A 45383-nucleotide genomic window follows, 5' to 3' on the forward strand; every position below is an offset into this window, starting at 1 on the left:
AGTGGAAATCGTCTGGTATAACTGCTCGCATATCGGAACCAGATAGCATTATTACGAATTTGAGGCACTTAGATTATTGGGTGGACGGCCGGGAAGCCTTAAAGCAAATTTATAAATTAAGTGAACAAAAAGCATCCATTCAAGAAAAGAAAATAGTGAAATATTTGCAAAAGAGCTTGTTCGAAGCTGGATAAAAAAGGCGAATTTGGCGATATTGCTATTGATTTTGTTATAGATAAAAAGCTTCACGTGTGGATCCTCGAGATGAACCTCAGGCATGTCTATCCGGTAGAAGATCCCAGGCTTGCACCTGAGGTCAAGCGAACTCCTTTTTTGTATGCCATGAGTTTAGCAGGCTTTCCTCAATTAGAGAAGAAAAGATAAATACAACATTTATCTTTTCTTCTCTTCTTCATTAGTTCTTTTCTTGTTCTCCTCCTAAATGGTTATTTACCTAGTATTCTTATAATCCCTGCCCACATTTGACTACAAGATTATTAACTAGTTGAAAAACGGGTGTTTAGCCGTTACTTACGTCCTTTATCTTAATATGCTATGGATGAGTATATTAAAGATGAAAGGGTGAAGGTTTTGACCACATTGAAAAGTTTACATGGTCATTTCGGGGTTTTAACTTCAAAAAAAGCTATGAAAGCTTTTTCTGATAAGAAACCTCATTACCGGCTAAAGCAGCTAGCACTGGCAAATAAAAAAGTGAACCTAAATTTATACTTTTTTTCAGTTGATATGATTGACTTAAAAAATAAAAGAATCAAAGGATATTATTATGATTTTTTAAGTAAGAAATGGAAGACAGGAATCTTTCCTTACCCTGATATTTTATATCGGCGAGGCGGGATTAATAAAAGTAATAGAAAAAACTATCGGGTATTTATCAGACAATGTAAAAGGCGTGATACAAAATTTATCAACTTCTTCACTAGGCAACTGGGATATATACAATTATTTCAGCAGCGTAGAATCCCTTCAGCCTTATTTACTGCAGACAATTTTGTACGATCACCCGGAAGATTTATACTATATGGTCAGAAAGCACAAAACCATTTATTTGAAAGGGGTAACAGGGAGAAAAGGGCAGAAAGTAGTAAGGGTTGAAAAGCTTTCACCAAAGAAATTTCGCTGTAAGTATTATGATCATGTCAGAGGAAGAGTGTACACAATGGTATACAACAGCCTTGCTGAAATGATTCCTTTCATAGAAAGATTTTATAAAGGAAAACGGTTTATGATACAAGAGGCAATTGATCTTTTGGAAGTGAAAAAAAGGCGGATTGATTTGCGGGCTGAATTACAACGAAGTGAAAACGGGGTAATAGATATCAGCGGAATCAGTGCAAGAATGAGTCAGAGAAATTCTCCCATTACTATCCATTCTCAGGCATTTCCACTCGATGAATTGTTTGATGTAATTAAAATCCCTGCAGCGGAAAGACCTAAATTGAAAGAGATGATTGAACAGTTCTTGTATACAGTATACAAGGAAACGGAAAAGAAATATGGAAATTTTGCCGAAATCGGAATCGATTTTGCTTTAAACAAAGACCTTGAAATCAAGTTTATAGAATGTAATTCCCAAAGCGCTAAGGTTTCTTTAATGAAGGCTTATGGAAAAAAGACATTACATCGGGCGATGTTAAATATTTTGCTTTATTCCAAATACCTTATCGGCAAGAAAAAGGTTGAGGAAGAGCCAAGAAAAGCTGAGGAGAGAGAAGGTGCTTTAACCTTCTAAAAGGAGGTGCAATAAAGAAAGAGAGGGTGAGAAACAGTGGAAATCCTTCGAGGAAGAAATAAATATAAAATGCACCTGGTTATGAATAAGAATCTTCACCTCCAAAAATACCTTCCCGAAACCGTAATATGGAATAAAGAAAATTTTGTGAGGATGCTTAGTAAGCATCACTCGGTAGTCGTTAAGCCAAATAATGGGAAACAGGGTCAAAGCATATATTTCGTCGAAAAAGAAAGATCCAAATATATAGTAAAGATAAATAAAAAGAAAGTTGTTTTTTCTACTACCCAGGAGGTCTATGATCATTTAAACAAAGGGGCAAGCAAAAGAGAGTTTATTATCCAGCAAGAGATAAATCTTGCCAAAATAGATGGAAGGCGATTTGATTTTAGGATTATAGTGCAAAGAAAAACGAGAGGTCATCCATGGGAGGTAACTGGCATTCTCGTAAGAAAAGGCGGGAAGGGGTACAAGGTGACTAACAGACGTCGTCATGGGACTGCCTTATCACTAGAAGATGCTTTGAAAAAAATAAACCTCCCTGAGAGCAACAAGGAAACGAAAGTAAAAAGAAATCAAATATGTTTCTCTTTTAGCAGCTAAAACGTTAGGACGGTCTTTTCCTAATCAAAGGATTTTTGGTGTAGATATTGGAATGAATGAAAACGGCTCTCTTTATATATTTGAGCTGAATCGCTGGCCTTTATTAGGAGGATTTAGAAGTCTTAAAGATAAATCGCAGATAAATCGAATTATGTCTTATAAGCAGCGAAGTTAAGTCTTTACTTTTGGTCTAAAGGAATGTGGAAAAGGAGCTAAAGAAATGATTGGTATTGTTTTGTCTCCCGGAATCAGGAAACAAAACCTGCCCGAAAAAACGAGGCAAAGAGTGGACTTCTACCGAAAGCAGGCGAAGAAACACAAAGTAGATTTGTGTTTTTACAACTGGAACAGTGTCTCTCTGCAAGAAAAGACTGTGAAGGCTCTCGTTTATTCATATAAGACTGGAGGTTTAGTAAGACAAGAGGTTCCTCTTCCGAAAATAAACCTTCAACCTGGAACTGAGTATGTAAACTCAGAAAGGGTACGGAAAAAGGTAACTTTGCTCCGGAAGCAAAATTATATTTTCTTTAATGTCATGAATAATAGAGACAGAAATAAGTTTAAAAATCACGAGTATTTTTCTTCAATAAAAGAGATTGCTCCTATGTTACCGGAAACCCACACGCTTTCATACGCAAAAATGAAAGATATGGCAGACCGCTATGAGAAGGTGTATATAAAAAGAAAACGAAGCTGCAAGGGGAACAATATATATGTAGTAGAAAAAGGTGACAATGCCTATACTATTTCCCATGTGTATAACACAAAAGAAACGATAAAAAAGATACCAAAAAAAGAACTGTATAAATATTACCGTGCCAGATTTGCTTCTCCAAATCGTTTGTAGTTCAGCAAGGAATTGACAGTAAACAATACAATGGGAAAAAATTTGATTTCAGGGTCTCTCCTCAAAAAACCAAAACAGGTCATTGGAAAGTGATTGGATTTTATGCTCGTCTGGCAGATAAATGTGTAACTGTCACGAACAAAGATCAGGGGGGGCGTCTGAAGTTTTCCTTAAAGCCGCTGATAAGTGATGAAACGAGAGAAGAAATTAAAAACGCAAGCATCAAAATAGCCAAAATCTTGGAAGAAAAGTACCCTCAGGTCATTGATTTGGGGCTGGACCTTGCAGTAGATAAAGATGAAAAAATCTGGCTCATAGAAGCAAACTTTAGGCCTTTCAGAGGCAGGATTAACAGCAAGCACCACCGTGCCCCCTTTGGATATGTTGTTTGGTATTATAAAAGAAATGCAAAATAGCTGAAAAGACAGCCCCGTATCACACTAATTGGAGAATGATCGGGGCTTTTAGCTGTCTTTTTCAACAACAACCATTTTTCCTTGGCCCATCACATTGAAAAGTGTGTATTTAACTTCTTACCTTTATAGGTTTCTGGATCCTTTGTGTAAGCACTAAAGCCTGCTAAGGAACTGGCAAATAAAAAAGGGTTTTTGATTATTTCTCCGTAAAAAACAGGGTCGTTCAAATAGGAAAAGCTTCGATAACCATACCTCTTATTCATTTCTAAAATCCAGACATGATGATTGTGGTCTATAATACAATCTACTGCTATGTCGCCAAAGCATCCATACCGATCGATCAGTTCACAGGCTCTCTTACATATCGTTTCAACTTCTTTCTCAAGTGTCTTACTTTCATTTTCACTTAACTGAAAAATTTTTTTCATTGCATCTTTGCCTGGGAGAATATAATCGAGGTTTTGGAGATTGGTCGTTATCCTTCCTGGAAGCGCAAACCTGGCAGCCGTACCAGTACACCTCCACTGTTGTGTCTCATCTTTTTGCATATAAACTCTAAAGTCAACATTTCTTAATTGATGTCTGACAGCAACACTTTGCTGGAGAAGATAAGGTTTTTCTTTTGTAATCAACCCGTAAAGCAAATTATGGTTTTGCAGTCTCTCTTCTATTGTAGATACCTTACTATCATTGTTTCTAATTATATAAGAGGGGAAATCTTTTGTAATTTCAATAATACCTTGTCCACTCGAACCTTGCTTAGGCTTTAAATAAACAGACTTATATCTGTGAATGTATTTAAGAATGTCGGCAAATGAGTTTGTTTCTGTGGTAAAAGGAAGGTGCTTTCTTATTATATTGTCGGTGGAAAGCCATTGCCACATATCCCACTTACTGAAAAACGTAGAATTAAACACCTTTCCATCAGTTTCTCTATATAAAACTTCATTTAGTTCAGGAGGAATAATTTCCCTTTTAAATATAGCTCCTGGATAAGTAAAAGTACCTTTTTGCCAAGTTGATCCTCTGTCCTTTTTCCTTTGAAAATAATATCCCTCAATTGTCTTCTTTTCTATATTAATCCAGGAACTTGTGCTGAGCATAAGGAGCCCATTTAGCGGTACATACCTTTCAATTCGCTCCTTTAATTTATCCAGCTTGTTGATTAATCGACTGGATATTAAATATAAAATAACAGGTCCTAGCCTTAGACTGTCATGTGTATGTTCGATTTCATAAAACAATTCATCAGGAATGAAAATGTCATGCTTCAGGGTGTGAGAGAGTCCAATCGTGTTGTCAGGAAGGTTGTCATCGAGTTGGATAGTCAGTTTTCTCTTCCATGAGCCGAAATGAAACATTATTGTTTTTGAGGAAGGACAAATAATTTTTAAAAATGTCGGTGAGATAAAAATGTTATTAGAACCTTGAGATAGAATCCATTTAATAAACAATTGAACTTCCTCCTTAACCTTTGCTATTACAATGATAGTCGAAAAGATTTTAGTAAAGAATTTTTATCGTTGGTGAGAAGGGAGATATCCTTAAGGATATGAACCTTTAGAAGCATAGATGACTTTTATTAAAATGTTCATCTTATTTATATTCCTTGTATTAAATTTTTTCCTATGTAACTCGTCCAACCAAACAAAATGGTTTTGCATAAAATAAGGAGAAAAGGTATGGGTAGAAAAGTATTTGTTCCAACTCTGCAGTTAGAAAGGTGGGAAGAACAGAAATGAAGAGTAAGGGGAAGGAAAAGATGTACCTGGCATTGAGCCAAAACAGCAGTCTTATTCCTTACATGTTATATACAGAACACTGGAGCAAATGGAATTTTTTTCGCGCGGTATCTAAGTGCGATTCAATCGTGGTAAAGCCAAATGATAGTTTAAAAGCACGTAATGTTTACTTTATTTCGCGAGCAGAAAATAAATATATTGTGCAGATTAACGATGAAAAGTTCTACTTCCCTACAAGAGAAAAAGTCTTTGATTTCATAGCAGTGAAAGCGAATAATATTCCATTTATTATTCAGGAGTACATTAACTTAGCTAAAATTGAAGGCCGACCATTTGTTGCAAGAGTAATAACACAGCGTAGGACACACGCTCTCCCTGGGTGGCAACTGCGTATAAATTCAGAGTAGCAGGTGAGGGTAAAATGGTCACAAATGCTAGTCAAAGCACAAGCATACTTTCCTATTATGAAGCTGCAGAAAAATGGTCTTTGCCGCCTTCAGCCAATTTACTAGAACGCTTAAAGTCAGTAGCTGTCTTAGCCGCTGAAGCACTAACTTGGCATTACCCAAACAAACGAATTTTTGGAATAGATATAGGGATTACCGAAGAGGGTACCATTTATATAGTGGAGATAAATAGGAAACCTTTATTAAAAGGTTTCTCGGAAAACCAGCAAAGAAAAGTGAGAAAGTATCAAAGAAACAAAGCTAATAAAAGAAGGAAGTGACTCATATAATAGAGCATAGCCATGACAAATGAATTTTTCTCTTGTTTAATATTTCTTCATATTATATCTCCGTAGGCATGTGCCTGCTTTTTTATTTATCAACGTGTCAAGCTACATGTTACTTACTCACCTTTTCCATATTTTTTAATATGATATGTATGAGCATGCTACAGAAGAAAGGGTGACGCACCTTGACTGCAAAGAAAACAACAAAGGGGCTTCTTGGGGTTTTAGTATCCAATAACGCCTGGAAAGGCCTAGCTGATAATACACCTCATTACCGCTTGAAATTGCTGGCAGAAGCAAATAAAGAAGAAAACTGAATTTATTTTTTTCTCCATAAACACAGTGAATCTTAGAAAAAAGAAATCAAGGGATGTTATTTTGATTTCAAGGACAATGCGTGGAAAACAGATAAATTTCCTTATCCAGACCTTTTATTTCGGCGTGGGGGGCTTCAAAAAACTTTCAAAAACAGTATCTAACTTTTATTAATCAATGCAAAAAAATGGAAGTCGTCCTGATTAATCCCTCCTCTTTAGGGAATTGGGAAGTCTACAATTATTTCAGCAGTGTGAAATCATTAGAAAAATATTTGTTGGAAACAATGTTGTATACCGATCCTGAAGATTTATTTTACATGATAAAAAAACATCAAACCATTTATTTGAAGGGCGTCATCGGAAGAAAAGGAAAAAATGTATTACGAGTGGAGCATCTCCCCAGCAATGAATTTCAATGCACCCATTATAATTACAGAAAACGAAAAGTTTATAGTCAGGTGTATGGAAATGTAAATGACTTACTTCATTTTATCCAGGAATTTTATAAAGACCAAAAGTTCATGATTCAAGAAGGCATTGATTTATTAGAAATAGATAATAGACGGGTTGACTTGCGGGCAGAGTTACAGAGGAAGACTACTGGCGAGGTACAGGTCACCGGGGTAAGTGCACGAATGAGCCAGGAAAATTCACCGATTACCACCCACGCGAATGCCATACCTCTAAATGATTTGTTCACAAAACTAAAGCTTACTAAAAAAGAAAGAGTTAAAGTGCGTAAAAGAATCAAACGCTTCTTGCTTAAGACCTATAAAGAGACAGAGTATAAATATGGGGAATTTGTAGAGATTGGGATTGACTTTGCTTTAACCAAGGATATGCAAATACGTTTTATTGAATGTAATTCACAAAGTGCCAAAGTCTCTTTATTAAAGGCTTATGGAGAGAAGAAGCTACAAGAAGCGATGGCAAATATCATTTTATTTGCACAGTATCGGTATGAATTATACCAACAAAAAGAGCAGGAAACATCAGCTGAAAAAGAAACCGTAAAGACTAAAACAGAGGTCGTGGCTACTAGTAATCTAGAAAGTGGAACAGAAGTTCAACAATCAGGCGAAAACAAAGGTGCGGTTCCAGCTGCAGTTCACCAAGAAAATACTGAAAAAGAATATAAAAACGCCAAACAAGATGAAGTACAAAAAATAGAAGATGTGAGAGTAATAGAGGAGATATCTGAGGAAGAAACATTTAGTCAATCACCTGGTATTGATTTTAAAGAGCTGTTTGATAATCATAGGCGTATACTTGAAGAAACAAGCATCATTAACGAAAACGGATACTCTAGGGATTCCTCCATAATAAAGGAAGAAGATTTAGGTTCACTCGAAGAGGTTCACAACGAGATCCCAGAATCAACGTATTCGAGAAGGAATAACTTCAGACAAAAGCAGAACAGAGAAGAGAGAGTAGAAACGAAACGTAAACAACAGCAAAAAGAGCTTTATGGTGAACCATTTGCCCGTGCGTTAACCGAAGATTTTGGTATGATGAACATGTACACCAAAAATTAAGTCCTGGTCATTCAGAGGTCGGCGAGGTAGAAAAAATGAAAAGAAAACGTGTAAACCAGAAATTGAGGTAATATATTTATAAGGAATGTTTCAGTATAAGAACAATCTTTCTCCAAGGAGGTTCTTATACTGAATTTTTATAGTCTCTAATGTATCTAATTATTTAGGATTGTAAATAGAGGAGTAATAGTAGTAATTTTGAGAGGATTATCACTATTTTAATTGTTTAAACCTATTAATCTACCAGAAATTGGCTAGTTTTTATTTTTTGCTCTGTACACTGCATGCTCTAAAATATTAATAAAAGCTTGTGAAAATGTCTTTTCATCACAAGAGTGATAAATAGTGGTTCTTCCAGGAGTAGCATTACACTCAAGAAGAAAAATATTATGATTTTTATCGATAATAAAATCTATTCCAATTTCTGCAAACGTTCCGTGTTGTTTTTCGAAACTGTAGAAAATATTTTGGGAGATGGTAAGAAGCTCATTTTTGAACTTTGATAATTTAGCTGAAGAGTATTCTAAGTTTTAGTGAAAAAATAATCTATATCGTAAAACTTAGGTTTGGAACGAGTATTCAGGATAGGAGTGCTTTTATCACCGACTCGTACACCTGTACCTACCACTTCTATATTATTATGCTTATTTCGTTGAGTCTCAACTCTTAGATCAATTTTCTTGTTTGGAAGATAGATGGCCTGCTGGACAATTGCTTTTCTTCCGTTTAATAATTGTTTTAGTTTTTTTAATAGGGCTCGAAAGTTCTTTGTTTTATAGGTTGTTTTCTTCTGTTTAAAATACTTACACACATATTTACTGGTTGTATTTTTGGTTACTTCGAAAACATGTCTTCCTTGACCACTTAGTGTCGCCTTAACATAAACTTTTTTAAATTTATTCAGCATAATTTTTAGGCTGCTGCTTGAAAATTTCACTGTCCGTGGCAAGTAAGGCCTTAATGCTTTATTTTTATTTAAGGTTTGGTAACTTTGCCATTTATCAAATCGGCCTATAGGATTAAAAAAATAACACTTTCTCTTTTTAAAGCTTTTTGCGAAGTGCTTTTGTATTTTTTCCTATTAAAGCCTACTAATCTGTTATAAAGAACATCAGGATAGGGAAATATTTTTCGTTTCCATGCAAGTGAATGTTGATCAAAATAATAAGCCTTAATCTTTTTATTTTTTTTATTTTATCCCATGTTTTGAAAAAAAATAAAGAGTAGCTATTTTGTATTTACTATTTATTTTCTGTAACGATCTCATTGTCCTTATCGGTTTTTGTTTTCTAAATTGTTTTGTACTATTAACCAAGACCCCTACAGTTACAGGTCTTACGTATTGAGCCCAAAAGCTAGGCTGATCCATATTTGATCATCCCCTTTGTAACCAGTTGATATAAAGTATGAAATATTTGATATAGCAGCACGGCTCATGTCATTCTAGAAAATCATCTTGTTTTCACCTTTTTGCCCCTACTCCCATTTACTAAAATGACAAAGGTAAAAAGGGGTTAATGGTATGAAAAAATATCGAGTTCTTGTTTATGGCAGAGTTCAAGGGGTAGGTTTTCGCAGATACGCTAGGAAGAATGCCGTAAAATATCGAATAAAAGGCTGGGTACGGAATAATGAAAATGGCACGGTTGAAATTATCGTTCAAGGTTTGCCTAGCAGAATAGGACAGTTTATAGGAAAAATATTAATTGGACCAAAAAGGGCAAAGGTAGACAGCATAGAAGTTTCACCTATAAAAGGACGAATAAACTATAGAGATTTTGAGATCCGAAGATAAGCGTGGCACAATATTTAAACGGTTACTTTTACCCTTGGGCGGTGCTTTAACTTTCGTTAAAAACACCGTCTTTTTTGTTGCAACAAAGGTAACGTTTCCATGCAAGTGAACATAGGTATAAGACGTCACTACTCAACTATAAAAGAAATATAATGAACAAAAGAACATAGAAGGGTTGTTCGTTAGCATGAACCTAAATAAAACGAGTAGGAAGATATATGTAGGTGTACATGTCAAACAAAATGTAATAAGAAAAATGAGGAAACAAAGGGTTGGTAGAAATATAAAAAGACTTCAAAAAAGCAAATGAATTTGCAAAAACGGAACTTTACTTTTTTGGTGATACAGATGTTAAGCTTAATCAAAAAGTAATCAGAGGAATGTATTTTAATAAAAAATCTAAAAGATGGGAAAGGAAATGGTTTCCTTACCCGGATGTTTTTTATAATCGAAGAGTCTCTAAATTAATGAAAAATACAAAAGTGGAAAGGATAAGGAACACCTTTGATAGATTAGGGATCCCAAAGATAAACAGTCAACACTATTTTGATAAGTGGGACGTCTACCTAAAACTAAAACAGTACAAAGAACTACGTCCTCATTTGCCTGAAACAGTTTTTTATCGGAATAGAAATGACTTAAGTAGAATGGTAAGAGAAAGTCGTCGTCTTTTTCTAAAATCACTTACTCAAAATAATGGGCTGGGGATTTTTATCGTTACAAAAAGGAGGAAGGGTTTTCAATATAGCTATTACAAAAGAAAAAAATTAAGTAGAGGATACGTTTCAACTTTTAATAGTTTATTAAAAAAAATAAGACAATTTTTTAAAAATAAACCTTTTATTATACAAAAGTCAATTAACCTTATTAGGGTTAACAATAAAGTAGCTGATTTACGGTGCGATGTCCAGCGGAATGGTCAGGATGAAATTGAATGTGTAGCTCATTCTGTGCGCATAGGGGTTAAAAATTCACCAATTACCAATACACGAACGAAACCAACTATTTATCCGTTTGATCGTTTTTTAATACACAAAATGGGTTATACAAGAAAACAAGTTAAAAGATAAGAAAACACAATTGGAGTCACTTCTCCTAACCATATTTAAAAAAATAGAAGAATCTTATGGACGTTTTGGTGAAATGGGCATAGATATTGGAATAGATCAAGGGGGTAATCTTTGGATCATAGAGTGCAATGCGAAACCGGGAAAAAAATTCGATGTGGGTACTAAATAAAAAAACAATTGATAGAGCTTTTCTCAATCCGCTTCAATATGCAAAGCTCCTTGCTGAAAGGAAAGATTAATGAAAGCAGCTGGTATTGAAAGGCAATACAATACCTGAAAGGACACTGGGCGTTTATTTATTCATACATGGAAAATAAATCTCCATATGGCTGCATTAGACGCACAAAAAAGAGTAGGTATTAGTCAAAAGAAATAATACCTTGCTTTTGGATTTCATTTACAAATGAAGAGCCAATCCCCTTAATTTTTTGTAAATCTTTATAAGAAGTGAATGGCTTCTTCCTCCGTATTTCAATTATTTGTCGTGCTCTCTTTTCTCCTATCCTATGAATTTTAATAAGATCGGCAATGTCAGCCTTGTTTATTGGAACAAGATCCTGATTGCCAGAAGAACTATCTCGTAGTGAGGAGGGAGGTAGTTCAATTTGTTTGACGTAAAATGCTTTCCTGAAATCAGTCTCCTTTAGTGCTAAATACTTTGCGTATTCAATGGGCTTTAAATAAATTTCGCTGGTTAATTTGTGGTTGTTTAATTGCTTTACGAATTTTTTTTGAGTTTTGCCGTTTACTTCTATAATCCAGGGTTTGCCCTCTTTATCGAGTCCAAAATCTACACTGATTTCTCCTAAGTGGCCCAGTTCTCGTTCAAGAGACTGAGCAGTCAACAGACTAACCATTCTTATTTCATTTAGTGTCTTTACAGTTAGCTTGGTATCTCCTTCTAATATATCTTGATAGCTTTTTAGTTCAGTACAAATATTGCTTATAAAGGAGTAACTCTGGCCGACTCTGCAGAAACCATTGGAAATCGTCCATTTTCCTTCCTTGTTCTTTTGGACGTACATTCTAATGTCATAAATTTTCTGTTCAAAGAGGTCTAATGGTATAAATTGCTGAATTAAATATTCCTTTTCACCTATTAATTGATTTACTTGATGAATAAAAGTGTCCTTATTAGAAGTGTTAATTTTGGCTGGAGTTACAACCCTCTCACTTTGGTTTAGCAAATGTACATACTTATGCGGCGCAGTAGTAGAACCTTTATCAGTGTGTTCCCTTTCAATCGAGAGGTTCTTATACATCGCAGAGAACAACCTGTATTTAAAGTCAACTGTCAGCTCAATAAAATAAACTCCTCGTCCGTGGTGTCCCATAGCAGGTTTTAAAATGAGGTTACGGTAAAGATGTAATAAATCTATAACATTTTCCTTCTGGTATAAAAACGTTTCCGGTAAATAATTGGAAATTGAGCTGTTTTTTAGAACTCTAAAAACTTCCCCTTTGTTAAATCTAGTAATACTGTTAAAAACCTTCCCTTTGCCGATAGCCAATTCAAGGATAGAGGTGATGTCGTAATTGGAAGAATACCGTCGGTTGTACACAACTGCTGGGAAAGGGCAAATTTGTTTTTTCCACATGCCTTTTTCGAATAACAATCCTTCAATTTCTTTTCTCTTCCAGTTAATTCCGTTCGGATTAAATAGTAGCAAATTTACACCTAATGATTCAGCTGCTTCATAGTTGGTTAAAGGGGTAAGTTTATCTACTAACATACCAATCAAGGGTTTTGAATTCATATTGAATGACTCCTTTTTTTGCCCATAGGGTGAATATGTAGGTTGGGCTGCTCCTATAGTTTTGAGCTGCCCGAAAACGTTTACGGAGTAGGGGTGTCTGAGCAATATACGTTAAATCAAATCCGCCTGAATCGTAAGAGTGACCTCTCCAATGCCATCGACGTTAACGGTTGCTACTACACCGTTTGTAGGGCAGGGGATCTCTCTGCTTTCTCCAAGTACATCTATGTCAGCCGTGCCATTTATGACAGGAAATGCTGCATCTGTAAAAACAGTGATGGGCTGCGAAAGAGCAGCACCCTCAATTTCTGTGATCTCCACAGTGACTGCAGCTAAATTCGGTATCGCCAAACTAATGCCCCCTTTTAAAAAATTGCGGTTTCTTTAAATACTAATGCAATATTGCTATATAATTGCCTTCCTGCACTTCGCCGCTTTTGCGGGAGCGCAACACATACTGCGCTGACAATGCTCCTTTGCCAAAGTCCATCGTGGCTCCTAACGGCATTGGGTCTTCATCTGAGTGTTATGTGTCCGCGTCCAGTCGTTCATCCGTTGAGTATGAAAGGAAAATCATTAAGACGATAAGAACACTCAATACTTACTTTATAACAGAGTCTTCTTTATACCCATGATATGTATCTTGGTTTCATTTGATTGGTTATTTGACCCGGTAGGTTGGGCTTTGTTAGTTCTGGAAATCTCATGCGCCTTGGGATTGTAACTATACTCCTTTGTATTACGGTTTTTGAGTCGTTATAAATGCATCAATAATCAGAAAAATTAATGTTTTTGCCTGCTTAAGCAAGGGTAGACAAAGTTATATGACAAAAGTGGTAAAAATCCTACATAGGGGTTTAAAACATTTATTCCATAATGAAAGGGTGTTTAGATGGGAAAAGAAGTGAGAGTTCAAGTAAATGGTGTGGAAACACCAGCCAAGGAAGGGGATAGCACCCTTGACTTTCTCAACAAGAGTTCCATCGAGATTCCTCAGGTTTGCTATCATCCGAGCCTGGGGGCTATTAAAACCTGTGATACCTGTATCATTGAGGTGGATGGTGAACTTGTCCGCTCCTGTGATACCCCAATTCAAAACGGTATGAAAATTGACACGGTGAAGCAGGACGTCCAGGACGCTCAGGTGATTGCAATGGATCAAATTCTTCATAACCATGAATTGTACTGTACGGTCTGCGACTACAATAATGGGGGCTGTGAAGTCCATAATACTGTTAAAGATATGCAGATTAATCATCAAAGCATTCCTTTTGAACAAAAGCCAGTGGAGAAAGACGAATCGCATCCATATTACCGCTATGATCCAGATCAATGCATCCTTTGCGGGCGGTGTGTAGAAGCCTGCCAGGATCTTCAGGTCACGGAAACGTTATCTATTAACTGGAGTTTGGAAAAACCTCGCGTGATTTGGGACAATGATGTGCCTATTAATGAATCTTCCTGCGTGAGTTGCGGCCACTGTTCCACTGTCTGCCCCTGTAACGCCATGATGGAGAAAGGAATGGAGGGTAATGCAGGCTATATGACAGGCATAAACAAGGACACATTGCGTCCGATGATTGAGATTACTAAAAATGTTGAAACCGGTTACGGATCTATTCTGGCAATCTCTGAAATGGAAGCGGCCATGAGAGATGCAAAAATTAATAAGACAAAGACCGTATGTACTTACTGCGGCGTGGGCTGCAGCTTTGATGTGTGGACTACTGAGGACAGGAAAATATTAAAAGTAGAACCTCAGCAGGAAGCACCTGCAAACAGTATTTCTACCTGTGTTAAGGGAAAGTTCGGCTGGGACTACGTAAATAGTGAGGAAAGGATTACGAAACCATTAATTCGTGAAAATGACTCTTTCCGCGAAGCAGAATGGAGTGAAGCCCTTTCTCTGATATCTGGAAAATTTACTGAGCTCATTGAGAAAGAAGGAAAAGATTCCTTAAGCTTTATCAGTTCCTCGAAAACTACAAACGAGGAATCGTACCTGATGCAAAAGCTTGCCCGAGGCGTGATTGGTACTAATAATGTAGACAACTGTTCTCGTTACTGCCAGACACCTGCAACGGAAGGGTTATTCCGTACAGTCGGTTATGGTGGTGATTCAGGCGGGATTAAGGATATTGAACAGGCTGAACTGGTGTTAATCATAGGTCGAATACCTCTGAGTCTCACCCGGTGCTTGCTACGAGAGTCAAGAAGTCACAAAAACTTCACGGACAGAAAGTCATCGTCGCTGACCTTCGAAAGCATGAAATGGCAGAACGGTCTGACTTGTTTATTCAGCCTAAAGGCGGATCAGATTTAGTATGGCTGTCAGCGGTTACAAAATATATCATTGAACAAGGCTGGGCCGATGACGATTTTCTGGAAAAGAGAGTAAATGGGCTTGATGACTATATAAAAAGCCTTGAGCCTTATACCATGGAATACGCTGAAGAAGTGACAGGTATTGATCAGAAAACCCTTGAGAGAGTGGCAAAAATGATTGCCGAGGCAAACACAGTATGTTCTTTGTGGGCCATGGGAGTTACTCAGCATTCAGGAGGAAGTGATACGAGTACGGCGATTTCCAATCTGATGCTCATTACGGGTAATTATGGGAAACCTGGGGCAGGAACTTATCCCCTCCGCGGCCATAACAATGTACAAGGCGCAAGTGACTTCGGAAGTATGCCTAATCGCTTCCCTGGCTACGAGCTGGTAACAGACGAAAAGGTGCGAGAAAAATATGAAAAAGCGTGGGGAGTTGAGCTGTCCGGGGAGATCGGTTTAAACAACCATGAAATGGTCGCAGCTATACATGAAGGTTCAGTAAAAGGAATGTACTAAAGGGAGAAGATATGGGTATTGTTGATTCTAACCTCAACTATGTGCATGCCGCCTTTGAAAAGCTGGACTTCTTTGTTGTCCAGGATGTGTTTTTGTCAAAAACGGCTCAATTTGCTGATGTGGTGCTTCCTGCAAGCCCAAGCCTTGAAAAAGAGGGGACATTTACGAATACGGAAAGAAGGATTCAACGTCTTTACCAGGCATTAGAACCTCTTGGCGACTCAAAACCCGACTGGCAGATAATCACGGAGGTAGCCAATTCTCTTGGCGCAGGGTGGAGCTATTCACATCCTAAAGAGATTATGGAAGAAGCCGCCAGCCTGGCTCCGCTGTTTTCTGGAGTAACCTATGAACGTCTTGAGGGCTATGAAAGTCTGCAGTGGCCGGTAGCAGCTGATGGCGCAGATACGCCGTTACTTTTTGAGAAAGAGTTTCCGTTCCCAGACGGCAAAGCCAGATTGTACCCGGTGTCCTGGACCATGCCGATTCAGTATGAAGAAGAATATGATCTTCATGTGAATAATGGTCGTCTCCTTGAACATTTCCATGAAGGCAATATGACGTACAAAGCAGAGGGGATTACAAGCAAAACACCACAGGCGTGGGTAGAGGTCTCACCTGAGCTTGCTGAAGAGAGAGGATTAGAAAGCGGAACATTAGTGAGACTGTCATCTCCTTATGGATCAGTCAAGCTTCAATGTCTTGTTACAGACCGGGTAAAAGGAAAAGAGCTTTACATTCCAATGAATGACTCCGGGGAAGGGGCCATTAACTATTTAACGAGCAGTAAAGCAGATAAAGACACGGATACCCCTGCTTACAAAGAAGTGTCAGCCAAAATGGAGATTCTGGAAGCGAAGGGGAAAACTCCTCTTCCAAGCACTAATCATCGAAACGGCAACCCGCAGCCGCAAATTGGCGTGAAAGTAGAGGAAAAGTGGAAGAGAAAAGATTATGTATTCCCAGGAGATGTTGTCAGAAAGGGGCGTAAGGTGAAAAATGGCTAAACCAATTAAAGCAATTAAGCCTATGGAGCTGTCACCCGAGGAAAAAAAGCAGCAGGATCTGGAAGAGATTCAGGATGCTCTTGTGGAAAACAAGGATTCTATCCTTGAAACAATCAAGCTTTTCAATAACCTTCATACCTCAGGAACGACCTCTATGATAAACGGGCTCTTTTCAGAAGGAGATAAAGTATTAGAGATCATTGTTAAAGAAGCAAGCAAGCCTGAAAACACCAATACTCTAAAAAACCTGCTTCTTATGATTGGCACCCTTGGCACGATTAATGTAAAGGAATTGGAGCCTATCCTTCTTAAGGTAAATACAGGGATCGAACGGGTGGCTCACCACTCTGATTCTGAAGCTAAAACAAGTACGATGAATCTTATAAAAGCAATGCGGGATCCTGAGATCAACAGGGCGGTAACCTTAATGCTCACCTTCTTGCGAGGAATGGGAGAAGAGACGGAACCAATGGAAAGAAACCGATAAAATAGGGGCCTGTGCATTCTATTGCACAGGTACATGCCTAAGCAAAACCACATTAGAGGAGATGACGTCGTTTTGGAAACGAATAAAAATCGTTGGCTGATTGCAGCAGCTGCTGTTGGAATTCATATCTCGATTGGTTCTGTTTATTCCTGGAGCGTATTTACTACTCCTCTGAATGAAGAGTTTAATTGGAATTTGACAGCGATTTCTCTTACTTTTAGCATCGCAATCCTATTCCTCGGTTTATCTGCTGCGTTTATGGGTCACTTCGTGGAAAAGCATGGCCCCCGCCGCTCAGGACTCGTTTCTACTATTTTTTTCGGAGTAGGAATGATAGGTTCAGGAGCTGCCATCCAGATTGAATCTATTTATCTTCTTTATCTATTTTATGGAGTGCTTGGGGGCATAGGTCTTGGCGTAGGCTACATTACTCCGGTTTCTACCCTGGTAAAATGGTTTCCAGACAGACGAGGACTTGCTACTGGATTAGCGATCATGGGTTTTGGTTTTGCCTCGTTAATTGCCAGTCCAGTCATTCAGGCACTGATTGAAGGAGCGGGAATTGCAAGCACCTTTTACATTTTAGGTACAATCTATTTTGTCATTATGCTTGGATCAGCTCTTTATCTTCAAAAGCCTCCCGAAGCTGGATGCCAAAAGGAATGCGTGAAAAAGAGGAGCAAGGGAAAAGTTCTCCAAAGGAGGACCTCTCGTATTTAACGGCCAATGAAGCGATCAAAACAAGAAGGTTCTATTTTTTATGGCTGATGCTTTTTATTAATGTCACCTGCGGCATTGCCATATTGTCCGTTGCCTCGCCAATGGCACAGGAAATTGCTGGACTCACAGCTGGAGCAGCAGCTGCCATGGTAGGAATTATGGGGTTCTTTAATGGAGCCGGCCGCTTAGCGTGGGCATCAATTTCGGATTATATTGGCCGGCCTAACGTGTATACAGCATTTTTTGCTATTCAGGTAGTATCATTTATTTTATTGCCCAACATTACGCAGGCTTTACTCTTCCAAATCATTGTTTTCCTGATTATGACTTGTTACGGAGGGGGCTTCGCTTCAATCCCGGCATATATTGGTGATATTTTTGGTACAAAGCAGCTCGGAGCGATTCACGGCTATATTCTTACAGCCTGGGCTGCAGCGGGGTTAGCAGGTCCCGTTCTCGTTTCCTGGCTCCGAGAAACAACCGACAGTTATGCGTTAACGATGTATATTTTCGGTGGAATGTTTGTCGTGGCACTCTTTGTCTCCCTATGGATACGCAGTGATATAAAGAGACTTAAAGAAGAGAAGCAGAGTGCAGCATAAAGGGAAATAGACCGAAAATCGGGATTCCAATCCAACGTTTAATAGAGGTAGCCCCTGGGAATCTTTTCTACAAAGCATAGGAAAGGTGGTTAATAGATATGTCAAAACCAGGACTAACAACTTTAAAACCAGGAGCAGTTTATTCTGCAAAAGAGCTGGACAGCTTTGTATCCACTACTGATGTGCTTTTGTTATCTACCAATGAAAACCATATTTTCTCTCACCCGGAGCGTGAGTACAAAGTAACTCATGAGTTTGAAGGTTTCTTTGAACATTACCAAAAAGATGGAGAAAAGCATTATCGTGAAAAAAAAGCATACGTTGTTGAAAAAGTATAAGGGAAACGGGAAGCACCCCGCTCTAAGAGCTGGGTGCTTTTTCTTGCGTGGGGGTGAACTTTCTTTTTCTTGAAAAAATAGATAAAAGAACGGATGAAAAAATAAAAAAGATTCCAGCCATTTGCCACACTGACAAATAATCGCTAAATATAGTGACCCCTACCAAAATGGCCACTATAGGCTCGACAGTTGATAAAATGGCTGCATGAGAAGCTTCTATATATTTCAAGCCTGCCGTGTAAAGGATATAAGCAAGGATGGTGGAGACTAACACACTTCCAACGGCATATACCCATACCACTGGTTCAGTAAATGGTTCAAGATTCTGCTCAATTCCACTCACAGGTAATAAAAAGAGACTGCCGCACAGCATGGAATAAGAGGTAATGGTAATCGAATTGTATTTTCTGCTCACAAACTTTCCAATAACACTATACAATGCACAAAAGAAGCCCGAGGCAAGACCAAACAGGAGCACCTGAGGAGTAATAGCCATTGATCCTCCTGGCAGTAATCCAGCAACTAAGGCACAGCCGAGCAAAGTAGAGAATATAGCCAAAATTTTGTTTGGCGTGAGAGCTTCTTTAAAGAATATTCTGGATAATAATGCTACAAAGACAGGACTCGTATACAGGAGAATGACAGCAACCGATAAGGAGGATTGTTCCATTACTGTGAAGTAGAACCAATTAAAGAAGGCAATACTCACAACACCGAGACCAATAAAATGAATAATGTCACGAACGTGTATTTTCAGAAAATACGGCTTAAGAGCGCCTATAAACATGAACATAATCACTGCAGAAAGAGTCATACGTATAGTTACTACTTGCACTGGGGTAAATCCATATGTGTATAACTGCTGAACAAACAGGCCTGTTACTCCCCAAAACGAAGCGCCTGCAAGAGTCATTCCATAAGCTGTAAGAGGACGCACGTCAATCACCTTCTTTTCTCCAATCTCTATGTCTATTATGGGTCAAGAAAGCACATTATTGTCTGAGCTCATTTTCTCACTATTATGGAAAAAATACCATAAAAATATTTATAAAGGGGGTGCCTGGCACCTTGACACTTTGTAATATACCTTTCCCTTTGGCTAGGGATCTCTTGGGATTTTTGTTACCTCACAGCAGCGGTGCCAGGCACCTATAGACATAAAAACAGGATGTTGAGAAGAGATTCTCAACATCCTGGATGAATATTTTTAAGGGATTTGAGGATAGCGCAGACGGAGCAGACGGTAAATATTCTGTACAATGACTTTACTCACCGCATAAACCGGGATGGCTAAAATAAGCCGACAAGTCCAGCAACATTTCCTGCCAGCAGAAGTAGCAGAATAATGGTTAATGGATGAATAGATAGCGCTCTGCCCATTACATTTGGGGATATCAGGTTGCTTTCAATCTGCTGAATAATAACAATCGCTATAATAACCCAGAGAGCGGTAATAGGTTCATCAAATAAAGCAACAATAACCGCAGGAATCGTTCCAATAAAAGGTCCCACAAAAGGAATGAGATTTGTAAACATAGCGACCAGAGCTAATATCAAAGAATATTCAAGGCCGATAATTAAGTAGGCAATGTATGACAAGATCCCTACACATACACTGACAATAGCCTGTCCCTGAATATAAGAGCTCAGCGTATGATCCATATCTTTCAGGATTTTTTTCCCTTCTTTGGATTCTTCCTCAGGAAGAAAACGGAGAATATTATTTGGGAGCTTATGGCCATCTTTTAATAGGAAGAAAAGAACAAAGGGGAGCACGACAAGGACAGTAATAATACTAAACAAAGTGCCTACAAATCCTAAAATGTTGCTTCCAATGTTCCCTAAATAATTGGTGAAGTTATCAGCGATGTTGGAAGGGTCCAAATCCTGTAAAGCTTCCTCGTTTTGAATCTGTTGTACATATTCATGCTCCATCAAATCATTTGCCCATTGCTGGACATTTTGGGCATAAGCAGGAACATTGTTTACCAGATTATTAATCTGGTTCTGCAAAATGGGTCCGACCCAAATAATTAACGCTGTGAATACCCCAGCAAAGGCTGCAAAAATAATAACAATAGACAGCGCTTTTGGTATCCACTTACTTAATAGCCTTACCAGCGGGCGTAATATATAATACAGTACGGTCCCGATGATAAGGACAGGGGCGAGGGCCCCAATCGCCTGGCCTATCGGCCGGAAAATAAAACCTACTTGTGTGCCTAAAAAGATGATAAGTAAGATAAGCACAGCGCTGTAGAGAAAATAAAACCACTTTGTCTTCGGCATAGTCGGTCTCCTAATATAATATTTTTTATTTTTTCCTTTTCCTTTCATTAAACTTTTTAAACTTGCATACAAGGAAAAGGCCCTTATAACTGGTGGACAATGTGCCGTGCCACACACTCTTTCCTTTTCATAGAGTATATAAAGTCTATGAGAAAGGATGAGAATATGTTTGGATATAAAATGATACAAATGGTACGTGCTCATGCCTATAAGCTGGACGCTCCTCTTCGTGAACATCTAATTCACACTTATAAACCGTTTAAGCGCACACCTTGTTTCCTTCATAGTACCTTAGAAAAAGTTTTAAATAAAACAAAACGAGTAGAAGTCATCATAGAATTCAAACAAGATTGTTATGATCAAGGATTTGAGGAGCTTTGTTCTCTTGTAAGCAGCAAAAGAAGATGCAAAAACAGACATCAATTTCCTAAAATATCCTGCTGCAGTGCAACTCTCACACCGGAAGCTATCGGCATGCTTGCTGACCAATGTTCACATGTGAAAAAAGTATATTTAAATAGAGAAGTGAAAGCTTTTCTTGACACGGCGGTTCCAGCTGCATATGCCGGCAGCGTTGCAAGAGACGATACAGGCTTGACAGGAAAAGGAGTGACGATTGCTATTATAGATACCGGTGTAGAGGAACATCAGGATTTGGAAGGGAGAATTATAGATTTTGCAGACTTTATTGATAACCGGCATACACCGTATGACGATAATGGTCACGGCACTCATGTAGCAGGCTGTGCAGCTGGCGATGGAAGGGCTTCAAACGGCCGGTACAAGGCTCCAGCTCCGGAATCTCGAATTATCGGTGTAAAGGTATTAAACAAAGGCGGGGCAGGATCGCTGGAAACGGTAACAAGAGGAATTCAGTGGTGTATAGATTATAATGAAAACAATAAGGATCAACCGATTCATATCATGAATCTATCTTTGGGAAGTGCTTCACCAAGGTATGATGATGAGAGTGAGGATCCTATGGTCAAGATGGTTCAAGCTGCTTGGAAGGAAGGCATTGTGGTTGTTGCCGCGGCAGGTAATGAAGGACCTAATTCCCAAACAATAGGAACTCCCGGGCTTAGTTCTGATATTATAACAGTAGGAGCACTTGATAATCGAAATACCGTAGATCATTCTGATGATGTGATTGCAAGCTTTTCAAGCAGAGGTCCGACTATATATGGAGAAACCAAACCGGACATCGTCGCCCCTGGGGTAAATATAACTTCTCTACGTGCCCCTAGTTCATTTATTGACAAATACCAAAAATTAAATAGAGTAGGGTCCCATTACTTTACAATGTCGGGAACGTCCATGGCTGCACCCATTTGTGCAGGGGTTATTGCCTTAATGCTAGAAAACGACCCTTCCTTAACGCCTTCTCAGGTTAAAAAGCAGTTGATGGAAGGTGCAAAGTTATGGACAGATAGAGATCCAAACATTTATGGTGCTGGGTATATAAATGCAAAGAATTCTATTGAGCGGACTTAAATCTTTTTGTGTAAAATATAAAGCCTGTTGTGTGAAAGGTATGACACAGCAGGCTTTCATGATGTTTTTTGCAGAGGTTGGAAAAATGTAATACTTAATAGACTACATTTTTTAGAGTCCATATAAATCTTTTATTTGCAACATTTGATGATAAATTCCTTTTTCCAAGGAATATGAGGGGCTAAATTGTAAATCATTCCTTGCTTTAGTGATATCCGCCCATGTATGCTCAGCATCTCCAGGCTGTTTTGGCAAATAGTTTATTTTTGCTTTTTTACAGGTGATTGTTTCAATTATTTTGATTAAATCGTGTACACTAATTTTCGTTCCGCCGCCTATATTATAAGCTTCACCTGAAATACCGTTATCCATAGCCTGAATATTGGCCTCCACAGCATCCCTAATGTAGGTGAAATCTCTTGTTTGCTCTCCTTGGCCGTAAATGGTGATTGGCTGACCTGCAAGGATATTCTTAATAAACTGGTGAATGGCCATGTCAGGGCGCTGTCTCGGACCGTAGACAGTAAAATATCGTAAGGAGATAACCGGTACACCGTAGTTTTGCTGATACAATTGGCACAGGTGTTCTGCTGAAAGCTTTGTTACTCCGTAAGGAGAGTAAGGAGCTGGTAATTTTTCTTCAGAGGTTGGTCCGTTCATTGTTCCATATACAGATGAAGATGAAGCATAAACCAATTTATTCATATTGCTGTTTTTAACTGCTTCCAACAATTTTTGTGTCGCGCGTATATTGTGCTCTACATAAGCATGGAAGTCTTCCCCCCAGCTTTTTCGCACTCCTGGCAATGCAGCCTGATGAAATACATACGGGTGGGTTTCAATGAGATCTTTGACGTCAATGCTGAGGAGATTACCTTGAATCCAATTAAACCTTTTATGATGAGAGGAAGGCTTCATGTTTTTTTGTTTAATGCGAATATCGTAGTTATCTGTGAAACAGTCAATCCCTGTAACTTCGTAGCCTTGTTTTAATAAAGAATCTACTAACGTAGAACCGATAAATCCGGCACATCCTGTGACAAGAACTTTTGTCATGACCCTCCCTCTTTCTTCTTCACGTTGTTGAGAGTACTTGGCAGTATTAAAGATGACTGGTCAGCAAAAATGCCACTTACCATGTTATTTGACTTACTGCATCCCTTAAAGATGGTGCTTTCACCAAATATACTGTCAGAAATCACAAATGGAATATTTTTAAAATGGCAATCGTTGAGGATGATGCTGTTTTTGATGCTGCATTTTTCTATATTAGTGTGCGAGCCGATAGATACATATGGACCTATGATAGAATCTTTAATTTTACAATTATCTCCTAACTTCACTGGCGGTATGATAATAGACCTGATGACGTTTTCATTAAATTCTTGATCATTATCATTTCCCCGGGTTTGAAGCATCCATTTATTAGCTTCAAGCCATCTTTCCATTGTACCTACATCAGAGGTAGGTTTATCAGTTTTCACATAATTAACTTGATAGTTTTGATTGATTAGCCATTGAATAGCGTCAGTAATTTCGTATTCCCCTCTTTCAGATGGCGAAATTGAATTGATAGCTTTAAAAATTAAAGGAGTAAAGATATACGCTCCAATCACTGCTAGGTTAGATTTTGGGTTGGCGGGTTTTTCTTCAATGTTGACAATCTTTCCGTCTCTAATTTCGGCAATCCCATAGTCACTAGGTTGTTTTACCTCTGTAACCAGTACTGTGCTTTGAACGTTTTTGTTAATAAAGTTTTTCTTTAAAGTCTCCAGGGATTCATAAATCAGGTTGTCTCCTAACAGCAAACAAAAAGAGTCTTCCCCAATAAAATCCTCAGCCTGTCTAATTGCATGCCCAACTCCTTTTGGGTGTTCTTGATAAATATAAGTGATAGTAATATTTTTTCGAACTTGCAGGGTAAGATATTTATTAAAGTTTTCCTGTTCGTGGGGACTGATAACGATGCCGATATCTTTTATGCCAATCTTATAGAGATGCTCTATTCCATACATGATGACTGATTGGTTAGCTACTGGTAATAGGGGTTTTGGTTTACTGTATGACAGGGGCCTTAATCTCGTCCCTTTACCGGCTGCTAGAATTAATCCTTTCATCCGTCCAAAACTCCTTTCTTCTTTTTTCTGGTAAGAAAATTTATGAATATCCAATCCCTTCATAATGAAACTGAAGGTTTTTCATTTTGTCTGCATCCAGCATATTTCTTCCATCAAAAATGTAAGCTTGATTCATGACAGAATGAATTTTCTTCCAGTCTAACTTTGTGTAATGAGGCCAATCTGTGCAAAGTAAAAGTGCATCTGCGTTTTTAACGGCCTCGTAGGGATTTATACATTGAGTGACTCCCTGATTCAGCCATGGGGAAGGGAGTTTTACAATCGGGTCATGAACATATATCTGAGCTTTTTCTTTGATTAATTTGTCCAAGAGGAGAAGAGACACAGATTCCCTGATATCGTCAGTGTGGGGCTTGAAAGATAGCCCTAGTACCGCTATTTTTTTTCCTTGTAAAGAGACAAGTTTCTTTTTTACTTTTTCGAGAAAGTATTGTCCTTGTTTTTGATTAACCTCCTCAACCATTTGAAGGATTTCCAGCGGGGCTCCATTCCCAAAGGCAGTGGTTATTAATTCTTTTACATCCTTTGGAAAACAAGAGCCGCCGTATCCGAGACCAGCCTGCAAAAAATGCGGTCCAATTCGTGTATCGAGTCCCATTCCTTTTGCTACATGGTTTACGTTGATTTGGAGAGTATCGCATAATTTAGCTATTTCATTAATAAAAGAAATTTTGGCAGCCAAAAATGAATTAGATGCGTACTTTATCATTTCAGCTTCTTGAGAGCTGGTCTGTAGGATCGGACAGGACCATGACTCGTAAAGTTTAGTTAAATCTGCTACTGCTTTCCGATCAGTACTGCCAATGACTATTCTGTCAGGATAAAGAGCATCCTCTAAAGCGTTTCCTTCTCGCAGGAATTCTGGATTCATAACAATAGAAATTTTAGAAGGGTGGTTTCCTTCTTCGATGATCCACTCTTTAACTTTTTGAGTGGTACCAATCGGTACAGTACTTTTGACAACGACAGTTTTTTCTTTATTCATATACTGTCCAATCATCTTGGCGGCAGTTTTAACGTAGGATACGTCTGCTTCCCCATTTTCAAAGGAGGGTGTACCCACGGTGATAAAGATAATGTCATTATTTTCAATGCCTGACTTAGGGTCCGTAGTAAAAGAAAGCTGTTTGTTTGATAGGTTCTTTACCAGCATTTCTTCTATATTTGGCTCATAAAAGTATAGTTGCCACTATTCAAGGAGTCTATTTTCCGTTGATCAATGTCAAATCCAGTTACTTTGTGACCGGCTTGGCACAATGCTATTGCGGTAGTTGTGCCTACATATCCCATTCCTATAAATAATACATCCACGAAAGTCCCACCTCTTTTTTCAGGGATTGCTATTATTTTATTGGTGAAGCCGCTAGGAGAAACGGCGGATACCGCTTGGTTAAAAAAATTACTAAAGTGCTTCCCTGATCATAGGCAAGTAGCTTTCTTTTCCAACCTCCTAGTCGGGTGATACTCCTATTTTTCTTAAATCTCGTAGAAGTCTAAGCTTTCTCTTTCTGGCTGAATAGCATGGAAAAGAAGACTAAAATATGACTTCTTGCAGGAAAGGAGACGACAGGATTGGGAAAAGTAATTCATTTAAATCTAAGAGTTGATCCAACTCAATATATCCCTCAAATTAGGAATGTGCCGCGCTATGACTATATTCATTTAGTCAGGCAGCCCAAATATATGGTTGATCTATCTTTATTAAATGATAAAGTTCACTACCTTAATGAAATATTATCCCCCCAGACATTTGTGAAGGAGCAGGGGGTTTCTCTTCTGCATGCCCACCATGGCCAGCTCGGCTTGTTATTAATTCCATTTAAAAAGGAAACAAATCTTCCGTTGGTGACAAGCATTCGAGGGGTTGATGCAACATTAGCGGAGAATAGGGTCGGTTATTATGAAAACATGAAAATGCTTTTTGAAGAGGGGGAACAGTTTTTTCCGGTCTGTAACTATCTGGCAGAAAGAATCAGGCATGGGGATGCCCATCTGAAAAAATAAGAGTCCTCTATGGGGGTGTAGACCTAAGCCAATACACTTATCGCCCGCCAAACAATAGTGATTCTTTAAATATAATCTCAGCTGGAAGGCTTGTAGAAAAAAAGGGTCACCACATTGTCATGCAGGCTTTTGACAAAATTAGAAAAGACTATCCTCACGCTTCCTTAACAGTCATAGGAAGCGGTAGAGAGGAGGAATATATTAAGTCTTTAGCCTCCCAGCTTAATCTTGGGGACTCGTTTAAACTTATTCAGCATGTATCCAAAGACAAAGTAAGAGAATATATGAGTAACGCTGATTTATTTTGCGCAGCCAGCTTAGAATCCTCTGACGGAAACGTGGAAGGCATTCCTAATACGATCAAGGAAGCCATGGCGATTGGATTACCTGTAATATCTACTACTCACGCGGGCATTCCTGAGATCATTACTCATGAACAGGACGGAATACTAGTACCGGAAAATAATGTCGAAGAGCTGGAGCAAGCTCTTCGGGATATGATCGAAAATAGAGAAAATTGGGAGACGTATACTTCTGCAGCCAGAAAAGTAGTGGAGGAAAGGTTTGACCAGGAAGCACAGCTTCTCGAGCAGGCAAAGTATTACGATGAGTTGTTGAAAGGGAAATAAGTAAAAGACTTGATGACTGTTTTTCATAATCATGACGTGGACAGAGAGAAGAAATATAATCTTTGGAAGGAGAATGGTTCTTAAAGGAGGAGGATAAGATGGAAGACTTCACTTCTATTACGGTGAGTAAAGGAGAAAAAATGCTGGAAATTCACAACCCTACCAGCTTTCCATTAATCGGAATGGGTTCCCAGGGGGCAGTGTTTAAGCTGTCAGAGGAAAAATGCGTTAAGATTTACGAGGACCCCGTACAGGCAGAAATGGAAAGTGAAGCGTTAAAAGCAGGCCAGCATTTGCCGTTTATGCCTAAACTTTATGAGACGGGGCAAAATTATGTTGTCATGGAGTATTTTAATGCCCTAATCTAAAAGAGTATTTGAAGAACTGTATGTTTATGCCGGAAAATATAGCAAGAAAATTATTGGATATACTTGATGGGTTAAAAAGCGCCGGGTTTACTATGATAGATGCACCACTTCGCCATATTTTTGTTATGGAAAACGAAGAGTTGAAAGTAGTGGACCATGTGAACGGCTTTAAAAGAAATCATCCTGTGCCGCTGAAGCTTTTACGAGATTTAAAAATTATTCTGTTGAGAGAGTCCTTCTTAATGCATGTACAAAAACTCGACCCAGTGACATATACCGAATGGGATGATTTTTTCAACAAAAACCAGATGGATTTCAGAGATATAGTTGTTGGGTCAAAAGGACCAGACGGCGGGGTGAAAGTGGACAGCGCTATTTCACTTCCCCTTATCGGAAAAGGTCACCAAGGAGCTGTTTATCGAATTGCGGAAGATAAATGCGTGAAAATTTACGGGAAATTAAATCACGCAAAAGAAGAACAGAATGTATTATTATCAAGCCAAAACCTTCCTTTTATTCCTAAAGTGTTTGAGACTCAGCCAAATTATACAGTCATGGAATACTTGTTAGGACCTGATTTAAACAGCTTTCTAAAAAAACAACGATTCCTTTCTATAGAGATTTCAAAAAAACTCCTTGATATGCTGGTAACGATGAAAAATAATGGGTTTACACAAATCGATGCGCCTCTTCGCCATATAATCATCACAAAAGACGGGTTCAAGCTCATTGACCACGTTTATTCCTTTCAACGAGAACAAAGTAAGCCTCTGGAGCTGTTTGAAAACCTTAGTGAAAGGAAGTTTCTACGTGACTTTATCGAGCATGTAAAAGAGCTGGATCCAAAATTGTACTCGGAATGGGAGGGACCAGAGCTTGAATTTTCCTGGCGCAGGAAAAAGAGGAGCAGCCTGAAACCTTAACACAAGATCAAAGCAGCATTCTTTCCAATAGGAAAACAGCTGGTAAGGTTTCGGAAGGATCTTCTCATGAACGATTTGAAAATAAATCAACACGTAACACAATGTCCGATGAAAAAGACAACTCAAAGAAGAAGGCTAAGAATAAAACTAAACAATCCTTGAACAAAACTGAAGAAAAGAAGTTGGATGATGCGGCAAACACAACATCTGAATCCGCAGAAACAGATAAAAAGAGAAGAAGAAGAAACAATGTCAGACAATTGCTGAAGGCAGCTATGGTAATGAATGATATTATGAATAACAACAATAACAATAATAGCAAGTAAAGCATACCAAGGGAGAAATAACCCCTGCCGGAACGTGGCGGGGGGTTTTTATTGTTTAGTTAGAGGGGCCAAATGCTTTTTTAGGGAGTGCTATATGAATACCTTTATTTTCATTTACAACTTGAGTGACTGAAAAATCTGCTGCCACACTTAAAAAGGAATAGGCATCTTCTTCTGTCATTCCATGAAAATCATGGAGGAAACGTATCGCTTCTAATGATCCGATGCGTGCAGCCTCATCTAAATCCTCATGGAATGCATGAATAATCCATGAATCAGAGGTTTCAAGAAGTGGAAGGGAAAAGGAGAAATCCTTGCGGACCGTTACGCGAAGTAAACAATTCAAGGATCCTTCTACGGCAGTCCCGCTCAGCTCGCAGTCTCCTTGTGTTAAGTGGGCATCACCTAAGGAAAGAAGAGCTCCTTCATTAAATACTGGGTAATACATGGTGGTGCCTGCACCTATTCTCCAATTATCTATATTTCCTCCATGAAGATATGGTGGAATGGTGTTGACCGGCCCTTCTTCCGCAGGTGCCACTCCCATCGTCCCTATATGAAGACGAGCAGGAATCTGCACGTTGCTAAGTGCGGGAACTCTATTGACTTCGTCAGGGAGGAGTATTCGGCCGTTTATATCATAGGTGCTGGATAGTCGTAGGCAAATTTTGCTGTTAACCATTGTCCTTTAGGGTCAATTTCATAGATGGTCACTCTTTCTTTTTTATCAAACTCATCATATAAAAATCCCCAGGGAGCTGTTACATTCGAGCCGTAGGGTATTCTTGGAGCCAGATCCAGAATCTCAACTTCAAGCATATCTCCAGGCTCAGCATCTTTTACATAAATCGGACCTGTTAAAAGATGCGGACCAGGAGAACGTTTTTCTTCAGGAATTGAATGGTATATTTCTTCTGTACCTTCATCCATCATTAAATCAGGAGCATCACCAGCATGGTGTGTTACGGTTTCCACATAGACAAGGTCGCCGGAATCGACTGTCAGTGCAGGAGAAAGAGACTTATCGAAATAGCCCCAATGGACTGTAGTGGATGAGGCTTTAAGAGTATGGTAATTTGCGTCGGTAAGTGACGATAAAAGTGAAGCACGATTGTGAGGAAATCTCATAAATGCCCTCCTGTTCAAAAAGGTAAAATAGGTAGAACCAAATTATAGGTCTCTTGCTTTTTTACCCTCTGTTCTTAGCGGGATAAACCAGGGAAATAGAAAATACTCAGGACAATGGGAGGGGGTTTAATCTGTTATTTCTCAGGATATAGGGTATGAAGAAGCAAGTAAATGAAAGGAGGCTGAGACCTATGCTTGGGATATGAATGATTACCCTTCATCCTGGAAAAATTTTGAGAAATCAGTGCGCAAAAAGGCAATTGAAATAGGGAATGCCATGCTTGATGAAGGATACAGTGAAGGAAGAGCCATCCCAATTGCAACAGAAAAGGCAAAGGAATGGCATGAAAATGCATCATCAGAGGAAGTCGAGGACTTCCTGGAAGAGGGTAATACTCAGAAACGGTCTGAAGAAGGAAAAAAATACGAGGATCGCCCTGAGTTAATGGAAAGAGCAGAATTGGTCACGCCTCATGACAATGGCTGGGCTGTTCAGGCAAAAGGAGCAAAAAAACCAAGCGAAGTTTTCAGCGATAAAACAGAGGCCGTTAAGCGGGCAAAAGAAATAGCAGAAAATAAAGGAACAGAAGCTGTCATAAAAAAAGAAGATGGCTCTATCGAAGACAGGTTCTCCTATGGCAGAAATGAATAGCATTGCCTTCCTGGAGTATATTCAGGAAGGTTTTTTTAGTAGAAAAACAGCCTTTAATTTACAAAAAAGTTTACCAACCTTTAAAAATTTTTAGAAAATTGCTAATGTATGTTTTAAAATTTTCAAGCGAGGGAATGTCTTCCAGGTAATAGATTATATCCTTGAAAGGGGGCAAAAGCGAAGGGATCATTACAACAATTTTCTTAAACGGATGGGAGAGATTGTTTTGGCTAAAAAGTTTCTAGTAACTGGTACCTCACTCACTTTGGCAGCAGTACTCACTTTCGCCCCTTCAGCAGCAGGAGCGTCGTCCGCGTCGGATGTACTTAAGCAATCAGGAGAAGCAATGAAGGACATAAACAGTTTTTCGACCACAATTGATATTCATCAAACGATGAATGACCCTCTAGGGGAACAGACAGAAATTTCTTCTTATATTGAACAGGATATTATGATAGAACCATTTGCTTTATGGCAGAAAGAAACAACCTTGATAGAAGAACTTGGAGAAGAAATAACGCTGGAGTCCTACTGGACCGAAGAGGGAATGTATCAGGAAGAGCCTGATGGAAGCTGGGTCAGACTCCCGGCTGATGATTTTGGAGATTTACAAGATCTCCACCAAAGTCCTGACCAGCAACTGGCAGAGGTTGAAGCCTTAGGGGAAGAAATGGTTCTCCACGAAGAGAATGATCATTATCTTCTCACATACGAAGGAGACGGAGAAGAACTGTGGGACATTGCTCAGCAAACAATGAACGGGAACGGTCAAATGGGCAGTGAAGAAGAGATGGAACTGCTTGATGAAATGATGGATGAGATGATGGAAGAAGTCTCCTTTAATGACTTTAGCTTTGACTTAAAAATCGACAAAGACACGTATTATCTTACAGAAATGTCTATGGATGTGGATATGGATATGGCACTGGGGCTTGAAGAAGGAACAGAAGATGTGATAAACATCCAGATGTCCATGGTGATGAGTCTTCATAACTTTAATGGAGTCGATGCTGTGGTCGTCCCTGATGAGGTAAAAGAAAGTGCTGTAGAATTTGACGAACTACTTGATGAGCAGCTTGAAGAGCACGGTGAAGAAGAAGGAGGAGCTCTTCCTGATACGGCCACTACCAATCCTTTTTTCCTGTTTACGGGTATTGCTTTAAGTGCAGTGGCAGGATTGATCTTGTTGGCACGCCGCACCCGGGAAGTAAAGGTGTAGGTAGAATAATAAAAGAGGCTGGAACAAAACACGGCTAAATAGAAGGGCCTTCACCGTCGGTGAGGGCCTTACTTATATTATCATTCTGGTGGTTGATTGTTAAAAATACACTCGCTTGTGTCTAAACACAAAATGGATGCCTTTTAATAATGAATCAACTTGTTCATCCGATGGAGCCTCTAACCTTCAAGAAAATAACGTTGCATTTGCCGTCAACGATCTCGTATAAGCCATACCGGATCTTTACATTGTTTTAAGAAGAGATGAAAAAGGAATACTGATTCAAGATATGAAAGGAGGAAGCTGCTCATGAAAGCGTTAGCTGTACAAGAAGGCGGTAATATTGACAACTTACAAATTGTGGATTTAGACAAGCCGGTTCCAGGTCCAAAGCAAATAAGAATTAAAGTTCACTTTTCTGGTTTAAACCCGGTTGATTATAAACTTATTGAAAACCCACTGCCTGAATGGGAGTTTCCCCATATCTCTGGACTGGATATAGCAGGGGAAATTGATGAAGTTGGTTCTGAGGTAAGTGGATGGCGTCCTGGAGATAAAGTCTTTTACCATGCAGTATGGTTCACCAGGGCGGGTTTGCTGAATATACAATTGCAGACCCTGGGGTGCTGGCACCTTTGCCTGACGGATGGTCCTGGCAAGAAGCAGCAGCTCTTCCTACAGCCGCTTTAACCGCATATCAGTCTTTGTTCCGAAAAGTACCGATCCAAAAGGGGCAGACCATTCTGATTCAAGCTGGAGCCGGCGGTGTGGGAGGATTCGCAATACAGTTTGCCAAGATGGCCGGGCTTAACATTATCACACTTGCTCCCCAAGAAATGTTGATCATGTTAGGAAGCTTGGAGCAGATAAAGTAATTGATTATAACCGGGAAAATGTAATAAAAGAAGTGCACAAATATACTAACGGCAGGGGAGCCGATATCATTATGGATATGGTAGGTGAAAAGACAGCTACGGATGCCCTTGATATGCTTGCTTTTAACGGGCATTTGGTTTCCATTGTGGACTTTCCCGATCTCACTCAGTACCAGCCAAAATCAATAGCTCCTTCCATTCACGAAGTAGCCCTGGGCTTTGTCTACAGGACAGACGATGAGTACCAAAAAGCTGACCTTGGAAAGATGGCAAGGGAAATAGGAAAGCTAGCTGAAGAAAACAAAATTGATCCTTTACTTGAAGAAGAAATACTGCTTGAAGACGTACCTGAAACTTTACACAAAATAAAAAAAGGGCATGTAAGGGGAAAGATTGTTGCCAGAATCTCTTAAGAAAAACACTAGAAGAGATAACAAGAAGTAAGTGGGGCTATTTAAAATGCTCTTTGAAAAAGGCTGCCAGCAAATGGCAGCCTTATTTTATTCAAGATTCTTGCATTCTTCATAAACTCGCTCGTAGTCCTCAGTTTTGTCCGCAACAAATTGTTCATTCTTATAAACAAGCTCTCTATTTTTGTTAATTAAAAAGCAGGAGCGTTTCGCAATTTCGTCTTTTTCATCGTATACGTTGTATTTCCTGGCAGTTTCTTTATGCCAGTCGGATAACAAAGGGTATGGCAAGGTTCCAAGGTAGTTTCAAAAACATTTTGGGCAAATATATGATCTACGCTAATTCCAAGAACTACAGTATCATTGTCTTCAAACAAATCATATTCCTCTTTCCAAGAGGTTAGTTCTTTTATTCAGCCAGGCGTAAAAGCTAATGGGAAAAAGACTAATAATATATTCTTCTTGCCTTCAAAGTCAGACAGAGCAATATCCTCCCGGTCTGTAGAAGGCAAGGAAAAATCCGGCGCTTTATCTCCGATAGAAAGACCATTATTTCAACTCCTTTCAATAATCTTCTATTTTTGTTCCCATTTACGTGGGATACTAACCGTCTTCTGAGTGATTTACTCCTATTTAAAGAGTGAAAATGAAAAAAAGCACCCGTTTTCCGGTGCTTTCTATGCTTAGATCGAAGGAGTGAATCCTTCTTGATCAAGATATTCAACAGCTTCTCCGTATGTCGTGAATGTACCGTCAAGCTGCACTCCGGCATATACATTCCAAAGCTCTCCTTCAGTTACGAGCATGAGAACCTGTCCTTCATCATTGATCCATTTTTCAGCTATTTCTTCTTCTTCCTGTTCATCAGGTTCAGTAAGAGAGGCAATAGATTTCCTGATCACTGAAGAAAGTTCTTCGGAGGAAAATTCCCGGATATTGACCATGCCTTTTGAATCTGCTGGGTACTCAGCAAGCTCTCCAGCGTAAACGAACCCGTTCCCATTTGGGTGCAAATGATATACGACGTTTTTTTTGTCTGTCATGCTCTCTTCAAACTGATAATTTACTCGTCCCAAAGAAACATCGTGTCTTGTTAACTCGGGGAAATTTTTTTCAATTAATTGTATTTTCTCTTCGAATGTTAACATATGGACTCCTTTTTTGTTCTTAACATTGTGTTTTTAATTGTAAGCCAGAGCCTGGCAGCACTTTTTACGTTTGATCATTTAGAAAAAAGATTTTTCCTGGAGGAAGAATGGCCTGGTATTGTTTCTCTTCTATAGTATTAACCATTTGTTCTGAGATAACAACCTCGAGCATGATGCTTCCTATTTCAATAACTGCCTGTGTCTGGTAGATCCCTGGGACGGTATGTTTTATAGAGAAGTCAAATTGATTTATTGCTATTGGCGAACTTCTTGGTGTAAACAATATATCTTCCCCCCGAATGCCAATATGAGAAAAAGACGAGGCGGGTGGTTTCTCACTTGTCTTCAGTGAAACCCCTCCAACGGTTACTCCCTGGGAATTTTGATCATAACTTTGGACAGGAAAAATATTTTTGCAGCCAATAATGCGTGCGGCAGAAGTCGTTTTTGGCTTACGGAGCACGTCATCCTTTTCCCCTGCCTGGATCACTTTTCCCTGGTGGTAAATAAGGACTTTATCTGATAGTCGGTAAGCCTCCTCTATATTATGGGTGACAAGCAAGACAGTTCCAGAAAAATTTTCTTTTATCATGTGAAGAAGTTCTTGCTCAAGGGAATGCTTTACGTGGTGATCGAGGGCAGAAAAAGGTTCGTCCAATAACAGAATATCAGGTTCCGTTATCAGCGTTCTCCCTAGTGCTACTCTCTGTTTTTGCCCTCCGGATAATTGAGAGGGGTAATGATTTTCATAGCCTGCAAGCTCAAGCTTCTTAATCATGTTCATAGCTTTTACTCTACGCGTTTTTTTATCTTCCCTCTTTAATCCGTACTGAATGTTTTGTTCTATCGTTAGATGGGGAAATAAAGCATAATCTTGAAAGACGTAGCCAATGTTTCTTTTATTTGGTTTCACATTGATGTTGTTTTTTGATTGAAAAACAGTTCGCTTATTTAAAATAATCTCTCCGCTGTCAGGTTTTTGCAGGCCCGCGATACATTGCAGTGTGAGGCTTTTGCCGCAGCCTGAAGGGCCAATAATTGCTGTGATCTGATCACCAGTTTCAAAGGCAGCTTCTAATGTAAAGTTTTTGAGCTCTTTTGTGATCGATACTTTTAACATATATGTTACCTGCTTCCTATCGACATTCTTTTTCCTAAGCGGTTAATAATATAAAGAACAGCCACAGAGACAACAGTCATAATAAGAACAAGAAAGTTGGCAAGTTCTCTGTCTCCTGCCAGAAGTGCATCGTAAATGGCAATAGGCATGGTCATTGTTTCATTTGGTATGCTTCCTGCAACCATTAAAGTTGCACCAAAGTCACCAAGAGCTCTGGCGAATGAAAGAGTTATTCCTGATACAACTCCTCTCCAGGACAAAGGAGGATGATTGTGAAAAAAATGTTAAGGTCAGACCTGCCAAGTACTTTTGCTGCACTGGTAATGGAAGAATCAATGCTTAAGAAGGCATCCCGTGCAGATTTGATAAAAAAAGGGATGGAAACAATCAAAGCAGCGATTACTGCGCCTGTTGGAGTGAAAACCAGGGTAATGTTAAACTGATCTTCCAGATAGCTTCCAAATGGACTCTGACGTCCAAGAAGGACTAATAAATAATAACCTAACACAGTCGGTGGCAGGACAACAGGAAGAGTGATGAGTGTATCAATGAAATCAGCAGTCTTCCCTTGGGAACGGTGCAGGTAATAGGCGACGGGAAGTCCGATGAGAAACGCCAAAAGAGTGGCTGTTAAAGCCACTCGAAGGGAAAGAAACAAAGGAAACAAATTCAACTCTTCCATCTATTGATTCTCCTCAGGTACGACAAAACCATAGTTCTCCATGATAGGTTTTCCTGTGGGCCCTTTAATAAATTCCAGAAAGTTCCGTGCTTCTGATTCTGCATTTGTTCCATCAATCACAGCAATCGCCTGTTCCAAAGGATTGTGAAGACTTTCATCTATTAAGTGAAACTCGTAATCTTCTTCTGGGGCCAGAGAAAGGGCAACGATTCCTGCTTCAGCATTTCCTGACTCAACAAATGATAAAGCATCTGAAATGTTCCTTCCATATACCAGCTTGCCTTCCATTTCATTCCACATTCCAGCTGACTCCAGAGCTTCTTTAGCTGCAAGCCGTACGGGGCATGTTCAGGATTAGCGATGGAAAGGCGTTTAATTTCATCGGAGTCTAATTGATTAATTTCATCGGAGTCTAATTGATTAATTTCTTCTGCTGTGAAAGAACTGTCTTCGTGATAGACGATACCGATACGCCCAATGGCGTATAATTCTTTCGTTCCATCTACGAGCATATCCTGATCATCAAGACGATCGATAAACTCAATGTTAGCGGCAGCAAATACATCAAATGGAGCCCCGTTTTCAATTTGGTCAGCCAGCTGCCCGGTCGAGCCAAAGGAAAAGGTGACAGGTGTACCTGTTTCTTTCTCAAACGCCACCCCTATTTCTGAAAAAGCTCTGTGCAAATCAGAAGCAGCTGCTACGGTTAATTCATTGCTGGTTTCATCCTGTGTTTCATCAGGGCTGCATCCTGCAGCAATGGTAAGCAGGAGGCTGGTTGCCACACCAATATAAATAAATTTCATACTTTTCTCCTTCATTATGACGGTAGAATAATAGTGTCCTACATGTTATTATATTATTTCCTAAGGGAAGTGAACAAGCTCTTTTCCAACAGGGAGCTGAGGAATTCCTTTTCTGTCATTATTATAGTAAAATAGATTCTAAAGATGTCAAATGGCCCCGTAGCTCAGAGGATAGAGCGTCGGTTTCCTAAACCGTGCGTCGCAGGTTCGATTCCTGCCGGGGCCGCCAACAAAGGCAGACTTCGGATCCACCCGATTCTCCTTAACGATAAACCAAAGTGTACAGTTCACTAGTAACCGAATAAAACAAACCAAGAAGGGTTTCTTTACGTAGTAAAAGGACGCTTCTTTTTTCTGTTGGCAACTAAACAGAAAGGATTGTGATTCTAGTTAAATATCTAGCAAGTAATAAAGCGGAAAACCTTAATCAGAGGCAAAGACCTTTTTTATAAAAATGATGATAGCTTAAAGCATGTCTAATGTTTCCTACATAGTATATCTAGTGAAAGAGGGCCCCTTTCTACGCTTTAGAGAAAGGAGGAATCTAACATGGTTAATGTAGTTACCATCGTATTAGTATTACTTCTATTGCTTGCACTGCTAGTAGCAGTCCTGCTAGGAACAGAGAACCAGCAGCAAATTATTATAGATGCAATCGTTGCTCTGTTAAGTAATAACAATAATGGATAGTGACTGATAAGCTCAAGGAAATAACCTCTTTTATGCTCACCCATAGAGAAACAGTGTCTATGGGTTTTTTTATTTCCGGTATATTTTTCTCAGATCCTATGATAGTGACCTATTACCTGAAAGAGGCAGTTACATATAATAGGTAGCGACATGTTTAGTGAAATACGAAAGGAGTGTAGGCAGCAAATGGATGAAAAGGAACTTCTTAAAAAAGCGGAGAATCTTGTAAAAGATAAGGAAAACCTTGATATGAACGAGCTTCTCGGGCTTTCCTACTCATTGTTTAATGAACTGAATAACTCGAGTGGCAGTGAAAATAAAGAAAGTGATCAAGTTGGCAGTGAAAATAAAGAAAGTAAACAAAAGAAAAGGGGGAAAAAAGAAAAAGAAGAAATCAGGGGGAAAAACAAAAAATCAAAAAAGGAAGAGACTATTGGAAACCAAACTAATGCTCTCGAGCTGGCACAACCAAGAAAAGAAAGCAGTGTCACCCCCACAAAAGCAGCAAATGCAAGCAGTGGGGAACGTGCCAGAAGAGACCGGGCTCTCAAATTATTAACGATTGCAAGCCTTTTTAACGGAGGAAATCAATCTCTATCCAAGCTGTCCTCCGGGATGAATATGAATTTGATGGATACAATCAGTAAGACAGGTGTAAATGTAAGCAATTTAAATGTAAGCAATTTATCACCAGAGCAAATCAAAACCTTTCTAAATGGAGCCGCAACATTTTTAAGTAACAATGTACAGAGCCAAGCTAAAAACAACAATAATGAATAGCGAAAAAGGCAGCAGAAGGAGACTGCTGCCTTTTTTCTTACTTCTTCACTTTTACTAATTGATACCCTTCTTTTTCACGGATGTATTCCATGCCTTTTTTGTAAGAGCTGAAGGTCTTCACATCTGTATGAATACTGTGATTGGCAAAGTCTTTGGCTACATCGACTGGAAATCCTGCAAAGATGGGAGTTGCTCCAATAAGCCGGAGAGCTGAAGCAATATGGGAAAAATAAAATGCAACTTTTTCGTCTATGTTTTTACTTACACCTGTAAAGTCAAATATAATAAACTGACTCCGATGTTTTACACAGTTTAAAAGAATCTTCTCTCTCATCGTTTCAAACCTGTGCTCGCATAAAGTACCGGTTATAGGAACAAGGAGTGTCGACTCAACCTCGGTGTTAATAATAGGAGTTGACAGCTCTTCTATCAGTTCCTGGCCTGCCTTCACTTCCCGTTCATACTCGGTCACATCTTTCCATGTGAGGAGAAAGCCTTTGACTTCTCCATTACGTCCTTTCAAGTGGTCTACCACGATACTTGCTTCAAAACGATTAAATAATGAGATATTAGCTTTGTGGGGAAACTCTCCCTTTTCTAAAATGTCTCTTTGTTTCTCGCCATGAAAAGTGGAAATATTTATTCCTATAAATTGTTCCGGGTCATTTATATTAACAAATGGACCGATATCTTTCATTAATTCTTTGGCAGCTTCATTCATCCAGATAAGTTTATAGGAAGTGTCAGCGATTAAAATGTTTTCACCGACAGTATTCAATACTTGATATATATCTAAATCCTCAAAAAGGGAAGGTGATTTGCCCATATTTTCTTGTCCACTCCTCATAGTTCTGTTTCATTTATGATAAAAACAATATTTTATTTTACTCATTATAGCAAGAATCCACACAGTTATCTCTTATATAATAACAGAAGAATAATAGATTACATTCTAGCTCAGAAAAAAATCTGCAGCTGTATCCTGCACAGAAAAAAACCCTTTAGGCTTTCACCTTAAGGGTTTTTCCTTCCTATTCAAGGTTAACACGTGATAAAGGTTCAGAAGCCGGCCCTTCAATGACCTCCCCAGAAACAGAAAATCTTGAACCGTGACAGGGACAATCCCAGCTTCTTTCACCATTATTCCATTCAAGCTCGCATTTCATATGTGTACATGTCGTATCAACTAATAGGAGTTCTCCTTTTTCGTTTCTGTACGCTCCTGTACGTTTTCCCTTTATATTAACGACGGCGCCTTCATCTTTTTGAAGTTCATCAAGTTCAATGCTTCCTCTTTCGAGATGAGATTTCACAAATTGGGAAGCTACATCAACGTTTTCTTTAATAAAACTTTTTCCGTCTTTCAGCTCTAAATGAGAACGAGTAGGGGCAAACAAGTCAGCAAAACGATTTGGTTTATCTGTAATCAGGTCTGTTAATAACAAGCCGGCAGCCATACTGTTGGTCATTCCCCATTTCTTAAAGCCGGTTGCGACAAATATATTGGCTTTTCCGGAAACAGCCTGACCGATATAAGGTACTTCATCAAGGGTAATTAAATCCTGAGCTGACCAGCGGTAGGGTACAGACTGTACTCCGAAATGCCTGTCAGCAAATGCTTTAATGTTATTAAAGTGCCGCAAAGTATCTTCGCTTTTCCCGGTTTTATGGTTTTCCCCTCCAAATATAGCGAGCTTTTCTCCACCAATCTCAGTGTGCCTTAAGGAAAAACCTGGTTCATCTACACCTAAATACATTCCTTCAGGGACTTCTTTTTCTGTCTTGACTGCCATAGCGTAAGATCTTTCCGGATGAAGCCTTGAGAAATAAAAACCCGTCGTGTCGTCAAAAGGGAAATGAGAAGCCATCACTGCTTTGTCACAAGTAACGCTATAATTGTTTCTGGTTTCTACTTTTATAGAATCATCATTTCCTTTGAGGTTGACAGCCGTCGTATTTTCGAAAATGAGTCCTCCGTTTTTAATGATTTCATCAATGAGTGTCTGTAAAAATTTCACTGGGTGAAAGTGGGCTTGATCAGGCATTTTTAGTGCAGCCTTCGTATCAAATGGAAGAGGGGAATCATATACAAGCTCCCCTGGAATATCCAACTGCTCGTAAGCTTTTTTCTCTATTTCAAGCTGCCGTTTTCCATATTCAGTGCCTGCGTGAAGATAAGCGTCTTGATTCTTATAATCACAATTGATCTCATGTTCAGAAATCAGGGACTTTATTGTGTTCATGGCCTCAACCTGAGCTTCGTAATAAAGCCTTGCTGTATCCTCTCCTTCATTTTTAATTAATTTATCATACATTACGCTATGTTGAGCGGTTACCTTGGCTGTAGTGTGTCCAGTCGTTCCGTTTAAGAGGACATCTCCTTCCAGTAAGGCAACCTTCACACCTTCTTTCGTTAAAAAGTATGTCGTTAGAATGCCAGCCATTCCCCCGCCAATTACCGCAGCCTCTACTTGAATATCCTCTTGTAACGAAGGAAATTCCCTTGTTGCCTCGTGCTCTCTCCAATAAGAGGAAGAGTAATTTGGTATGTTGTTTTCTTGTTCTGGTTTCATTTAAAATTCCTCCTTTCAGCTAATGCTCTATACCCTTGCTACTATTTGTTAATTCATATCTTCTGCTGTTTACTTGAAAATAAACATAAAAAGTAACCAAATTGAAGGAAACACAACATTGCAATATCATGGAAAAGGAAGAAGTGTTAGTTTTGCTTCTTTTTTGTTGGAAGTCATAATAGTGGACAAGATTGATCTTGTAAAAGGAGGGGACAAGCAATGAGAAAGATAAAAACAGCTGTTATTTTGTTGTCTTTTTTGGCCGCTTATTTTACCTTTCCTAAGGCAGCTGCAGCTGCTGTAAATATGCAGAAAGAGAAAGGATGTTACAAGTAAATGGATAGATCCTCCGTAAAGTACTTAACACCGAGGGAGAAAGCAACCATTCAAGATCTGAACAAAAAACTTCAAAATGCTTCTTCAGCAGAAGAAAAAGAAGAATTTGAATTTCTTATTGCAGCAATCATGAAAGCTGGCCTCGATCGAATGAACGAAGATAAGTAAAGAGTCTAGTCTTTATTTCGAATTCTTGAAGTATGTTACATTTTCCTAACAAAATGTCTCTATGGCGCCTCCTGTTGAATTTTCTTGCTAAGCTTAATAGTAGATAGGAGGAAGGATATATGAGCTCATATTTAATTGATCCTGTCCATAAAGAAGTTCATCATACTTCTTTTATAGGTGATCAATGTAAAATTCTCCAAATATCGTTAGAAAAAAGAGTAAAGGAATACTCCAGTGAAGTCGTTGATTCACTTTGCGAAAATAATGGATTCAAAAGATGCACCTGCTGTAAAGGACTCAAAATCAAACAACCAGTATCCTTTGCCAGTGTAAAAGGAGAAATACCTTCTTAAGGAAGGCATAAATGAAAAAAGACAGCTGTTCATAAGGGTTTGCAGCCGCCATAAGAGTGTGAGTCCGGGGTTTGATCGGATTCATGCTCTTTAATTTTGCCTTATCTTCTGCAACTAGGTTGTTAAAAAAGACTCATTTTTTCTTTTATAAAAGGAATTAACGTTTTTTCCTGTAAATGTATTATGTATGGAAAGATGTACCTACATTTATGAATGGGGGGAGATTGTTATTAAAAAAGAAGTCCGATTAATACCTTATCGTGTTGAAAAGGTAATGGAAAAAGCAGATGAGAAGATACCTAAAGGGATAGAAATGATCCAGGCACCAAAGCTGTGGGAAAAAGGATACAAGGGAAAAGGGTGCGTGATAGCCGTGCTCGACACCGGCTGCCAGCCGGACCATCCCGACCTTAAAGGAAGGATCGTTGGCGGAAAAAATTTCACAGAGGATTATGGAGGAAACCCGGATAATTTCTCAGATAATCAAGCACATGGAACTCATGTAGCGGGAACAATTGCAGCCTCCTTAGATAACAAGGGGGTGGTGGGTGCTGCACCTGAAGTGTCGCTATTGGTTCTTAAAGTATTGTCCGGCGAAGGATACGGTTCTTATCAAAGTATTATTGACGCCATTCATTATGCTATCGACTGGAGAGGGGAAAATGGTGAAAGAGTAAGAGTCATTTCTATGTCCTTAGGAGGTCCAGATGACATTCCAAGCATGCATGAAGCTATTAAAAGAGCTATAGAGCATAATATTCTTGTCGTATCAGCAGCGGGAAATGAAGGCGACAGTAATGAAGAAACAACAGAAATTGCTTATCCGGGATACTACAAAGAAGTAGTCCAAGTAGGAGCGGTTGATAGTAAGGGAAACCTTGCCCCTTTTACAAATTTCAATGATGAAATTGATTTGGTTGCTCCGGGGGTGGATGTATTGTCTACGTATCCAGGCAGCTCGTATGCCAGGTTATCAGGCACCTCAATGGCCACACCTCACGTTTCAGGAGCTGCTGCTTTGCTCATCAGCCAATGTGAAGACGCATTCCGGAGAGAATTATCAGAAGCGGAGATTTTTGCCCAATTAATTAAGCGTACCGTTTCCCTTGGAAACAGTCCGGTTATGGAAGGAAACGGATTACTGATTTTAGACAAGGATGAGCGATTTTTCACTACATGACATATAGTTTATAACCCCTTATCCTGCAGCGATGTATAGATATCCCTCCCAAGCTGGAGGGTTTTTCATTTCTGCACAGATGATACAATAGAAGAAGTTATACTCATATAAATCCAGCAGTCAGGAGGAGTTAGGGTGAAAGGAACAAAAGCATTACTTATCATTATAGGTGGCATTATTGTTTCAGCACTCATTTTCTTTTTTTAATTCGTCCAGTGGAGCAATTACAACCACCTGTCTCCTCAAATGAAGAGAATGGTTTTCTGCAGCAGGGTCCTGATTCTGTCAACGTCGATTTAGAAAACAGAGCAATAGAGCTTGCGTTTGAAGTGAACGAAGAAGATATAAATGCAGCGGCACAGGAAAGCATTGAAGATGATCAGGATATCGAAGAATTAGAAATACAAGTTAACGAGGAAAGAGTAGCTGTTTATGCAAACAGCTCAATGTTTCCATTTATAGCAACTCAATACAGATTGTTCTTTACCCCGGGGATAGAAAACGGCCAGCTCATCTTAGCTTTAGAGGAAGCATACATGGGAAGGATTCCTTTGCCGAACCAGTTTGTTCTTAATCAAATAGAGATGGAGGAGGATTATTTTTATCTGGACAGTGACAATGAAAGAATTATATTGTTTCCAGATTTACCTGAGAACGTTACCTTTTCTACTGTGGAGATTACCCAAGGGGAAATAGAAACCGAGCTGGTTATCACTATTGAATCACTTTCAGATGCTATCCAGCTTATTGAAGAAATTCTGCCGCAAGGAGTAGAAGAAGAGATCCTCAATCGTCTCTTTTAATAAATGTACTTTGCAATTTTACCATCCCAGTTGCAACCTTAGCACACAGCAAGGGTCAAAAAGGAGAAAAATAATACTGGTGGGAGTGAATTGAGTTTGTACTTCTCTATTTACTCCTGTTTCTTTAATCAATTGATCAACGGTGTCCTGATCCCCTTTTTGTGCAGCATCTTTAAGTTGAAAAGCAAAATTTTCAGAAGCCTGTATGGAATGGAGCAGTGATTTACTGTCGTCTAATAAAGCTTCCATTTCAAGAGCAGAGTTTAGAAAGTCTTTAATATCCACTGGAGGGTACTGGCGATTCATGCCGGTGTATTCTGGAAAGCTTGGGAGCGTACCATACAGGGATCTCCGTGGATGAATCGTCGGGCAAATATAATAGGGAGTAAAGACATTACCGAAATAGTAATAAAGATAACTCATTGATTATGTCCTCCTCAATGTATTGATCATAGTAATGTATGAGATACAGACTTCAAAATGTGTATTATTTTTCTATGATTGGATAACAATGTGAAAAAATGGCTAGTATAAAAAGGTCATATATGCTACATTGTTCAAGTAATTAAAGTTCTGCTATACATAAATTTTCATCTTTTCTTTTTTTGGTATTTGTCCGTCTTTATTTAGAATCAAGTGATCATAAAGGAGAGGTATTATGAACAAATTGTTAGCTGTCAGTTGTGGTGCAGGGGCTCTGGCTGTTGGCATAATTATGGTTATGTTCTTTAACGTTGCTCAAGTAACAATGAATTTTGTAGACAATCATTCGATTGCGGGAGCAAAAGATCAATGGGAGAACATCGAAAGTCCTGACAACAGTTCAGATGGAACTTCTGTCTGGAAAGATACTCAAAGTCAATACAACAGCTGGAAGGATCTTAAAGATAGTAGCAGCTATATAAAAGAGGATGAAACCGAAATTATAGAAAAGCTCAAACTTGATTTAGAAAATAATATTTTGCTCCATGTCCCAAGTGATCATAAAGAACAAGTAGAAAAAGTGATTGATTCTGCTGAACAGGCTTTAGAGTCTCCTACGAAGGAACACATTGAGAAAACTTATTTCCAGATATCTCAGCTCAAACAATCAATCGAACATTTATAAATTAACCCGTCTCCGGCGGGTTTTTGTTTTTTAGAGATAAAATACAGATCTTATGTTTTCAGGCTCTTTAAAGGTACATGTTGATTTATATAGGATATGTAATAGTAGATATATTCTCGAGACACCTTCATGGAGAGGAAGAGTCAAGGATTCCGAAGTGCGGAATTTTCAAAGGAGGATTGACCGTGGCTTAGAGGACCTCGCCAGAAGAATATGAAAAGATATCCACGATACTCTGCATCTTTATAAACAGACTGTATTAGTACGGAGAGCCAGGGAATAAATAAAAGGGATAACAACATGATATACAAAAAGGAGGAAAAACGATGTCTTTTGACTATGCGGAACTTGATGATCATCAAAAAATGCAAATTCAAACCCTTGAAGAACAGCTTGGGTGTGTGCTCATTGCTTTTGATGATAAATATAAAGCGCAGAATGAAAAAGTGAGTCTGAGGAAATGAAAAACTGACTGACATAGGAAATGGTACGCACCTAAGTCAGTCAGAAAAAGATAAAGTGTAAGTTTCTGTATGAGGGTTTTGGTCTTCATGAATAGGTAAATGGGTTAATAAGAAATGCTGAATGTTCTCCTTCGGATGATCGCCCGAC

Annotated in this window: 53 protein-coding genes, 1 tRNA gene and 6 pseudogenes (1 of these 60 only partly in view); 38 read left to right on the top strand and 22 right to left on the bottom strand. The window is 39.0% G+C overall.

Annotation, left to right across the window (positions count from 1 at the left end; all coding sequences use genetic code 11):
- From JCM19033_RS13105 to JCM19033_RS13130, 7 genes are all read left to right on the top strand, one after another.
- Window positions 1-194: the end of a YheC/YheD family protein gene (locus tag JCM19033_RS13105; RefSeq protein WP_198153504.1), read on the top strand. 424 nt of this gene lie to the left of the window's left edge; only the last 194 of its 618 coding nucleotides appear in the window; its start codon lies beyond the left edge, outside the window; the stop codon is at window positions 192-194.
- A gap of 25 nt (window positions 195-219) precedes the next feature.
- On the top strand, window positions 220-384 hold the full coding sequence (locus JCM19033_RS28245) for a hypothetical protein (protein WP_374701243.1): 165 nt from the start codon (window positions 220-222) through the stop codon (window positions 382-384).
- Window positions 385-913: 529 nt separating this feature from the next.
- Window positions 914-1753 (top strand): YheC/YheD family protein, encoded by an 840-nt coding sequence (locus JCM19033_RS22340; RefSeq protein WP_198153505.1) that lies wholly within the window; start codon window positions 914-916, stop codon window positions 1751-1753.
- Window positions 1754-1789: 36 nt separating this feature from the next.
- Window positions 1790-2356, top strand: coding sequence for a YheC/YheD family protein (locus JCM19033_RS13120; protein ID WP_054636631.1), 567 nt, complete (start codon window positions 1790-1792; stop codon window positions 2354-2356).
- Window positions 2328-2531, top strand: coding sequence for a YheC/YheD family protein (locus JCM19033_RS28250; protein WP_374701244.1), 204 nt, complete (start codon window positions 2328-2330; stop codon window positions 2529-2531). Before JCM19033_RS13120 ends, JCM19033_RS28250 begins: the two co-directional genes overlap by 29 nt.
- 45 nt (window positions 2532-2576) lie before the next feature.
- Window positions 2577-3203 carry a YheC/YheD family protein gene (locus JCM19033_RS13125; RefSeq protein ID WP_054636632.1) on the top strand — a complete coding sequence of 209 codons (627 nt, stop codon included), beginning with the start codon at window positions 2577-2579 and terminating at the stop codon, window positions 3201-3203.
- A gap of 11 nt (window positions 3204-3214) precedes the next feature.
- Window positions 3215-3619 (top strand): YheC/YheD family protein, encoded by a 405-nt coding sequence (locus JCM19033_RS13130; RefSeq protein WP_269758206.1) that lies wholly within the window; start codon window positions 3215-3217, stop codon window positions 3617-3619.
- An 89-nt stretch (window positions 3620-3708) separates the two neighbouring features.
- On the opposite strand, the gene JCM19033_RS13135 is transcribed toward JCM19033_RS13130, so the two are convergent.
- Window positions 3709-5073: a YheC/YheD family protein gene (locus JCM19033_RS13135; protein WP_054636634.1), complete on the bottom strand. Its 1365-nt coding sequence runs from the start codon at window positions 5071-5073 to the stop codon at window positions 3709-3711.
- Between the two features lie 269 nt (window positions 5074-5342).
- Between JCM19033_RS13135 and JCM19033_RS13140 the strand changes: the two genes are divergently transcribed.
- The 4 genes from JCM19033_RS13140 (at window position 5343) to JCM19033_RS13150 (ending at window position 7946) form a co-directional block, all read left to right on the top strand.
- Window positions 5343-5768: a YheC/YheD family protein gene (locus JCM19033_RS13140; protein ID WP_157049872.1), complete on the top strand. Its 426-nt coding sequence runs from the start codon at window positions 5343-5345 to the stop codon at window positions 5766-5768.
- A gap of 14 nt (window positions 5769-5782) precedes the next feature.
- Window positions 5783-6088, top strand: a complete 306-nt coding sequence (locus JCM19033_RS13145) for a YheC/YheD family protein (RefSeq protein WP_054636636.1) — start codon at window positions 5783-5785, stop codon at window positions 6086-6088.
- A 191-nt stretch (window positions 6089-6279) separates the two neighbouring features.
- Window positions 6280-6411 carry a hypothetical protein gene (locus JCM19033_RS25885; RefSeq protein WP_269758192.1) on the top strand — a complete coding sequence of 44 codons (132 nt, stop codon included), beginning with the start codon at window positions 6280-6282 and terminating at the stop codon, window positions 6409-6411.
- Between the two features lie 185 nt (window positions 6412-6596).
- Complete coding sequence (locus tag JCM19033_RS13150) at window positions 6597-7946, top strand: YheC/YheD family protein (protein WP_054636637.1); 1350 nt, start codon at window positions 6597-6599, stop codon at window positions 7944-7946.
- A 254-nt stretch (window positions 7947-8200) separates the two neighbouring features.
- Here the strand turns inward: JCM19033_RS13150 and JCM19033_RS28255 are convergent.
- Window positions 8201-8449: pseudogene (locus tag JCM19033_RS28255) on the bottom strand (YheC/YheD family protein); the annotation flags it as partial.
- Between the two features lie 20 nt (window positions 8450-8469).
- A complete protein-coding gene (locus JCM19033_RS13155) occupies window positions 8470-9018 on the bottom strand; it encodes a YheC/YheD family protein (protein WP_083465441.1) in 549 nt (182 codons plus the stop codon).
- A gap of 450 nt (window positions 9019-9468) precedes the next feature.
- Between JCM19033_RS13155 and JCM19033_RS13165 the strand changes: the two genes are divergently transcribed.
- From JCM19033_RS13165 to JCM19033_RS28260, 3 genes are all read left to right on the top strand, one after another.
- Window positions 9469-9741 (top strand): acylphosphatase, encoded by a 273-nt coding sequence (locus JCM19033_RS13165; protein ID WP_054636640.1) that lies wholly within the window; start codon window positions 9469-9471, stop codon window positions 9739-9741.
- A 380-nt stretch (window positions 9742-10121) separates the two neighbouring features.
- Window positions 10122-10811, top strand: a complete 690-nt coding sequence (locus tag JCM19033_RS13170; protein ID WP_083465442.1) for a YheC/YheD family protein — start codon at window positions 10122-10124, stop codon at window positions 10809-10811.
- 10 nt (window positions 10812-10821) lie between these two features.
- The gene (locus JCM19033_RS28260; protein WP_374701241.1) at window positions 10822-10980 is read left to right on the top strand and encodes a YheC/YheD family protein; all 159 of its coding nucleotides are present in this window, start codon (window positions 10822-10824) and stop codon (window positions 10978-10980) included.
- A 190-nt stretch (window positions 10981-11170) separates the two neighbouring features.
- Here JCM19033_RS28260 and JCM19033_RS13175 read toward each other — a convergent pair whose 3' ends face one another.
- Both JCM19033_RS13175 and JCM19033_RS13180 read right to left on the bottom strand, forming a co-directional pair.
- Window positions 11171-12568, bottom strand: a complete 1398-nt coding sequence (locus JCM19033_RS13175) for a YheC/YheD family protein (RefSeq protein ID WP_054636642.1) — start codon at window positions 12566-12568, stop codon at window positions 11171-11173.
- A 111-nt stretch (window positions 12569-12679) separates the two neighbouring features.
- Entirely contained in the window at window positions 12680-12919 is a 240-nt protein-coding gene (locus JCM19033_RS13180; RefSeq protein ID WP_054636643.1) for a hypothetical protein, read from the bottom strand.
- A 541-nt stretch (window positions 12920-13460) separates the two neighbouring features.
- Between JCM19033_RS13180 and fdhF the strand changes: the two are divergent.
- From fdhF to JCM19033_RS13200, 4 genes and pseudogenes are all read left to right on the top strand, one after another.
- Window positions 13461-16422 (top strand): annotated as a pseudogene (gene fdhF, locus JCM19033_RS13185) (formate dehydrogenase subunit alpha).
- Window positions 16415-16909, top strand: coding sequence for a DUF1641 domain-containing protein (locus tag JCM19033_RS13190; protein ID WP_054636644.1), 495 nt, complete (start codon window positions 16415-16417; stop codon window positions 16907-16909). The pseudogene fdhF and the gene JCM19033_RS13190 overlap by 8 nt, the downstream one beginning before the upstream one ends.
- 72 nt (window positions 16910-16981) lie before the next feature.
- Window positions 16982-18231, top strand: a pseudogene (locus tag JCM19033_RS13195) (OFA family MFS transporter).
- 98 nt (window positions 18232-18329) lie between these two features.
- Window positions 18330-18569 (top strand): hypothetical protein, encoded by a 240-nt coding sequence (locus JCM19033_RS13200; protein WP_054636645.1) that lies wholly within the window; start codon window positions 18330-18332, stop codon window positions 18567-18569.
- A 22-nt stretch (window positions 18570-18591) separates the two neighbouring features.
- Here JCM19033_RS13200 and JCM19033_RS13205 read toward each other — a convergent pair whose 3' ends face one another.
- A complete protein-coding gene (locus tag JCM19033_RS13205; protein ID WP_269758193.1) occupies window positions 18592-19515 on the bottom strand; it encodes a DMT family transporter in 924 nt (307 codons plus the stop codon).
- A gap of 344 nt (window positions 19516-19859) precedes the next feature.
- The gene (locus tag JCM19033_RS13210) at window positions 19860-20858 is read right to left on the bottom strand and encodes an AI-2E family transporter (protein ID WP_306301344.1); all 999 of its coding nucleotides are present in this window, start codon (window positions 20856-20858) and stop codon (window positions 19860-19862) included.
- A gap of 165 nt (window positions 20859-21023) precedes the next feature.
- Here JCM19033_RS13210 and JCM19033_RS13215 point away from each other — a divergent pair, with 165 nt between their 5' ends.
- On the top strand, window positions 21024-22352 hold the full coding sequence (locus JCM19033_RS13215; protein WP_054636646.1) for a S8 family peptidase: 1329 nt from the start codon (window positions 21024-21026) through the stop codon (window positions 22350-22352).
- A 111-nt stretch (window positions 22353-22463) separates the two neighbouring features.
- Here JCM19033_RS13215 and JCM19033_RS13220 read toward each other — a convergent pair whose 3' ends face one another.
- From JCM19033_RS13220 to JCM19033_RS13230, 3 genes and pseudogenes are all read right to left on the bottom strand, one after another.
- A complete protein-coding gene (locus JCM19033_RS13220; RefSeq protein ID WP_054636647.1) occupies window positions 22464-23408 on the bottom strand; it encodes an NAD-dependent epimerase/dehydratase family protein in 945 nt (314 codons plus the stop codon).
- The gene (locus JCM19033_RS13225) at window positions 23405-24532 is read right to left on the bottom strand and encodes a glucose-1-phosphate thymidylyltransferase (RefSeq protein WP_269758194.1); all 1128 of its coding nucleotides are present in this window, start codon (window positions 24530-24532) and stop codon (window positions 23405-23407) included. Before JCM19033_RS13225 ends, JCM19033_RS13220 begins: the two co-directional genes overlap by 4 nt.
- Window positions 24510-25780 (bottom strand): annotated as a pseudogene (locus tag JCM19033_RS13230) (UDP-glucose/GDP-mannose dehydrogenase family protein). The gene JCM19033_RS13225 and the pseudogene JCM19033_RS13230 overlap by 23 nt, the downstream one beginning before the upstream one ends.
- Before the next feature lie 282 nt (window positions 25781-26062).
- Here JCM19033_RS13230 and JCM19033_RS25890 point away from each other — a divergent pair.
- The 5 genes from JCM19033_RS25890 (at window position 26063) to JCM19033_RS13245 (ending at window position 28740) form a co-directional block, all read left to right on the top strand.
- Window positions 26063-26494: a hypothetical protein gene (locus tag JCM19033_RS25890; protein ID WP_269758195.1), complete on the top strand. Its 432-nt coding sequence runs from the start codon at window positions 26063-26065 to the stop codon at window positions 26492-26494.
- A 74-nt stretch (window positions 26495-26568) separates the two neighbouring features.
- Entirely contained in the window at window positions 26569-27123 is a 555-nt protein-coding gene (locus JCM19033_RS25895) for a glycosyltransferase (protein ID WP_374701245.1), read from the top strand.
- Window positions 27124-27221: 98 nt separating this feature from the next.
- Window positions 27222-27491: a hypothetical protein gene (locus JCM19033_RS25900; RefSeq protein ID WP_269758196.1), complete on the top strand. Its 270-nt coding sequence runs from the start codon at window positions 27222-27224 to the stop codon at window positions 27489-27491.
- A gap of 26 nt (window positions 27492-27517) precedes the next feature.
- Window positions 27518-28414, top strand: a complete 897-nt coding sequence (locus tag JCM19033_RS13240) for a hypothetical protein (RefSeq protein WP_269758197.1) — start codon at window positions 27518-27520, stop codon at window positions 28412-28414.
- Between the two features lie 101 nt (window positions 28415-28515).
- Window positions 28516-28740, top strand: a complete 225-nt coding sequence (locus tag JCM19033_RS13245) for a hypothetical protein (protein ID WP_054636649.1) — start codon at window positions 28516-28518, stop codon at window positions 28738-28740.
- Window positions 28741-28795: 55 nt separating this feature from the next.
- Here the strand turns inward: JCM19033_RS13245 and JCM19033_RS24300 are convergent, their stop codons facing one another.
- Window positions 28796-29320 (bottom strand): acetamidase/formamidase family protein, encoded by a 525-nt coding sequence (locus JCM19033_RS24300; RefSeq protein ID WP_198153507.1) that lies wholly within the window; start codon window positions 29318-29320, stop codon window positions 28796-28798.
- A gap of 53 nt (window positions 29321-29373) precedes the next feature.
- Window positions 29374-29868 carry an acetamidase/formamidase family protein gene (locus JCM19033_RS24305; RefSeq protein WP_198153508.1) on the bottom strand — a complete coding sequence of 165 codons (495 nt, stop codon included), beginning with the start codon at window positions 29866-29868 and terminating at the stop codon, window positions 29374-29376.
- 202 nt (window positions 29869-30070) lie between these two features.
- On the opposite strand from JCM19033_RS24305, the gene JCM19033_RS13255 reads away from it, so the two are divergent.
- From JCM19033_RS13255 to JCM19033_RS22350, 5 genes are all read left to right on the top strand, one after another.
- Complete coding sequence (locus tag JCM19033_RS13255) at window positions 30071-30520, top strand: DUF2188 domain-containing protein (RefSeq protein WP_054636650.1); 450 nt, start codon at window positions 30071-30073, stop codon at window positions 30518-30520.
- A gap of 226 nt (window positions 30521-30746) precedes the next feature.
- Window positions 30747-31739 carry a DUF6612 family protein gene (locus tag JCM19033_RS13260; RefSeq protein WP_054636651.1) on the top strand — a complete coding sequence of 331 codons (993 nt, stop codon included), beginning with the start codon at window positions 30747-30749 and terminating at the stop codon, window positions 31737-31739.
- Window positions 31740-32048: 309 nt separating this feature from the next.
- Window positions 32049-32429, top strand: a complete 381-nt coding sequence (locus JCM19033_RS22345) for an alcohol dehydrogenase catalytic domain-containing protein (RefSeq protein ID WP_083465443.1) — start codon at window positions 32049-32051, stop codon at window positions 32427-32429.
- On the top strand, window positions 32375-32614 hold the full coding sequence (locus JCM19033_RS23540; protein ID WP_157049874.1) for a hypothetical protein: 240 nt from the start codon (window positions 32375-32377) through the stop codon (window positions 32612-32614). The genes JCM19033_RS22345 and JCM19033_RS23540 overlap by 55 nt, the downstream gene beginning before the upstream one ends.
- Window positions 32614-33027 carry a zinc-binding dehydrogenase gene (locus JCM19033_RS22350; protein ID WP_269758208.1) on the top strand — a complete coding sequence of 138 codons (414 nt, stop codon included), beginning with the start codon at window positions 32614-32616 and terminating at the stop codon, window positions 33025-33027. The genes JCM19033_RS23540 and JCM19033_RS22350 overlap by 1 nt, the downstream gene beginning before the upstream one ends.
- An 87-nt stretch (window positions 33028-33114) precedes the next feature.
- Here the strand turns inward: JCM19033_RS22350 and JCM19033_RS28265 are convergent, their stop codons facing one another.
- The 7 genes and pseudogenes from JCM19033_RS28265 to modA all read right to left on the bottom strand — a co-directional run bounded on the left by JCM19033_RS28265 (window position 33115) and on the right by modA (window position 36795).
- On the bottom strand, window positions 33115-33303 hold the full coding sequence (locus JCM19033_RS28265; RefSeq protein ID WP_374701246.1) for a hypothetical protein: 189 nt from the start codon (window positions 33301-33303) through the stop codon (window positions 33115-33117).
- On the bottom strand, window positions 33216-33401 hold the full coding sequence (locus tag JCM19033_RS25905) for a hypothetical protein (RefSeq protein ID WP_054636652.1): 186 nt from the start codon (window positions 33399-33401) through the stop codon (window positions 33216-33218). Before JCM19033_RS25905 ends, JCM19033_RS28265 begins: the two co-directional genes overlap by 88 nt.
- Before the next feature lie 36 nt (window positions 33402-33437).
- Window positions 33438-33563: a redoxin domain-containing protein gene (locus JCM19033_RS28270; RefSeq protein WP_083465446.1), complete on the bottom strand. Its 126-nt coding sequence runs from the start codon at window positions 33561-33563 to the stop codon at window positions 33438-33440.
- A 144-nt stretch (window positions 33564-33707) separates the two neighbouring features.
- Window positions 33708-34172, bottom strand: coding sequence for a hypothetical protein (locus JCM19033_RS13275; RefSeq protein WP_054636653.1), 465 nt, complete (start codon window positions 34170-34172; stop codon window positions 33708-33710).
- 64 nt (window positions 34173-34236) lie between these two features.
- Window positions 34237-35292 (bottom strand): sulfate/molybdate ABC transporter ATP-binding protein, encoded by a 1056-nt coding sequence (locus tag JCM19033_RS22365; RefSeq protein WP_083465447.1) that lies wholly within the window; start codon window positions 35290-35292, stop codon window positions 34237-34239.
- Between the two features lie 5 nt (window positions 35293-35297).
- Window positions 35298-35974: pseudogene (modB, locus tag JCM19033_RS13285) on the bottom strand (molybdate ABC transporter permease subunit).
- Window positions 35975-36795 (bottom strand): annotated as a pseudogene (gene modA / locus JCM19033_RS28275) (molybdate ABC transporter substrate-binding protein).
- 138 nt (window positions 36796-36933) lie between these two features.
- Here modA and JCM19033_RS13295 point away from each other — a divergent pair.
- The 3 genes from JCM19033_RS13295 (at window position 36934) to JCM19033_RS13300 (ending at window position 38250) form a co-directional block, all read left to right on the top strand.
- Window positions 36934-37009 (top strand) — tRNA-Arg (locus tag JCM19033_RS13295).
- A 320-nt stretch (window positions 37010-37329) separates the two neighbouring features.
- The gene (locus JCM19033_RS23545; RefSeq protein ID WP_157049876.1) at window positions 37330-37470 is read left to right on the top strand and encodes a hypothetical protein; all 141 of its coding nucleotides are present in this window, start codon (window positions 37330-37332) and stop codon (window positions 37468-37470) included.
- Between the two features lie 186 nt (window positions 37471-37656).
- The gene (locus JCM19033_RS13300) at window positions 37657-38250 is read left to right on the top strand and encodes a hypothetical protein (RefSeq protein WP_054636655.1); all 594 of its coding nucleotides are present in this window, start codon (window positions 37657-37659) and stop codon (window positions 38248-38250) included.
- Between the two features lie 37 nt (window positions 38251-38287).
- On the opposite strand, the gene JCM19033_RS13305 is transcribed toward JCM19033_RS13300, so the two are convergent.
- Window positions 38288-39076 (bottom strand): STAS domain-containing protein, encoded by a 789-nt coding sequence (locus JCM19033_RS13305; RefSeq protein WP_054636656.1) that lies wholly within the window; start codon window positions 39074-39076, stop codon window positions 38288-38290.
- Window positions 39077-39281: 205 nt separating this feature from the next.
- Window positions 39282-40823 (bottom strand): FAD-dependent oxidoreductase, encoded by a 1542-nt coding sequence (locus JCM19033_RS13310; protein ID WP_054636657.1) that lies wholly within the window; start codon window positions 40821-40823, stop codon window positions 39282-39284.
- 336 nt (window positions 40824-41159) lie between these two features.
- Here JCM19033_RS13310 and JCM19033_RS23550 point away from each other — a divergent pair, with 336 nt between their 5' ends.
- From JCM19033_RS23550 to JCM19033_RS13325, 4 genes are all read left to right on the top strand, one after another.
- Window positions 41160-41327 carry a hypothetical protein gene (locus JCM19033_RS23550; RefSeq protein WP_157049877.1) on the top strand — a complete coding sequence of 56 codons (168 nt, stop codon included), beginning with the start codon at window positions 41160-41162 and terminating at the stop codon, window positions 41325-41327.
- Between the two features lie 119 nt (window positions 41328-41446).
- Entirely contained in the window at window positions 41447-41680 is a 234-nt protein-coding gene (locus JCM19033_RS13315) for a hypothetical protein (RefSeq protein WP_054636658.1), read from the top strand.
- 187 nt (window positions 41681-41867) lie between these two features.
- Window positions 41868-42860: a S8 family peptidase gene (locus tag JCM19033_RS13320; RefSeq protein WP_054636659.1), complete on the top strand. Its 993-nt coding sequence runs from the start codon at window positions 41868-41870 to the stop codon at window positions 42858-42860.
- 215 nt (window positions 42861-43075) lie between these two features.
- Window positions 43076-43663 carry a DUF2140 family protein gene (locus JCM19033_RS13325; protein ID WP_054636660.1) on the top strand — a complete coding sequence of 196 codons (588 nt, stop codon included), beginning with the start codon at window positions 43076-43078 and terminating at the stop codon, window positions 43661-43663.
- An 18-nt stretch (window positions 43664-43681) separates the two neighbouring features.
- Here JCM19033_RS13325 and JCM19033_RS13330 read toward each other — a convergent pair whose 3' ends face one another.
- Entirely contained in the window at window positions 43682-44086 is a 405-nt protein-coding gene (locus JCM19033_RS13330) for a hypothetical protein (protein ID WP_054636661.1), read from the bottom strand.
- A gap of 235 nt (window positions 44087-44321) precedes the next feature.
- On the opposite strand from JCM19033_RS13330, the gene JCM19033_RS13335 reads away from it, so the two are divergent.
- Together JCM19033_RS13335 and JCM19033_RS23555 are read left to right on the top strand one after the other, a co-directional pair.
- The gene (locus JCM19033_RS13335) at window positions 44322-44771 is read left to right on the top strand and encodes a hypothetical protein (protein ID WP_054636662.1); all 450 of its coding nucleotides are present in this window, start codon (window positions 44322-44324) and stop codon (window positions 44769-44771) included.
- Window positions 44772-45097: 326 nt separating this feature from the next.
- Window positions 45098-45235 carry a hypothetical protein gene (locus JCM19033_RS23555; protein ID WP_157049878.1) on the top strand — a complete coding sequence of 46 codons (138 nt, stop codon included), beginning with the start codon at window positions 45098-45100 and terminating at the stop codon, window positions 45233-45235.
- Window positions 45236-45383: the final 148 nt, after the last annotated feature.

The sequence above is a fragment of the Thalassobacillus sp. C254 genome (genome assembly GCF_001310615.1).

Excerpts from the sequence above, each read along its gene's own strand:
- JCM19033_RS13215 (WP_054636646.1), top strand. The coding sequence starts at position 21,024 with ATGTTTGGATATAAAATGATACAAATGGTACGTGCTCATGCCTATAAG.
- JCM19033_RS13200 (WP_054636645.1), top strand. The coding sequence starts at position 18,330 with ATGTCAAAACCAGGACTAACAACTTTAAAACCAGGAGCAGTTTATTCT.
- JCM19033_RS13150 (WP_054636637.1), top strand. The coding sequence starts at position 6,597 with ATGGAAGTCGTCCTGATTAATCCCTCCTCTTTAGGGAATTGGGAAGTC.
- JCM19033_RS13305 (WP_054636656.1), bottom strand. The coding sequence starts at position 39,076 with ATGGGCAAATCACCTTCCCTTTTTGAGGATTTAGATATATATCAAGTA.
- JCM19033_RS13225 (WP_269758194.1), bottom strand. The coding sequence starts at position 24,532 with ATGAAGGGATTGGATATTCATAAATTTTCTTACCAGAAAAAAGAAGAA.
- JCM19033_RS13175 (WP_054636642.1), bottom strand. The coding sequence starts at position 12,568 with ATGAATTCAAAACCCTTGATTGGTATGTTAGTAGATAAACTTACCCCT.
- JCM19033_RS13190 (WP_054636644.1), top strand. The coding sequence starts at position 16,415 with ATGGCTAAACCAATTAAAGCAATTAAGCCTATGGAGCTGTCACCCGAG.
- JCM19033_RS22345 (WP_083465443.1), top strand. The coding sequence starts at position 32,049 with ATGAAAGCGTTAGCTGTACAAGAAGGCGGTAATATTGACAACTTACAA.
- JCM19033_RS13315 (WP_054636658.1), top strand. The coding sequence starts at position 41,447 with ATGAGCTCATATTTAATTGATCCTGTCCATAAAGAAGTTCATCATACT.
- JCM19033_RS13170 (WP_083465442.1), top strand. The coding sequence starts at position 10,122 with ATGTATTTTAATAAAAAATCTAAAAGATGGGAAAGGAAATGGTTTCCT.
- JCM19033_RS13255 (WP_054636650.1), top strand. The coding sequence starts at position 30,071 with ATGAATGATTACCCTTCATCCTGGAAAAATTTTGAGAAATCAGTGCGC.
- JCM19033_RS13145 (WP_054636636.1), top strand. The coding sequence starts at position 5,783 with ATGGTCACAAATGCTAGTCAAAGCACAAGCATACTTTCCTATTATGAA.
- JCM19033_RS13310 (WP_054636657.1), bottom strand. The coding sequence starts at position 40,823 with ATGAAACCAGAACAAGAAAACAACATACCAAATTACTCTTCCTCTTAT.
- JCM19033_RS23555 (WP_157049878.1), top strand. The coding sequence starts at position 45,098 with ATGTCTTTTGACTATGCGGAACTTGATGATCATCAAAAAATGCAAATT.
- JCM19033_RS13210 (WP_306301344.1), bottom strand. The coding sequence starts at position 20,858 with ATGCCGAAGACAAAGTGGTTTTATTTTCTCTACAGCGCTGTGCTTATC.
- JCM19033_RS13335 (WP_054636662.1), top strand. The coding sequence starts at position 44,322 with ATGAACAAATTGTTAGCTGTCAGTTGTGGTGCAGGGGCTCTGGCTGTT.
- JCM19033_RS13125 (WP_054636632.1), top strand. The coding sequence starts at position 2,577 with ATGATTGGTATTGTTTTGTCTCCCGGAATCAGGAAACAAAACCTGCCC.
- JCM19033_RS13220 (WP_054636647.1), bottom strand. The coding sequence starts at position 23,408 with ATGACAAAAGTTCTTGTCACAGGATGTGCCGGATTTATCGGTTCTACG.
- JCM19033_RS13245 (WP_054636649.1), top strand. The coding sequence starts at position 28,516 with ATGTCCGATGAAAAAGACAACTCAAAGAAGAAGGCTAAGAATAAAACT.
- JCM19033_RS13165 (WP_054636640.1), top strand. The coding sequence starts at position 9,469 with ATGAAAAAATATCGAGTTCTTGTTTATGGCAGAGTTCAAGGGGTAGGT.
- JCM19033_RS13240 (WP_269758197.1), top strand. The coding sequence starts at position 27,518 with ATGCCGGAAAATATAGCAAGAAAATTATTGGATATACTTGATGGGTTA.
- JCM19033_RS13275 (WP_054636653.1), bottom strand. The coding sequence starts at position 34,172 with ATGTTAACATTCGAAGAGAAAATACAATTAATTGAAAAAAATTTCCCC.
- JCM19033_RS13330 (WP_054636661.1), bottom strand. The coding sequence starts at position 44,086 with ATGAGTTATCTTTATTACTATTTCGGTAATGTCTTTACTCCCTATTAT.
- JCM19033_RS24305 (WP_198153508.1), bottom strand. The coding sequence starts at position 29,868 with ATGAGATTTCCTCACAATCGTGCTTCACTTTTATCGTCACTTACCGAC.
- JCM19033_RS25900 (WP_269758196.1), top strand. The coding sequence starts at position 27,222 with ATGGAAGACTTCACTTCTATTACGGTGAGTAAAGGAGAAAAAATGCTG.
- JCM19033_RS23550 (WP_157049877.1), top strand. The coding sequence starts at position 41,160 with ATGGATAGATCCTCCGTAAAGTACTTAACACCGAGGGAGAAAGCAACC.
- JCM19033_RS13320 (WP_054636659.1), top strand. The coding sequence starts at position 41,868 with ATGGAAAGATGTACCTACATTTATGAATGGGGGGAGATTGTTATTAAA.
- JCM19033_RS13300 (WP_054636655.1), top strand. The coding sequence starts at position 37,657 with ATGGATGAAAAGGAACTTCTTAAAAAAGCGGAGAATCTTGTAAAAGAT.
- JCM19033_RS23545 (WP_157049876.1), top strand. The coding sequence starts at position 37,330 with ATGGTTAATGTAGTTACCATCGTATTAGTATTACTTCTATTGCTTGCA.
- JCM19033_RS22365 (WP_083465447.1), bottom strand. The coding sequence starts at position 35,292 with ATGTTAAAAGTATCGATCACAAAAGAGCTCAAAAACTTTACATTAGAA.